The 46164-nt window shown below is 70.3% G+C and carries 34 protein-coding genes, 2 pseudogenes and 2 riboswitches; of the genes and pseudogenes, 19 read left to right on the top strand and 17 right to left on the bottom strand.

Features of this window, described 5'->3' with window-relative positions:
* From BLU84_RS07500 to BLU84_RS07465, 8 genes and pseudogenes are all read right to left on the bottom strand, one after another.
* Positions 1-1057, bottom strand: a pseudogene (locus tag BLU84_RS07500) (hypothetical protein); the annotation flags it as partial.
* Between the two features lie 95 nt (positions 1058-1152).
* On the bottom strand, positions 1153-1833 hold the full coding sequence (locus BLU84_RS07495; protein ID WP_074864524.1) for an ATP-binding cassette domain-containing protein: 681 nt from the start codon (positions 1831-1833) through the stop codon (positions 1153-1155).
* Complete coding sequence (gene modB / locus BLU84_RS07490) at positions 1830-2534, bottom strand: molybdate ABC transporter permease subunit (protein WP_074864523.1); 705 nt, start codon at positions 2532-2534, stop codon at positions 1830-1832. The genes BLU84_RS07495 and modB overlap by 4 nt, the downstream gene beginning before the upstream one ends.
* Positions 2535-2574: 40 nt before the next feature.
* Positions 2575-3363: a molybdate ABC transporter substrate-binding protein gene (gene modA / locus BLU84_RS07485; RefSeq protein ID WP_074864522.1), complete on the bottom strand. Its 789-nt coding sequence runs from the start codon at positions 3361-3363 to the stop codon at positions 2575-2577.
* A 625-nt stretch (positions 3364-3988) separates the two neighbouring features.
* A complete protein-coding gene (locus BLU84_RS07480) occupies positions 3989-4549 on the bottom strand; it encodes a molybdopterin-binding protein (RefSeq protein ID WP_139174764.1) in 561 nt (186 codons plus the stop codon).
* Between the two features lie 59 nt (positions 4550-4608).
* Positions 4609-5502 (bottom strand): MBL fold metallo-hydrolase, encoded by an 894-nt coding sequence (locus BLU84_RS07475; protein ID WP_074864519.1) that lies wholly within the window; start codon positions 5500-5502, stop codon positions 4609-4611.
* A gap of 73 nt (positions 5503-5575) precedes the next feature.
* Positions 5576-6436: a S1/P1 nuclease gene (locus BLU84_RS07470; protein WP_074864796.1), complete on the bottom strand. Its 861-nt coding sequence runs from the start codon at positions 6434-6436 to the stop codon at positions 5576-5578.
* Between the two features lie 277 nt (positions 6437-6713).
* Positions 6714-7337, bottom strand: a complete 624-nt coding sequence (locus tag BLU84_RS07465) for an OmpW/AlkL family protein (protein WP_074864518.1) — start codon at positions 7335-7337, stop codon at positions 6714-6716.
* Positions 7338-7572: 235 nt separating this feature from the next.
* On the opposite strand from BLU84_RS07465, the gene gap reads away from it, so the two are divergent.
* Together gap and BLU84_RS07455 are read left to right on the top strand one after the other, a co-directional pair.
* On the top strand, positions 7573-8577 hold the full coding sequence (gene gap, locus BLU84_RS07460; protein WP_074864517.1) for a type I glyceraldehyde-3-phosphate dehydrogenase: 1005 nt from the start codon (positions 7573-7575) through the stop codon (positions 8575-8577).
* A 259-nt stretch (positions 8578-8836) separates the two neighbouring features.
* Complete coding sequence (locus tag BLU84_RS07455; protein ID WP_170849110.1) at positions 8837-10426, top strand: diguanylate cyclase; 1590 nt, start codon at positions 8837-8839, stop codon at positions 10424-10426.
* A gap of 733 nt (positions 10427-11159) precedes the next feature.
* Here BLU84_RS07455 and metE read toward each other — a convergent pair.
* Positions 11160-13439: a 5-methyltetrahydropteroyltriglutamate--homocysteine S-methyltransferase gene (gene metE, locus BLU84_RS07450; protein ID WP_074864515.1), complete on the bottom strand. Its 2280-nt coding sequence runs from the start codon at positions 13437-13439 to the stop codon at positions 11160-11162.
* A 187-nt stretch (positions 13440-13626) separates the two neighbouring features.
* Positions 13627-13893, bottom strand: a riboswitch (cobalamin riboswitch).
* A gap of 410 nt (positions 13894-14303) precedes the next feature.
* Between metE and BLU84_RS07445 the strand changes: the two genes are divergently transcribed.
* Positions 14304-15470, top strand: a complete 1167-nt coding sequence (locus BLU84_RS07445) for a COG3904 family protein (protein WP_074864513.1) — start codon at positions 14304-14306, stop codon at positions 15468-15470.
* Between the two features lie 202 nt (positions 15471-15672).
* Here BLU84_RS07445 and BLU84_RS07440 read toward each other — a convergent pair whose 3' ends face one another.
* The 4 genes from BLU84_RS07440 to BLU84_RS07425 form a co-directional block, all read right to left on the bottom strand.
* Positions 15673-16719 carry an aldo/keto reductase gene (locus BLU84_RS07440; protein WP_074864511.1) on the bottom strand — a complete coding sequence of 349 codons (1047 nt, stop codon included), beginning with the start codon at positions 16717-16719 and terminating at the stop codon, positions 15673-15675.
* Positions 16720-16853: 134 nt separating this feature from the next.
* The gene (locus BLU84_RS07435) at positions 16854-17258 is read right to left on the bottom strand and encodes an acyl-CoA thioesterase (protein ID WP_083382416.1); all 405 of its coding nucleotides are present in this window, start codon (positions 17256-17258) and stop codon (positions 16854-16856) included.
* Positions 17259-17424: 166 nt separating this feature from the next.
* Complete coding sequence (locus tag BLU84_RS07430; RefSeq protein ID WP_074864509.1) at positions 17425-18441, bottom strand: ribonucleotide-diphosphate reductase subunit beta; 1017 nt, start codon at positions 18439-18441, stop codon at positions 17425-17427.
* Positions 18442-18572: 131 nt separating this feature from the next.
* The gene (locus BLU84_RS07425; RefSeq protein ID WP_233431097.1) at positions 18573-20927 is read right to left on the bottom strand and encodes a ribonucleoside-diphosphate reductase subunit alpha; all 2355 of its coding nucleotides are present in this window, start codon (positions 20925-20927) and stop codon (positions 18573-18575) included.
* A 408-nt stretch (positions 20928-21335) separates the two neighbouring features.
* A riboswitch (cobalamin riboswitch) is annotated at positions 21336-21641 on the bottom strand.
* A gap of 125 nt (positions 21642-21766) precedes the next feature.
* Between BLU84_RS07425 and BLU84_RS07420 the strand changes: the two genes are divergently transcribed.
* From BLU84_RS07420 to BLU84_RS07390, 6 genes are all read left to right on the top strand, one after another.
* Complete coding sequence (locus BLU84_RS07420; protein ID WP_074864507.1) at positions 21767-24577, top strand: DUF2339 domain-containing protein; 2811 nt, start codon at positions 21767-21769, stop codon at positions 24575-24577.
* Positions 24574-25953 (top strand): DUF3999 domain-containing protein, encoded by a 1380-nt coding sequence (locus BLU84_RS07415; RefSeq protein ID WP_074864505.1) that lies wholly within the window; start codon positions 24574-24576, stop codon positions 25951-25953. The genes BLU84_RS07420 and BLU84_RS07415 overlap by 4 nt, the downstream gene beginning before the upstream one ends.
* A gap of 1450 nt (positions 25954-27403) precedes the next feature.
* Entirely contained in the window at positions 27404-28579 is a 1176-nt protein-coding gene (locus BLU84_RS07405) for a phosphoglycerate kinase (RefSeq protein WP_074864502.1), read from the top strand.
* 3 nt (positions 28580-28582) lie between these two features.
* Positions 28583-29242: an HAD hydrolase-like protein gene (locus BLU84_RS07400; RefSeq protein ID WP_074864500.1), complete on the top strand. Its 660-nt coding sequence runs from the start codon at positions 28583-28585 to the stop codon at positions 29240-29242.
* A gap of 312 nt (positions 29243-29554) precedes the next feature.
* Positions 29555-29779: a DUF6289 family protein gene (locus BLU84_RS07395; protein ID WP_139174760.1), complete on the top strand. Its 225-nt coding sequence runs from the start codon at positions 29555-29557 to the stop codon at positions 29777-29779.
* Positions 29780-29862: 83 nt separating this feature from the next.
* Positions 29863-30078, top strand: coding sequence for a DUF6289 family protein (locus tag BLU84_RS07390; RefSeq protein ID WP_074864494.1), 216 nt, complete (start codon positions 29863-29865; stop codon positions 30076-30078).
* A gap of 147 nt (positions 30079-30225) precedes the next feature.
* On the opposite strand, the gene BLU84_RS07385 is transcribed toward BLU84_RS07390, so the two are convergent.
* Entirely contained in the window at positions 30226-30852 is a 627-nt protein-coding gene (locus BLU84_RS07385) for a GNAT family N-acetyltransferase (protein ID WP_083382390.1), read from the bottom strand.
* A gap of 169 nt (positions 30853-31021) precedes the next feature.
* Here BLU84_RS07385 and pyk point away from each other — a divergent pair, with 169 nt between their 5' ends.
* Entirely contained in the window at positions 31022-32488 is a 1467-nt protein-coding gene (gene pyk, locus BLU84_RS07380; RefSeq protein WP_074864492.1) for a pyruvate kinase, read from the top strand.
* 202 nt (positions 32489-32690) lie between these two features.
* Here the strand turns inward: pyk and BLU84_RS07375 are convergent, their stop codons facing one another.
* On the bottom strand, positions 32691-34016 hold the full coding sequence (locus BLU84_RS07375; RefSeq protein ID WP_074864490.1) for a hypothetical protein: 1326 nt from the start codon (positions 34014-34016) through the stop codon (positions 32691-32693).
* Between the two features lie 111 nt (positions 34017-34127).
* Here BLU84_RS07375 and BLU84_RS07370 point away from each other — a divergent pair, with 111 nt between their 5' ends.
* The 4 genes from BLU84_RS07370 (at position 34128) to BLU84_RS07355 (ending at position 37284) form a co-directional block, all read left to right on the top strand.
* Positions 34128-34664, top strand: coding sequence for a hypothetical protein (locus tag BLU84_RS07370; RefSeq protein ID WP_074864488.1), 537 nt, complete (start codon positions 34128-34130; stop codon positions 34662-34664).
* A gap of 160 nt (positions 34665-34824) precedes the next feature.
* Positions 34825-35835, top strand: coding sequence for a class I fructose-bisphosphate aldolase (locus BLU84_RS07365; protein ID WP_074864486.1), 1011 nt, complete (start codon positions 34825-34827; stop codon positions 35833-35835).
* Positions 35836-35937: 102 nt separating this feature from the next.
* Positions 35938-36567 carry a LysE family translocator gene (locus BLU84_RS07360; protein ID WP_074864484.1) on the top strand — a complete coding sequence of 210 codons (630 nt, stop codon included), beginning with the start codon at positions 35938-35940 and terminating at the stop codon, positions 36565-36567.
* A gap of 66 nt (positions 36568-36633) precedes the next feature.
* The gene (locus BLU84_RS07355) at positions 36634-37284 is read left to right on the top strand and encodes a hypothetical protein (protein WP_074864482.1); all 651 of its coding nucleotides are present in this window, start codon (positions 36634-36636) and stop codon (positions 37282-37284) included.
* Between the two features lie 157 nt (positions 37285-37441).
* Here BLU84_RS07355 and cysK read toward each other — a convergent pair whose 3' ends face one another.
* Positions 37442-38398, bottom strand: a complete 957-nt coding sequence (gene cysK / locus BLU84_RS07350) for a cysteine synthase A (protein WP_074864480.1) — start codon at positions 38396-38398, stop codon at positions 37442-37444.
* A 356-nt stretch (positions 38399-38754) separates the two neighbouring features.
* On the opposite strand from cysK, the gene BLU84_RS07345 reads away from it, so the two are divergent.
* The 5 genes and pseudogenes from BLU84_RS07345 to BLU84_RS07330 form a co-directional block, all read left to right on the top strand.
* The gene (locus tag BLU84_RS07345; RefSeq protein WP_074864478.1) at positions 38755-39876 is read left to right on the top strand and encodes an efflux RND transporter periplasmic adaptor subunit; all 1122 of its coding nucleotides are present in this window, start codon (positions 38755-38757) and stop codon (positions 39874-39876) included.
* A 13-nt stretch (positions 39877-39889) separates the two neighbouring features.
* On the top strand, positions 39890-40057 hold the full coding sequence (locus tag BLU84_RS27075) for a hypothetical protein (protein ID WP_170849109.1): 168 nt from the start codon (positions 39890-39892) through the stop codon (positions 40055-40057).
* A complete protein-coding gene (locus BLU84_RS07340) occupies positions 40054-43179 on the top strand; it encodes an efflux RND transporter permease subunit (protein WP_074864476.1) in 3126 nt (1041 codons plus the stop codon). Before BLU84_RS27075 ends, BLU84_RS07340 begins: the two co-directional genes overlap by 4 nt.
* A 176-nt stretch (positions 43180-43355) precedes the next feature.
* On the top strand, positions 43356-43913 hold the full coding sequence (locus BLU84_RS07335) for a GNAT family N-acetyltransferase (protein WP_074864474.1): 558 nt from the start codon (positions 43356-43358) through the stop codon (positions 43911-43913).
* Positions 43914-44177: 264 nt separating this feature from the next.
* A pseudogene (locus tag BLU84_RS07330) lies at positions 44178-45009 on the top strand (TrmH family RNA methyltransferase); the annotation flags it as partial.
* Positions 45010-45156: 147 nt separating this feature from the next.
* On the opposite strand, the gene BLU84_RS07325 reads toward BLU84_RS07330, so the two are convergent.
* Positions 45157-45888 carry a hypothetical protein gene (locus BLU84_RS07325; RefSeq protein ID WP_139174758.1) on the bottom strand — a complete coding sequence of 244 codons (732 nt, stop codon included), beginning with the start codon at positions 45886-45888 and terminating at the stop codon, positions 45157-45159.
* Positions 45889-46164: the final 276 nt, after the last annotated feature.

Genomic DNA, 46164 nt, shown 5'->3' with positions numbered 1-46164 from the left:
GCGGCGCAACCGGCGCCTTCGCGTTACGGGCGCCGGAGAGGTCAACCTCCAACGAAGCGGTCTGACCAAGCGGCGCAACCTGCGCCTTCGCGTTACGGCTACCGGAGCGGTCAACCTCCAACGAAGCGGCGTCTTCCAGCGAAGAAATCCCCGCACCGCTCGACCCACCACCGTCCAGCGAGTACCCCAACGCCCCCAACACCCGCCAATACGCCGCATTGTCCGTATGCCGCAACACCAAGGCATGGCAAAGCGCATCGGCCAACGTCCCGATCCCGATCTGCAGCGTCCCGCCATCGCGCACCAAGGTGCTGGCATGGAAGCCGATCGCGTAATCCGCATCGCTCACCGGCTGGCGCGGCAAGCCGAACAACTTCGGATACGGCCCCGGCGGTGCGACCACCGCATCGAAGAACGAAGCGTCCACCGCCGCGCTGCCGTCGAGCCACGGCAGCAGCGGATCGACTTCGGCGATCAGCAGCGGCCGCGGCAATCCGCGCGCCACGATCGCGTCGACCGCGTCGAAGGTCAGGTCGGTATTGCACGACAGCGACAGCCGCGCGCTGCCGGACGGATCCGCCGCGACTTTCTGCACCACCGCGTTGACGCCGCGGTCGGCCAGGGCGCGGGCGACGTGGGTGTAGTTGAGGCTGGCGTAACGGCGCTGCGCCGCCTGCGCGTGCAGCAGCGCGCCCGACTGCAGGTAGAACTCCTCCACTTCCATATGCGCCGGCAACGCGTTGCGCTTGAGCGCCTGCACATAGGCCAGGCGCGGGAAGTCGTCGCCGAAATGGCGCTGCGCGAACGGCCGCAGGAACCGCGCTTCCAGGCTCTTGCCGGCGCCGGGCGGGTCCAGCGACAGCGCGGTGTATAGGTGCAGGCGTCGCGACGGCTCGCGTTCGGCGCGCTGGTACAGCGCGTTGAGCAGGCGGTGCGGCTTGCCCAGGCCGAGCGGCGCGCCGACGTGCAGTGCGCCGGACACGCGCTGGTAAAGGAATTCGACGGCGTCGTCGAGGGAATCGAAGCGGGCGGGTTCGGGGCGCGGGGTCGGGCTCATGGCGGCAGTATGGCATCGGCGCCGTCAACGCCGCGGCGCGAGCGCGCGGCCGCGAGGAGCAGGCGAGAGCGAGGCTTTCGCCCGCTCCTGCGCGCTTACGTCGCGAACGGCGCCGCGTCGCCCACCCGATGCACTTCCTCGGCGATCCGCCGCACTTCCTCGGGATAGTGGCTGACGTAGATCATCGGCAGCCCGCTTTCGTCGCGTACGCGCTGCAGATACGGCAGTAGTTCGTCGCGGCGGTTCATGTCGAGCATCGACAAGGGCTCGTCGAGCAGCAGGATGCGCGGTTGCGACAGCAGCGCCCGGCCCAAGGCCACGCGCTGGGTTTCGCCGCCCGACAGCCCGCCGGTGCCGCGCGCGAGCAGGGGGCCGATGCCGAGCAGTTCGACGATGTCGGCCAGTTCGAAGCGGCGCTCGCGCGCGGCCGCGCCGCGCAGGCCGTAGAGCAGGTTGGCGCGCACGTCCAGGTGCGGGAACAGGCGTGCGTCCTGGAACACGTAGCCGATGCGGCGGCGGTGCGCGGGCAGGTCGATGCGGCGGTCGCGGTCGAACAAGGTCTCGCCGGCGACGACGATGCGTCCGCGCGCCGGCCGCAGCAGCCCGGCGATGGCGTGCAGCAGCGAGGTCTTGCCGGCGCCGGAGTCGCCGACCACGGCGATCACCCGGCGCTCGCTGCGGATCGCGAACGCGCGCCGGAACGAGCCGCGGCGCAGCTCGATGTCGATATCGAAACCCGCCTGCAACGGCGCCGGCGCGGCCGCGTTCGCGCTCATCGCTGCGTTCCCGCGCGCTGGCGCTGCACCAGCCATTCGGAGGCGAACACCGCGGCGAACGACAGCGCCACCGCGACCAGCGCCAGCCGCAGCACGCCCGATTCGGCGCCGGGCGTCTGCATCAGGCCCCAGATCGCCGACGACAGGGTCTGGGTTTCGCCGGCGATGTTGGACACGAAGGTGATGGTTGCGCCGAACTCGCCCAGCGCCTTGGCGAAGCACAACACCGCGCCGGCCAGCAGGCCCGGCCAGGCCAGCGGCAAGGTCACGCTGAAGAACACCCGCCACGGGTTGGCGCCGAGTGTGGACGCGGCTTGTTCCAGGCGCGGATCGACCGCTTCGATCGACAGCCGGATCGCGCGCACCATCAACGGGAAGCCCATGATCGCGCTGGCCAGGGCGGCGCCGGTCCAGCGGAACGCGAACACGATGCCGAAGTGCTCGGACAGAAAACGCCCGATCGGCCCCTGCGCGCCGAAGCCGAGCAGCAGGGCGTAGCCGGTGACCACCGGCGGCACCACCAGCGGCAGGTACAGCAAGGTGTCGACCAGCAGCTTGCCGGGGAAGCGCGTGCGCGCCAGCAGCCAGCCCATCGCCACGCCGAACGGCAGGCTGCACACGGTGGCCGCGGCGGCGACCTTGAGGCTGAGCGCGATCGCGGTCAGCTCGGCAGCGCTGAAGCCGGCCCAGCCTTCGCTCATTGCGGCGTCGCGCTGTGGCTTGCGCTCGCGGCGGCCGCGTTCACGGCAGCGGCGCGAAGCCGTGGCGGCGGAAGATCGCCGCGGCCTGCTTGCCGCGCAGCCATTGCGCGAATTTCGCCGCGCCCGGATGGGCGCTGGCCTTGACCACGGCGACCGGGTAAACGATCGGCGCATGGCTGTCGGCGGGGAAGGTCGCCAGCACCCGCACCTTCGGCTCGGCCTGGGCGTCGCTGCCGTAGACCACGCCCAGCGGCGCTTCGCCGCGCGCCACCAGCATCAGCGCCGCGCGCACGTTCTCGCCTTCGGCCAGACGCGGTTGCACCTGCTCCCACACGCCGAATTTTTCGAACGCGGCGCGCGCGTACTTGCCGGCCGGCACGCTCGCGGTCAGCGCCACGGCGAGGCGGCCGTCGCCGAGCAGCGGGCGCAGGTCGACGCCGGGCTTGAGCGCCGGCGCCTTGGCCTTGCTGTCCTTCGGCGCGATCAGCACCAGGGTGTTGCCGAGCACGTTGCGGCGGCTGGCGTCGACGAGCAACTGGCGTTGCTGCAGGTAATCCATCCAGTCCAGGTCGGCGGAAAAGAACAGGTCGGCCGGCGCGCCCTGTTCGATCTGCCGCGCCAGCGCCGAACTGGCGGCGTAGGAGGCGCGCACCGCCTGGCCGGTCTGCTTCTGGTAGGCCGCGGCGGCTTCGTCGAGCGATTCCTTGAGGCTGGCGGCGGCGAACACGGTCAGCGGCTCGGCGCCCTTGTCCTGGGTCGGCGCAGCGCCGGCGGCGAGGGCGAAACCGAGGGCGCACAGAGCGCCGAGAAAGCGACGGCGGAGGTTCATGGGCGGGGCCGGCGGGGAGGTGGGGTCAGGGTAACCCGGGAGTGGGGCGGCAGTGCGGTTGCGCAGGGGTTTCGGGGCGATGGTCGTGTTTCGAAATCGCGGCGATACGGGGGAAATGCGGTATGGCGCAGGTGGGTTTTACCGCGCTGCTCCACATCGTCATCCCCGCGAAGGCGGGGATCCAGAGACTTCAGAGTCATGCCGCGATGAAGCCCTGGATTCCCGCTTTCGCGGGAATGACGGTAGGTGGGGGTCGCGGTAGGTGGGCTTTATGGCAGGTGGCTTTCACTGCGCCACTCCCACGCCGTCATCCCCGCGAAGGCGGATCCAGAGACTTCAGAGTCATGCTGCGATGAAGCCCTGGATTCCCGCTTTCGCAGGAATGACGATAGGTGGGGTTCGCGGTAGGTGGGTTTCATGGCAGGTGGCTTTCACCGCGCCACTCCATGCCGTCATCCCCGTGAAGGTGGGGATCCAGAACAGGCGGGTTTCACTACGCCCCTTCATGCCGTCATCCCCGCGAACGCGGGGATCCAGAGACTTCAGCGCCATGTTTCGGCAAACGCCGGGACATCGCTACCGCAGAAACTGCAGCACACTGACCGAACCCGACCCGACCCCGACCTCAAACGTCCGCGTCGCCCACCCGAATCGACTCCACCTGACGCACCCAGCGCGCCGGGCGCGATTCGCCGGGGACGATCAGGCGCCACGGGCCGTCGCCGGGCGGCAGGTCGGCGCCGTTGCAGCGGCGGGTCAGCACCACCGGGCGGTTGCCCAGGCTGGGGTCGAGTTCGGCGAGCGAGAACGCGGCGCGGTAGCCGTCGCGCGCGCGCACTTGCGCGATCCGCGACAACTGCGCGCCGCGCAGCGGTTCGGCCGGCATCGCGCCGCTGGCGCGCAGCAGTTCGACCAGGGCCACGCCTTCGCAGCTGAGCTTGCGGCCGTGCGCGCTGCCTTCGGCCTTCACCTGCGGCAGCTTGGCCAGCACCGCTTCGTCCAGCTTCACTTCCACCGCGCCTTGCGGCATCGCGGCGGGCGCGGCTTCGCCGTGGCGATGCCCGGCGTGCGCGGCGAAGCCGGCGGCCAACAGCGCCGGCAGGACGAACAGACGGCTCTTGATGAGACGGTGCTCGGACGAGCGGCCTTCGAACGCAGCACTTTCCAACAGACGGCTTGCGAACAAAGGGTTCCCGAACAGGCGGCTCGCGAACAATCGAATCCCGATCCGGCGCATGCGCTTCCTCACAATTGGTCGAGCGGCAGTTTCAGGTAGCGCACGCCGTTGGCTTCCGGCTCCGGCAGGGCGCCGCCGCGCAGGTTCACCTGCAGCGCCGGCAGGATCAATGCCGGCACCGCCAGGGTGCGGTCGCGCGTTTCGCGCAGGGCCACGAACTCGGCCTCGGCGGTGTCGGCGCGGACATGGACGTTGTCGCGCTTCTGCGCGCCGATGCGGGTCTCGCAGGCCGGCTCGCGCCCGTCCTTGCCGTAGTCGTGGCAGACGAACACGCGGGTGGCGTCGTCCAGGCGGTACAGGCGCTGGATCGACTGGTACAGCATCGCCGCGTCGCCGCCGGGGAAATCGCAGCGGGCGGTGCCGCTGTCGGGCAGGAACAGCGAATCGCCGACGAACAGCGCGTCGCCGATCAGATAGGCCAGGCTGTCCTGGGTGTGGCCCGGCACCGGGATCGCGCGTGCGGCCAGCGCGCCGACGGCGAAGTCCTCGTCGTCGTCGAACAAATGATCGAACCCGGCCTCGGCGTCGTCGGCCAGGCCGAACAGCGGCGCGAACACCCGCCGCACTTCGCCGATGCGGCGGCCGATCGCCAGCTGCGGCGCATGGCCGGTCTGCGCGCGCAAGCGTTCGCGCAACGCGTGGGCGGCGCTGAGGTGGTCGGCGTGGGCGTGGGTTTCCAGCAACCAGTCGATGCGCAGGCCGTCGGCGGCGGCGCGTTCGAGCAAGGCCGCGGCGCTGTCCAGGCCGGTGCGGCCCGAGCGCGGGTCGAAGTCGAGCACCGGGTCGAGGATGGCCGCCGCGCGCGTGGCCGGGTCGGCGACCAGATAGCTCCAGGTGCCGGTGTCGCGGTGGTGGAAGGCGCTGACCTGCGGCGCGGCGGCGTTGGACTCGGGCGGCGGCATGGCGGCTCTCGGTGCGGCGGGGCCTGTGCGGAACGCGCCGCGCGGGCCGGAGCGGCGCAGCGCGCCGCGGCGGTCAGCGGCCCGGCGCCAGGGCGGCGTCGAGCAGCTTGGCCAGGTGTTCGCCGCCCAGGCGCAGTTGGGTTTCGGCCAGCGGCCGCCAGGTGGCGACGTAGTCGGGGGCCAGCTTGTGCGTGGGCGGGTAGAAACCCGGTTGCCGCATCAGTTTGCACGATTCCTCGGCCCAGTCGGCGGCCGGCGGCGGCAGCGCCAGGGCGCTGACCGCGGGCACCTGGATGTCCTTGAGTTTGGCCAGGTACTTATCGTCATCGAGCTTGCTCATGTTGAGCATGCCGCTGTCCCACAGCGAATGCAGGTTGCCGCCGTAGCCGCCGGGACGCTCGCCGGGGATGGCGAGCTGGAAGCTATTGCCGCCCTTGTCGCGGGCGTAGCCGACGTGCAGCGGCTGGTGCACGTCGCCGACCAGGTGGACGACGAATTTCAGCGCCTCCAGGCGTTCGGCCTTGGGCTTGCTGCGGTCGGCCAGGATCGCGGTCTGGGCGAGGATCGCGGCGACCGCACAGTTGCCGTCGGGGCAATCGCGGGCGGCGTCGTACTGGCAGTCGCCGTCTTCGGGCAGGTCGATGTAATGCCACTTGGCGCTGCGCTTGCCCAGTTCCGGCTTCTCGTCGCGCAGCAGGTCGGCCCAGTTGGCGATGCCGGGCAGGGTCGGGTCGGGTTCGCCGGCGAGCAGCTTTTGCGCTTCGGCGCGCGCGGCTGGGGACATTTCGTCCCAGGCCAGCTCGGCGACCAGTCGATGGCCTTGGCGGCCCCAGGCCAGGGCCGGCAGCGGCAGGGCGGCGGACACGACGGCGAGCACGACGGCGGCGTCGAGCAGGCGGCGGGCGAAGCGGGGGCGGGTGCGCGGTTCGATCATGGCGCGCACTCTACCGGAGCCGGCGGCGCGGGCCGCTGTCCGAAGCTGGCGGTGCGCGGCGGGCCGGCACCAAAGCGTCTGGCCTGAAGGCCCTCCCACAAGAGCGGTGCCAGGCCGGCTTGCGAAGGCCTTCAGGGCTTTTGTGGGAGGGCCTTCAGGCCCGACGCTTTCCGCTCCGCCGCTAAGCACCGGTCACCAAGCACCCGCAGCCAGGCACTGCACCAACGCAAAGGCCGCGCCCTGCGACAGGCGCGGCCTTCGGCAACGCGAGCGCCGCTCAGAACTTGAACACGTACGCCAGCCCGTACACCAGCGGATCGATGTTGGCCTTGCCGATCTTCGTGCCGTTGAGCTTGACGTCGCTGCCGATGTCCATCCAGCGCGCGTCGACCCGGATCGCGCCGCGCTCGTTGAGGATGAAGTCCACGCCCACGTGCGCGGCCACGCCGACCGAATCCTCCAGCTTGAGTTTGGCCCCGCGCAGCGGGCCGGTGGTCTTCTCGCTGAAGAAGGTCGTGTAGTTCACGCCCACGCCGACGAACGGCGAGACCACGCCCTGGCTGTTCCAGTGGTACTGCAGCGAGAACGTCGGCGGCAGGTGCTTGGTGGTGGCGACCTTGCCCAGGCCCTTGATGTCGATGTCGTGCTTGAACGGAGTGGCCGCCAGCACTTCGATGCCCAGGTTGTCGCGGAAGAAGTATTCGAACGTGACGGTGGGCTGGACGTTGTCGCCGATCTCCAACTGGGCCGTGCCGCCCAGCAGCGAGCCGTTGTTGGACTTGGGCTGGACCTGGTGGGCGCCGACGCCGAGGGTGAAGGTGCCGGCTTGCTGGGCCAGGGCCGGATGGGCCGCACAGGCGAGCGCGGCGGCGACGAGGCCGCCGATCAGTCGATGGTTCATTCCTGGAGTCCCCCTTGCAGATGAGTACGGAATGCTTGGTTTTCTGAACAGGCCGAGGCCTGCCGCGCACTCTAAAGGCGCAAGAAAACGGCAAACCTTGATTGCCATCGCAGTCCCGCCGCGACTCACCGACGCTCTCCGCACCCGCGTCGCCGGACTGCGACGCCGGCCCCGCCTTGCTAGAATGGCGGTTTCCCCACTTCGACCCGCCCCGGCGGCCGCAGGAGTTATGTCAATGACGATCAAGGTAGGCATCAACGGCTTCGGCCGCATCGGGCGCAACGTGCTGCGCGCGGCCGTGCAGAACTTCGACGGCGAGATCGAAATCGTCGCGATCAACGATCTGCTGGAGCCGGACTACCTGGCCTACATGCTGCAGTACGACTCGGTCCACGGCCGCTTCAAGGGTACCGTGGCGGTCGAAGGCAACACCCTGATCGTCAACGGCAAGAAGATCCGCCTGACCCAGGAACGCGACCCGGCCAACCTCAAGTGGGACGAGGTCGGCGCGGAAGTCGTCATCGAATCCACCGGCCTGTTCCTGGACAAGACCACCGCGCAGAAGCACCTCGACGCCGGCGCCAAGAAGGTGGTGCTGTCGGCGCCGTCGAAGGACGACACGCCGATGTTCGTCTTTGGGGTCAACGACAAGACCTACAAGGGCGAGGCGATCGTCTCCAACGCCTCGTGCACGACCAACTGCCTGGCGCCGCTGGCCAAGGTGCTCAACGACAAGTGGGGCATCAAGCGCGGCCTGATGACCACCGTGCACGCCGCCACCGCCACCCAGAAGACCGTCGACGGCCCGTCCAACAAGGACTGGCGCGGCGGCCGCGGCATCCTGGAAAACATCATCCCGTCCAGCACCGGCGCGGCCAAGGCGGTCGGCGTGGTGATCCCGGAGCTCAACAAGAAGCTCACCGGCATGTCGTTCCGCGTGCCCACGTCCGACGTGTCGGTGGTCGACCTGACCGTCGAGCTGGTCAAGGACGCCACCTACGCCGAGATCTGCGCCGAGATGAAGGCGCAGTCGGAAGGCGCGCTCAAGGGCGTGCTGGGCTACACCGAGGACAAGGTCGTCGCCACCGACTTCCGCGGCGACGCGCGCACCTCGATCTTCGACGCCGAAGCCGGCATCGCGCTCGACGGCACCTTCGTCAAGCTGGTGAGCTGGTACGACAACGAATGGGGCTACTCCAACAAGTGCCTGGAAATGGTCAAGGTCGTCGCCGGCAAGTAAGCCGGCGCGACCGGGGCGCAGACGCGAGCCGGGCATGGACGAAAGCACACCATCGCCGCCGCCTGAGGGCGGCCCGCCGCAGCGCCGCCCCTGGCGGCGACGCTGGCCGCCCGGCGTCCCCGCAAAACGAAACAGCCCCGCTCCGGCGGGGCTGTTTCGTTTTGCGCAGCACAAAAAATCGGTAGCCCGAACGGATCGCATACAGCCAACGGTACGCAACGGGCTGTACCGCCAGTTCCTGCGCCTGCTGGTGATGGCGGTGGTGCTGCCGAGCCTGGCGTTCGGCGCGGCGATGGTGTTCAGCCGCTATCGCTCGGAACTGGCGCAGATCGACGCGCACACCGTCGCCAGCGCCGACATCCTCGCCCATGAGCTCGACCAGAGCTTGATCGCGCTGCGCGCCAGCCTGCACGTGCTGGCCTCGGCCGGCGAGCGCCATCGCCTGGACTGGAACCGCGAACTGGCCGAGCTGCAACGGCGCTACCCGCCGATCCTGACCCTGATCGCCACCGACGCGCGCGGCCGCGTGGTCGGCGCGGCGCCGGCGTCCGCGGTCGGGCGCGCGATCGGGCTCGACGTCGCCGACCGCGCCTACTTCCAGGTGCCGGCGCGCAGCGGTCGCGACTATGTCTCCGATGCCTTCGTCGGCCGCGGCATCGGCCGCGATCCGCTGGTGGTGGTGTCGGTGCCGCGCTATCGCGACGGCGCGTTCGAGGGCGTGATCGAGGCCTCGCTGAGCCCGAGCCACCTGTACGACGACAGCGGCCACGGCGGCTACGAGACCGTGCTGCTGGACCGCAGCGAGCGGGTGATCCATGCCAGCGGCGGGATGGCGCTGTCGTTCATGCAACGCGCCGCCGACACCGGTTTCGGCGCGGCGCTGGGCGCGCTCGACAACGCCCGCGCGCGCGGCTCGCTGCCGGTGATGCCGGGCGGCGGACGCGCCTTCGTCGCCCGCGCGCGCACCGCCGACGGCTGGAGCCTGTATACGGTGGCGCCGCGCGAGCGCGCCGAGCGCGGCGTGTTCGAGCGGGCGATGCTGATGAGCCAGTTGCTGTTGTTGGCGGTGTTCGGGTCGGCGCTGGCGTTCGTGTGGTACGCGCGGGTGCTGGCGCGCGCCGCTTCGTCGCTGCTGCTGCGCCTGCGCGCCCTGGCCAGCGGCGCGGCGCCCGAGCCGGGCGCGCACGCCGACGACGCGCCGATGCCCGAGGAACTGCAGCCGGTGCTCGATGCCATCGTCGAGCTGTCCGGCCGGCTCGAACACGCCCACGCCGAACTGCGCCAGAGCCTGAGCGAGCGCGAGGACGAGGTGGTGCAGCGCACCGCGCAGTTGCGCGACGCCTTGCGCGAACTCGACCGGGTGGCCTGCACCGATCCCTTGACCGGCGCGCTCAACCGCCGCGGCCGCGACGAGTTCGTGCGCGCGCTGGCGGCGCAGGGCGCGCGCCTGGGCAGCGTGGCGGTGCTGCTGATCGACGTCGACCACTTCAAGGCCTACAACGACCGCTACGGCCATCGCGCCGGCGACGACGCCTTGCGCGCCTCGGTGGCGGCGATCCGCGCCGAAGTGCGCGAAGGCGCCGACGCGGTGGTGCGCACCGGCGGCGAGGAATTCTGCGTGCTGATTCCCGGCGTGGGCCGGGCGCGGGTGCTCAACATCGCCCGCGCGATCCTGCTGGGCATGTATCGGCGCGACATCGAGCATCGCGACAGCGAGCACGGGCGGTTGAGCTGCAGCATCGGCGTGGCGATGGCTTATGCGGTGGACGAGTTGGAGATGGCGATGGATCGTGCCGACGAGGCGCTGTATCGGGCCAAGCGGCGTGGGCGCAATGGGTATTGCTTTTGAGTCGGGTGGGGTCGGCGTTTGTGGGTTTTCGCTGTGTGGTGGGGTGTGTCTGCGGGTGCGGGTCGGGGGTGCGGTGGTTTTCGTCGTGGTTGCGTTGTCGCGGTCGCGGCTTGCGCCGCTCCTACAGGGTCTGCGGCAAGTTACGTATCTCCCTGTAGGAGCGACGCGAGTCGCGACCAACCGCAGCGACGTAGCTCCGCCGAACTCGCCCGAAGACCCGAGGCTCCCAGCCCGTCATTCCGGCGAAAGCCGGAATCCATTTTGATGTTGCTTGTGCTCGTCTCGTAGCAACGAGTGACGACCAGCCAACATCAACAGCTTCCGTCCGCAAGCGGCCGGGTTACTTTCTTTGTCTTGCCAAAGAAAGTAACCAAAGAAAGGCGCTTTCCTTGTTTTCGAATCAAGAGCCACTGAGGTTCGGAGCGGGCGCGGGGATGCGCCACACAGGCCATCCATGGCCTGGGTGGCGCACGGCGCGCGTCCTGCGCGCCGCCCTACGGGTCTCCTTTTGCCTGTGGCGAGTTCGGGGCGGCGGGGGGAGCGGAGAGCAACGGCAATAGCAACATGGATTCCGGCTTTCGCCGGAATCATTGAGGGTGAGAGAGAGGACGGCCGAAGTTTTTTGTCGACGAAGGCCGTCGTTCGTTCTAGGCGGCCGCAGAACCGCTGTTTGTGCTTGCGAAAACGGATGCGCCGCGCGTTGGCGCGGCGCATCCGGGGTGGGGCGCTGGCTTTAGGCTTCCGCCTGCACCGCCTCGCGCAAGCCCTGCGCCGCGCCGACCATCGCCTGCAACGCTGCGCGCACTTCCGGCCAGCCGCGGGTTTTCAGGCCGCAGTCCGGGTTGACCCACAGCTGCGCCGGTTCCAGCACGTCCAGCGCCTTGTCCAGCAGCTCGCGCATCTCGGTTTCGTCGGGCACGCGCGGGGAGTGGATGTCGTAGACGCCGGGGCCGATGCCGTTGGGGTAGCGATAACGCACGAACGCGTCGAGCAGTTCCATGCGCGAGCGCGAGGTCTCGATCGAGATCACGTCGGCGTCGAGCGCGGCGACGGCGTCGATGATGTCGTTGAACTCGGCGTAGCACATGTGGGTGTGGATCTGGGTCGCGTCATCGACGCCGCTGGCGGCCAGGCGGAAGCTTTCGCCGGCCCAGTCCAGGTACGCCGGCCAGTCGCTGCGGCGCAGCGGCAGGCCTTCGCGCAAGGCCGGTTCGTCGATCTGGATCGCGGCGATGCCGGCCGCTTCCAGGTCCAGCACTTCCTCGCGCAGCGCCAGCGCGATCTGCCGGCAGCTGTCGGCGCGCGGCTGGTCGTCGCGCACGAACGACCACTGCAGGATCGTCACCGGCCCGGTCAGCATGCCCTTGACCGGCTTGGCCGCGTGGTCCTGGGCGAAGCGGCTCCATTCCACCGTCATCGGCTTGGGCCGGGCGACGTCGCCGAACAGCACCGGCGGTTTGACGCAGCGCGAGCCGTAGCTCTGCACCCAGCCGTGCGAGGTGAAGGCGAAGCCGTCGAGCTGTTCGCCGAAGTATTCGACCATGTCGTTGCGCTCGAATTCGCCGTGCACCAGCATGTCGATGCCGAGCGCTTCCTGCTCGCGCAGGCACTGCACGGTTTCGTTCTCGAGGAAGGCGCGGTAACCGGCGTCGTCCAGGCGCCCGGCCTTGTGTTCGGCGCGGGCATGGCGCACCTGCGCGGTCTGCGGGAACGAGCCGATGGTGGTGGTCGGGAAAAGCGGCAGGTTCAGGCGCTGCTGCTGCAGGCGCGCACGCTGGGGGTAGGCGCTGGCGCGGCGGGTCATCGCCGGCTCGACTGCGGCCAGGCGCTTGCGCACCTGCGCGTTGCGCAGCAGCGGCGAGGCCAGGCGCGCGGCGCGCGCGCTGGCGGCCTTGGCCAGTTCGCCTTCGGCCGCGGCGTCGCCGGCCAGGGCGCCGGCGATCAGACGCAGCTCTTCGATCTTCTGCTTGGCGTAGGCCATCCACTGCTTCAGCGGGCCGGGCAGCTTGCGTTCCAGTTCCAGGTCGGTGGGCACGTGCAACAGCGAGCACGACGGCGCCAGCCAGCGCGCGCGCTCGCCGGCGCGGCGCGCCAGGCTCAGCGCGGCGTCGAGGTCGGCGCGCCAGATGTTGCGGCCGTCGACCACGCCCAGGCTCAGCGCGCGCTCTTGCGGCAGCAGCGGCAGCACCGCTTCGAGCTGCTGCGGCGCGCGCACCAGATCCAGGTGTAGCGCTTCCACCGGCAACTGCGCGGCCAGCGCGGCGTTGTCGCCGAGCGCGCCGAAGTAGGTGGCGAGCAGGCGCTGCGGCGAGTCGGCCTGGGCCAGCGCGTCGTAGGCGCGGCGGTAGGCGGCGCGGTCGGCGTCGTCGAGGTCCAGCGCCAGCGCCGGCTCGTCGATCTGCACCCAGCGCGCGCCGGCGGCCTTGAGCTTGGCCAGCAGTTCGGCATAGGCCGGCAGCAGCGCGTCGAGCAACTCGCGCGGGTCGCCGCCGTCGCTGCGCTTGCCGAGCTTGAGGAAGGTGACCGGGCCGACCAGCACCGGCCGCGCGTCCAGGCCCAGCGCCTGCGCCTGGGCCAGTTCCGCCAGCGGCTTGTCGGCGCGCAGGGCGAAGCGCTGGCCGGGTTCGAATTGCGGGACCAGGTAGTGGTAGTTGGTGTCGAACCACTTGGTCATTTCCAGCGCGCGCAGATCGCGGCGGCCGTCCTGCAGGCCGCGGGCGAGGGCGAAGTAGCCGGTCAGCGGGTCTTCTTCGAACGCCGCGCGGTGCGAGGCCGGGATGGCGTCGAACAGCACCGCGGTGTCGAGGACGTGGTCGTAGAGCGAGAAATCGTTGCACGGCACGCTGTCGGCGCCGGCCGCGGCGGCCAGGCGCCAGTGGCGTTCGCGCAGCGCGGCGGCGGCGGTTTGCAGCGCGGCGGCGTCGCTGTCGCCTTTCCAGAACGATTCCAGGGCTTGCTTGAGCTCGCGCCGCGCGCCGATGCGCGGGAAGCCGAGGGTGGTGACGCTGATCATGATGAGTACCTGCGATGCGTGGGCATGACGCAGGGCAACGAAGGAGACCACGGCCGCGCCCGCCCGGACGCGTGTGCGCCGGACTGCGGAACGATCCGTTGGCTTCGACCTCCGCCCCCGCGGGCGAACCGGCCCGCGCCGCCCGCGCGCGAACGCGGGACGAGGCGGAACCGGAGTCGGACGGAAGGCGCACCTTCCGGTCGCGGCAGGTCTTCGGGCTCGGGACGTTGGGGCTGGGAGATAGCGGTTAGGCGTTGGGAGACAGCGAAAGCCGATCGCTCTCTCCCAACGCCTAACCGCTATCTCCTCAGCTCCAGCCTACTGAGGCCGCTTCCCAGGCTTACCGCCCAGTGCCAAGGCCCGTTCGTTTCCCATACCGCTGCGGGGCAGCTCCGGATTCGCACCGGATTCCCTCTGGCCGGCCGCGGCGCGAACCGTGGCTGGCGTGTCCCATCGCTTTATCTGCATGAAGCGATGTTCACCGAGACGCCGCCAAGGTACGCAGCGCTCGGGGCGAAGTCAAATGACATGCAGTGTTCTGCGGGGTTGGTCGCAGCGGAGCCGAAAGCGTCGGGCCTGAAGGCCCTCCCACAGTTGCGGCTCCGCTGTGGGAGGGCCTTTCAGGCCCGACGCTCGCCGGTCCGATCGCCGCGATCGCTGCGGTTTTGCCGCAGTTGTCGGCTGCGCCGGCGCCCCGGCCGCTCTCGGCCGGGGTTCATCCGCGCCCGGCCAAGATGAAGCCTCGCCCGTGCGCGCACGCGCGCCTCGTTGAGCTTGGCCGAGGCTGCCGTTAACGTTTGCAGGCGCAGCGCGCGGCGCGGGCCAGGACGGTCCCGCGCGATCCCGACTCCGGTGGTTCGACACATGGTTCCGCAACGCTCCCCGTTCGCTCCCCGCAGGCTCCTGGCCGCCTCGCTCGCGTTGCTGTGCGCGCTGGCGCTGGCCGCCTGCGGCAAGGACGAGCCGGCGCCGTCCGGCGCCGCGGTGACCTTGGGCAGCCAGAACGACATGCCCAAGCCGGCGCCGGCCGCGGTCAGCGAGGAAGACATCCTCAAGGGCACCTACTGGCCGCCGGCCAAGCTCGACGGCGGCGTCGCCCGGATCAGCTGCGAATACGACTACCCGCGCTTCGGCGACGGCGACAAGCTCGAATCGCTGGATTTCTTCAGCCTGGTCGACGCGATGTCGCCGTGCCAGGCGCGCGGGGTGGTGCGGGTGCGCTACCAGGGCAAGATCGGCGCCGGCTTCACCGCGCTGGCGCAGCGGGTGGCGGCGATGGCCGCGCGCATGGAGATCCCGACCCGCATCCTCGACATCGATTCCAGCGGCGGCCACGTCGAAGAGGCGCTGCGCGCCGGCGACTCCATCGCCGAATCGGGCTGGGCGATCTGGGTGCGCGAGGAGTCGGTCTGCCATAGCGCCTGCGTGCTGGTGCTGGCCGCCGGCGACACCCGCTCGATCGAGGGCAAGGTCGGCATCCACCGGCTGATGCGCGACCGCTCCACCGCGACCTCGCGCGCCGAACTCAGCCGCGAGCTGCGTGCGATCAACCAGCAGGTGCGCGATTACCTGGAACGCAACGGCGTGGCCACCGCGGTCTCGGACCTGATGATGACCGTGGCCAACCGCGACCTGCGCATCCTGACCCCGGACGAGCTCAAGCAATACGGCCTGGACGGCACCAACGCCGCCCAGGACGACCTCGACCGGATCCGCCTGGCGCGCAAGTGCGGCGACGATTTCGTGCGCCGCCGCGAATCCTTCCGCCGCGCCTTCGACGCGCAGTGCATGGGCACCGGCAAGAGCTTCGAATCCATGCCCGAATGCGCCGAGCAACTGCAGTCCAAGTTCGGCTTCCCCGACAAGACCTGCCCGGGCGACAGCCCGGCCGACCTGTACGCGCGCGACCTGCCGCCGCCGTTGCTGGACGAGGTCGCCGCGGCCGAGGGCGGCGAGGGCAAGGACGCGGATGCCAAGAGCGCCGACGGCAAGCCGGCCAAGTCCGACAAGGCGGAGAAGTCGGCGAAGTAAGTCTGCGGCGGGCGAGGGGCGTCGTAGTTGGATTGGCGCGGTCGCGGCTCGCGCCGCTCCTACAGGGGCTTCGTATCCGACTGTAGGAGCGGCGCAAGCCGCGACCGCGAAAACCCGATTACGACGCCTCGTTCGTAATCGACGTCGCCTTGGAATCGAACGACGGCAGGCGCGACACCGCCGCGCCCGCCGCCGTCATCGCTCACCAATCGCGCCGCACCTGCGCCCCGCCGAACATCGCCCCGACGATCCCGGGCAGGGCCAGGAAATCGTGCGGGAACCCCAGCGCGATCGCGCTCGCGCGTTCCAGGCGCTCGATCTGCGCCGGGCTGAGCTCGACTTCCAGCGCGCCCAGGTTCTGCAGCAACTGCGCCTGGGTGCGTGCGCCGATCACCGGCACGATCGCGCCGGGCCGTTGCAGCGTCCACGCCAACGCGACCTGCGCCGCGGGGCGTTCGAGTTCGCGCGCGATCTCGACCACGACCTGCGCGATGTCCAGCGCGCGCTCGGTCAGCGCGCCGTTGCCGATGGCGACCGCGCGCCGGCCCTGCGCGGTGGCCGGGTCGAGGTCGGCGCGCGAGTATTTGCCGGTCAACACGCCCGAGGCCAACGGCGACCACGCGCTCACGCCCAGGCCGAGTTCGCGCGCCATCGGCAGCAGTTCGCGCTCGCTCTCGCGCTGGGCCAGGCTGTATTCGGTCTGCAGCGCCACCAACGGCGACCAGCCGCGCAGTTCGGCCAGGGTCTGCAGGCGCGCGGCCTGCCACGCCGGCAGGTCGGAGACGCCGGCGTAAAGCACCTTGCCGGCGCGCACCAGGTCGTCGAAGCCGCGCATGACTTCCTCGACCGGCGTGGTCGCGTCCCAGGCGTGCAGGTACAGCAGATCGATGTAGTCGGTGTCGAGCCGGCGCAGGCTGGCCTCGACCGAGCGGCGCAGGTTCTTGCGGTGGTTGCCGCCGGCGTTGGGATCGCCCGGGTCGGTGCACAGCGAAAACTTGGTGGCGATCACCAAGCGATCGCGGCGTCCCTGGGCGAAGCGGCCGAGCAGGGTTTCCGAACTTCCGCCGGTGTAGAAATTCGCGGTGTCGAAGTAATTGCCGCCGCGTTCGAGATAGGCCTCGAACACGCTGCGCGCTTCGCTTTCGTCGCTGCCCCAGCCCCAATCCTGGCCGAAGGTCATGGTGCCCAGGCAGATCGGGCTGATGCGCAGGCCGGAGCGGCCGAGGGTGCGGTAGTGGTCCAGTTGCATCGCGCGGTATCCGTGGTGGAGGTGCGGCGACTTTAGGAATCGCGCGCGCTCCGGACTATCCGCGTCTTGCGCCGGCGCGCGCACGCGCCGGATCGCTGTGTTGCATCGGCGGCCGCGTTCGCGCGGCCCCGCGCTCAGGCGGCCGGCAGCGCCGGCACCGCCGTCGGCTTGCCGTCGGCGTCGAGCGCGATCATGGTGAAGCGCCCGCGCGTGGCCAGTTGCGATTCGCCGGTCAGCAGATCCTCGCGGATCATCTCCACTTCCACCTGCATCGAGGTGCGGCCGGTTTCGACCACGCGCGCGATCAACTCCACCAGCGCGCCCTTGGGCACCGGGGTGTGGAAGTCGATCTGCTCCGAACGCGCGGTGACCACGGTGCGGCGCGCATAGCGCGAGGCGGCGATGAAGGCGGCCTTGTCCATCCACGCCAGCGCCTGGCCCCCGAACAGCGTGCCCAGGTGGTTGGTGTGGTCGGGGAAGACGATCTCGGTCATGCGGGCTTCGGTCATGGCGGAGGTGTCGGGCGTGGGGGAGGCGATGATGTCGAACATTCCAGGGCAGCATGCTCCCTCTCCCGCTGAGCGGGAGAGGGCTGGGGTGAGGGAAAGCGGTTGCGAAGATGGTGGGCGGGGCGTTTGCCCTCACCCCAACCCCTCTCCCGCAAGCGGGAGAGGGGCTTAGAGCGCGGGAGAGCGGCTCAGCGCGTCAGAACGCCTCGTCGAACGCGACTTCGCCCTGCACGCCGACCTGGTACGCCGACACGCGCCGCTCGAAGAAGTTGGTCACTTCCTGCACGTCCTGCAGGTCCATGAACGCGAACGGGTTGGTCGAACCGAAGTGCTTGGGCATGCCGAGCTGGGCCATGCGCTGGTCGGCGCAGTACTCCAGGTACTGGCGCATGTCCTTCAGCGACAGGCCGACCACGCCGCCGGACAGCACGTCCTGGGCGAACAGGTACTCGCAATCCACCGCTTCCTCGAACATCTTCACCACCTGCGCGCGCAGGTCGGCGTCGAACAGGTCGGGCTCTTCCTCGCGCGCGGTGCGGATGACCTCGAACGCGAACGCCATGTGGCAGCTCTCGTCGCGGAACACCCAGTTGGTGCCCGAGGCCAGGCCGTTGAGCAGGCCGCGCGAACGCAGGTAATAGACGTAGGCGAAGGCGGCGAAGAAGAACAGGCCTTCGATGCAGCCGGCGAAGCAGATCAGGTTGAGCAGGAACTGGCGGCGCTGCTCGCGCGTCTCGACCCGCTTCAGGCCCTGGATCGAGTCGATCCAGCGGAAGCAGAACTCGGCCTTGGCCCGGATCGAGGGGATCTTCTCGACCGCGTCGAAGGCCTTGGCGCGCTCGTTCGGGTCGGGCAGGTAGGTGTCGAGCAGGGTCAGGTAGAACTGCACGTGCAGCGCTTCCTCGTACAACTGCCGCGACAGGTACATGCGCGCCTCGGGCGCGTTGATGTGCTGATACAGGTTCAGCACCAGGTTGTTGGCGACGATGCTGTCGCCGGTGGCGAAGAACGCGACCAGCCGCTCGACCAGATGCCGCTCGGCCGGGCCGAACTTGTGCTTGAGGTCGTTGACGTCCTGCGAGAAATCCACTTCCTCGACGGTCCAGGTGTTGCGGATGGCGTCGCGGTACATCTCGTAGAACTGCGCGTAGCGCATCGGGCGCAGGGTGAGATCGAAGCCGGGATCGAGCAGGCGGGGCGGGGCGATGGACATGGTGTTTCCTTGATGCTTTTCCTTCTCCCGCGAGCGGGAGAAGGTGCCCGGAGGGCGGATGAGGGCGGTGCGGGCGTTCGGCCCTCACCCCAACCCCTCTCCCGCATGCGGGAGAGGGGCTTTGCGGCGCGTTACTGGCAGGCTTCGCAGCTTTCCGGATTCTCCAGCGAGCAGGCGATCGCCTCGTTCTCGCTGTACTCCGGCTTCGGCGCCACGGGCGCTGCGGCCGGCGCGCTGACCGTGGTCTTGGCGATCTTGGTCGCCGGACGCGAGCGCAGGTAGTACGTGGTCTTCAGGCCCTTCTTCCAGGCGTACATGTACATCGAGCTGAGCTGGCCGATGTTCGGGCTTTCGATGAACAAGTTGAGCGACTGGCTCTGATCGATGAACGCGCCGCGGTCGGCGGCCATGTCGATCAGCGAGCGCATCGGCAGTTCCCATGCGGTGCGGTAGACCTGGCGCAGCGATTCGGGAATCTCGGCCACCGCCTGGATCGAGCCTTCGGCCATCTTGATCCGGTCGCGCATCTCCGCGGTCCATAGGCCGAGCTTCTTGAGCTCCTCGACCAGGTACTTGTTGACCACCAGGAAGTCGCCCGACAGGGTTTCGCGCTTGAACAGGTTCGACACCTGCGGCTCGATGCACTCGTAGCAGCCGGCGATCGAGGCGATGGTCGCGGTCGGCGCGATCGCCACCAGCAGCGAGTTGCGCAGGCCGTGCTGCTTGATCCGCGCGCGCAGTTCGACCCAACGCTCCGGCTGCGAGGGCTCTACGCCCCAGGCTTCGAACTGCAGTTCGCCGCCGCTGGCGCGGGTGTCGTCGAAGGCCGGGTGCTTGCCGTGCTCCATCGCCAGCTCGTTCGACGCCGACAGGGCGTGGAAGTAGATGGCCTCGGCGATCTCGCGGCCGAGCTTGCGCGCCGGCTCCGAGTCGAACGGCAGGCGCAGCTTGAAGAACACGTCCTGCAGGCCCATCGTGCCCAGGCCGACCGGGCGCCAGCGCAGGTTGGCGCGGCGCGCGGTTTCGATCGGGTAGAAGTTCAGGTCGATCACGCGGTCGAGCTGGCGCACGGCCAGGCGCACGGTCTCGGCGAGCTTGTCGAAATCGAACGCGCCCTTGCCGTCTTCGAAAATCTCGACGTGGTGCGAGAGGTTGATCGAGCCGAGGTTGCACACCGCGGTCTCGTCCTGCGAGGTCACTTCCAGGATCTCGGTGCACAGGTTGGACAGGTGCACCACGTTGCCTTCGCGCAGGGTCTGGTTGCAGGCGCGGTTGGACTTGTCCTTGAAGTTCATCCAGCCGTTGCCGGTCTGGGCCAGGGTGCGCATCATCCGCCCGTAGATATCGCGCGCCTTGACCTTCTTCACCGCAAGGCCGGTGGCTTCGGCGGCGCGGTAGGCGCGCTCGAACGACTCGCCCCACAGGTCGGTCAGCTGCGGCACCTTGGCCGGATCGAACAGCGACCAGTCCGCATCGGCCTCGACCCGGCGCATGAATTCGTCGGGAATCCAGTTGGCGAGGTTGAGGTTGTGGGTGCGGCGCGCTTCGTCGCCGGTGTTGTCGCGCAGTTCCAGGAATTCTTCGATGTCGGCGTGCCACGGCTCCAGGTACACGCAGGCCGCGCCCTTGCGCTTGCCGCCCTGGTTGACCGCGGCCACCGACGCGTCGAGCGTCTTCAGCCACGGCACGATGCCGTTGCTCAGGCCGTTGGTGGAACGGATCAGCGAGCCGCGCGCGCGGATGCGGGTGTAGCTCAGGCCGATGCCGCCGCTGAACTTGCTCAGCTTGGCCACGTCCATGTAGCGCTTGTAGATCGCTTCCAGCGAGTCTTCCGGCGAATCCAGCAGGAAGCAGCTCGACAGCTGCTCGTGGGTGGTGCCGGAGTTGAACAGGGTCGGCGAGGACGGGATGTAGTCGAGCTGGGCCATGCGCCGGTACAGCGCCAGCGCGTCGGACACGTCCTCGCTCAGCGCGCAGGCGATGCGCAGGAAGAACTGCTGCGGGGTCTCGATGACGGTGCGCGCGGTCGGATGGCGCAGCAGGTAGCGGTCGTACAGGGTGCGCAGGCCGAAGTAGTCGAACTTGGCGTCGAGGTTGCGGTCGATCGCGTCGTTGAGCTTGCGCGCGTTGGCCTGGACGAAGTCGAGCAGGCGCTGGTTGATCAGGCCCAGGTCGAAGCCGCGCTGGACCGACTGCGAGAACGCGTGGATCTCGATCCCGGCGACTTCCTTCTCGATCACCCCGGCGAGCAGGCGCGCGGCGAGGCGGCCGTATTCGGGCTCCTCGGCGGTCAGCAGCGCGGCGGTGCGGATCGACAGCTCGTCGAGCTCGCGCGTGGTCGCGCCGTCGTACAGGCCGGAGATGGTGCGGGTGGACACGCGCATCGGATCGACCGAATACAAGCCTTCGGCGCAGCGGGTCACCGCGCGCACGATCTTGTTGAGGTCGACCGGCTCGCGCCGGCCGCTGCGCTTGGTCACGCTCATGGTGAGGTTGGCGGCCGGCGGGGTCAGGGCGAAGCCGGGGGCGTCTTGTGCGCTGCGTTGGGGTTTGACGGCGGCGGCGGGGACGCTGGCGGCGTCCGTGGCGGGGGCGACGGACGAATCGGTTTCTAATGTGGTCATGGCATTGCTCCGGGGCGTGGGTGCACGGTGCGGAGAACACGGACGCGCTATCGACGACGGGCCGCGCAGCGGCGTCGTTGACGGCACGGCCGCGCCCCCGCGGGCGCGGAGCATCGGAGCGCTGGCTGGGTGTCGCGCGCGCCGGACCGTTCCGGGCACGTGCCGCTCCGCGCATGGCGCCGAAGCGGTCGGACGCGACGGTGGCCCCGTCGTGCCGCGACACCGGCCGGTCTTCCCCCGAAGACTCCATTGGGCCGGGACCGCGCGGTTGTGCGACGCGCGGCTGTCGGCAGGTCTTCGGGCTCGGGACCCTCGGAGACTAAAGAGCGCAGAGCGGTGAGCAGCAGGCGACACCTCGCCTATCCACTACCCACCGTTCTGCGCTCTCGGCCCTCCGGTTCCTACTGGGTCGCTTCCCAGGCGCTCGCCGCGCCCAGTGCCATGACCCGTTCGTTTCCCATACCGCTGCGGGGCAGCGCCGGCTTCGGAGGCCGCCGCGATGCTCCGCGGCCGCTTCCCTACCGGCTTCCCTTTTCATCCGGTCTCTCGACCGGCACCGACAGGACACAACATAGTGGGGTTGGACGATTTCGTCAACGCGATATGTGGTGAGTCAGCAAGGTATGCATGGGGTGAAGGCCGCCCCCGCAGCAGGCCTGGGTTGGTGTAACGTGCCCGCCATAAGGATAGGGGAAAGCGTGATGGAATCGCTGATTGTCTTGCTGGTGCTGGTGGTCCTGGCGGTGCCGGTGCTGCTGGTGGTGGCGCTGGTCCAGCTCTCCTCCGTGCGCGGCCGGGTGGCCGGGCTGGAGCGCGAAGTCGAGCGCCTGCGCCAGTCGGGCGGGCCGACGCGCAACGAGGCGACCCTGGCCGAGCTGGTGGCGCGCGAAAACGCGGCGCGGGCGCAGGGCGAGCGCGCTGCGACGGCGTCGGTCGCCGCCGCGACGCCGCCGACAACGGCGCCGCCTGCGACAGCCCCACCCACGCCTCCCGCACCCGAGCGGTCCGCGCCGACTCCGGCGCAACCGCCGCCGCTGCCCGCGACCGCGCCGCCCATCGCCGCGCCCGCCGCGCCGCCGCGCCCGCAGGCGCCGCGCGCCCCGGCCGCGCCGCCGCCGCCGGACGTCTTCACCGTCGCCGCGCGCTGGCTGCGGCGCTGGTTCACCGAAGGCAACGTGCCGGTCAAGGTCGGCATGCTGGTGCTGCTGGCCGGCGTCGCCGCGCTGCTCAAGTACGCCAGCGACCAGGGCTGGATGCGCGTGCCGGTGGAGCTGCGCCTGGCCGGCGTCGCCGCCGCGGCGCTGGCCGCGCTGGTGTTCGGCTGGCGCCAGCGCGAACGCAAGCGGGTGTTCGGGCTGAGCCTGCAGGGTGGCGCGATCGGCGTGCTGCTGTTGGTGGTGTTCGCCGCGTTCAAGCTCTACGGCATGATCCCGGCCGGCGCCGCGTTCGCGCTCAGCGTGGTGTTGGTGGCCGGCACCGGCGTGCTGTCGGTGAAGCAGAACGCGCTGGCGCTGGCGGTGTTCGCGATCCTGGCCGGCTTCCTCGCGCCGATCTGGCTGTCCACCGGCTCGGGCAACCACGTCGCCCTGTTCGGTTATTACGCCGTGCTCAACGCCGGCATCTTCGCCATCGCCTGGTGGCGGCCGTGGCGCGTACTGAACCTGCTCGGCTTCGCCTTCACCTGGGGCATCGGCAGTCTGTGGGGCGTGCTCAAGTACCGGCCCGAGCATTACTCCACCACCGAACCGTTCCTGCTGCTGTTCTTCGCTTTCTACCTGCTGATCCCGGTGCTGTACGCGCGCCGCCGCGCCGCCGGCCGGCGCGACCTGATCGACGGCTGCCTGGTGTTCGGCACGCCGCTGATCGCTTTCACCTTGCAGGCCGGCCTGCTGGAAGGCGCGCGCATGCCGCTGGCGTTCTGCGCGCTCGGCCTGGGCGCGCTGTACGCGGCGCTGGCGTGGTGGCTGCGCCGCGACCAGCGCTTTGTTGCGCTGAGCGTGCCGTACGCGCTGCTGGCGGTGGGCTTCGCCACCCTGGCGGTGCCGCTGGCGCTGGCCGCCGAGGCCACCGCCTGCGTGTTCGCGCTGGAAGGCGCCGCGCTGGCCTGGCTGGGTCTGCGCCAGCAGCGGCTGTTGCCGCAGCTGACCGGCGCCGGCTTGCAGGTCGCCGCGGCGATGGCGTTCGCGATCGGCGCCAGCGACGAGGTCTGGGACGCGCAGCAGGCGCTGTTGAACGCCAGCTTCGCCGGCGCCTTGCTGATCGCGCTGGCGGGTTTGGCCAGCGCGGCGAGCTATCGGCGCAGCGACAGCCTCAAGCCGCTCGCGTTGCTCTATTACCTGTGGGGTCTGGCGTGGTGGCTGGGCGCGTTCGGCAGCCAGATCGTCGACTTCGTCGCCGCGCCGACGCGTGCGGACGTGTGGCTGATCCTGTTCGTCGCGACCGGTTGGCTGGCCGCAGAGACCTTCGCCCGCCATTCGTGGAAGGCGCTGTCGGCGACCGCGATGCTGGCGCTGGGCGTGGCGGCGCCGCTGGCGTTCGCGCAGATCGAAGCCCACGGCTGGCCGCTGCGCGACTGGGGCTGGCTGGCCTGGGCGGCGTATGCGGCGCTGGGCGCGCGTAGCCTGATGGCGCTGCGCGAACGCGCCCAGGGCGAGCTGGCGTTCGCGCATCTGGCCTGGTTGTGGTCGTGGGCGCTGGTGTTGGGCGCGAGCCTGTGCCTGTGGCTGGGCAAGGGCGCCGGCCTGGGCGATCGCCTGGGCAACGGCTGGACCTTGGCGGCGGCGCTGCTGCCGGCGCTGGCGATCGCCGCGGCGTGCGTGTGGCGGCCGCGCTGGGCCGGTTGGCCGGTGGCGCCGCGCTTCGCGCAATGGCGCTACGGCGCCTGCGCCAGTTTCATCGTGTTCTTGGTGTTGGCGGTGGCGGCGTTGTTGAGCGTCGATGCCGATCCGCGCCCGCTGCTGTGGCTGCCGCTGCTCAATCCGATGGGGCTGGTGCAGTGGGCGGTGCTGTTGCTGCTCGGCGCCTGGCTGGCCTCGCCGATGGTCGGCGACGACTTGCGCGCGCGCCGGGTGCCGCTGCTGGCGCTGGCCGGCTTCGGCCTGATCACGGTCGAGGTGCTGCGCAGCGCGCACTTCTGGGGCGCGGTGCCGTGGGGGCCGTCGATGCTCTCGGCCAGCCTGGTGCAGACCAGCCTGACCGTGGTGTGGAGCGTGCTCGGCGTGGCTGGCTGGATCGTCGGCTCGCGCCGCGGCCAGCGCGGGCTGTGGATGGCCAGTGCGGTGTTGATGGGCGTGGTGCTGGTCAAGCTGTTCACGGTCGACCGCGGCCATCTCGGCAACCTGCTCGGCATCGCCTCGTTCATCGCTTACGGCCTGTTGTGCCTGCTGGTGGGCTACTTCGCGCCGGCGCCGCCGTCGCGCGACGCCCAGCCCGATGCCGACGCCGGCAGCGACGAAACCGACAACGACGACACTCCTCCCGATCAACGCCCCCCGCAGGATGCCTCCGCATGAAGCCTCGTTCTCTCGCCTTCGCGCTGCTGGCGCTGGCCTTGCCGCTGAGCGCCGCGCCGCGTCAGGACTACGCGCAGCAGTGGCCGCTGCAACTGAGCCGCGACGACGGCGGCGCGTATCGCGTCGTGCTCGATCCGGCGGTGTACGCGCAGGCGCAAAGCGCGCAGTTGCGCGACATCGACGTGATCGACGCGTCCGGCGCCAGCGTGCCTTCCGACGTGTTCGCGCCCGAGCAGCCGTTGGCGCGCGCGCCGCAGCATCGCGCGCTGCCGTGGTTCCCGCTGCCGGCCGCGTCGTCGTCCGGCGCCGCGCAAGGTTGGGAGCTCGTCAGCGAAGTGGAAACCGACGGCCGCCTGCGCCGGGTCGAGGCGCGCAGCACCGCCGCCGGCGCGACCAAGCTGCCGCAGACCTCGCTGCTGATCGACGCCAGCGCAGTGCGCGCGCCGATCCAGGCGCTGCAACTGCAATGGGCGCCGGGCGCGGCGCTGGACGCGGCGTACTCGGTTGAGGCCAGCGACGATCTCGACCATTGGCGCAGCGTGAACAGCAGCGGCCGATTGGTCGATCTGGAGCGCGACGGGCGCCGTCTGCAGCAGCGCCGCATCGCCTTCGACGCGGTCGGCGAGCAAGCGCGTTACCTGCGCCTGACCCCGCAAGACCCGCAGCGCGCCGCGCAGATCGTCGCGGTCGAAGCCGAACTGGCCGCTGGCGCGGCCGGCGCGCCGCTGCAGTGGCGCGAACTCAAGGGCGCGCGGGTCGAACTCAAGGACGGCAGCGTCGCCTTCGAATACCGCCTGGACGGCCGTTTCCCGATCCAGCAGGCCGACGTCGCACTGCCCGGCAACCACGCGCTGCAATGGCGCCTGGACAGCCGCGACAGCGAAGACGAAGGCTGGCGCGCGCAGGCCGGCCCGTGGATGGCCTACGCGGTGGCCGGGCAGGGCGCGGGCGACCGCTCCGCCGCGCGCCAGCTCGCCGGCGTCAGCCGCGACCGCCTGTGGCGCCTGCGCGCGAGCGGCGCGGTGCCGGGCGAACCGGTATTGCGCCTGGGCTATCGCCCCGAAGTGGCGGTATTCCTGGCCCAGGGACAGCCGCCGTACGCCTTGGTCGCCGGCAGCGCCCGCGCCGCGCGCGCGGACTCGCCGCTGGCGCAGTTGGTCGACGCCTTGCGCAGCTCGCGCGGCAACGAATGGCGCCCGGCCGACGCCACCCTGGGCGCCGCGAGCGACCTCGCCGGCGCCGCAGCGCTGGTGCCAGCCGCGCCCGAGCGCGACTGGCGCTCGTGGCTGCTGTGGGCGGTGCTGGTGGCCGGCGCGTTGATCGTGGTGGGGTTCGCGATGAGCTTGCTGCGATCGGGCAAGGCGCCGCAGGCGTAAATTTTCGTGCCGGGACGCTCGTGCGGGCGGTTTCGGCGGCAATGACGAAATGGGCTGTGGTTTTGGTTGGAACGTCGCAGATGCGGGAGCGATCCCAAGCCGTCGTTCCAACCAAGACTGCGGCCCGTTTTGATTTTGCGCGAGACATGAACTGGCAACGTAACCCTCAGCCCGTCATTCCGGCGAAAGCCGGAATCCATTTTGCCGTTGCCGTTGCCATTGCTGTTGTCCTTCGCTCCCCCCGCCGCTCCGAACTCGCCACAGGCAAATAGAGACCCGAAGGGCGGCGCGCAGGACGCGCGCCGTGCGCCACCCAGGCCATGGATGGCCTGTGTGGCGCATCCCTGCGAACGCACCGAACCCTAGTGGCTCTTGATCCGAAAACAAGGAAAGCGCCTTTCTTTGGTTACTTTCTTTGGCAAGACAAAGAAAGTGACCCGGCCGCTTGCGGACGGAAGCTTTGGATTGCGGCTTGTCCTCACTCGGTATGCGAGTAACGACGAAAGCTACCGCGGAACGCCCCCTGTAGGAGCGACGCAAGTCGCGACCGCGAGAACTCAGCCATTGCGAAGGTTTCGTCGTAGTTGCATTGGCGCAGTCGCGGCTCGCGCCGCTCCTACAGTCGGATACGAAACTGGCCGAAGCCCCTGTAGGAGCGACGCAAGTCGCGACCGCGAGAACTCAGCCATTGCGAAGGTTTCGTCGTAGTTGCATTGGCGCAGTCGCGGCTCGCGCCGCTCCTACAGTCGGATACGATCCACCACCGCGGTCATTGCGGCGAGTGATGACCAGCGAAGATCAAATGCTTCCGTCCGCAAGCGGCCGGGTTACTTTCTTTGTCCAAAGCAACAAAGAAAGTAACCAAAGAAAGGCGCTTTCCTTGTTTTCGAATCAAGAGCCACTATGGGTCGGAGCTTGCGCAGGGATGCGCCACACAGGCCATCCATGGCCTGGGTGGCGCACGGCGCGCGTCCTGCGCGCCGCCCTTCGGGTCTCTGATTGCCTGTGGCGAGTTCGGGGCGGCGGGGGGAGCGAAGGGCAACAGCAAGAGCAACAGCAAGAGCAAGAGCAACAGCAAGAGCAACAGCAAGAGCAACAGCAAGAGCAACAGCAAGAGCAACAGCGGGGCTGTTGCTGGCGTTTCAAGAGGCAAGGAACGTCGCTGTTTCGATTACGCCACCGGCCGCAGCCCCTGTAGGAGCTGCGCAAGCTGCGACCGCGCCAATTCGGCTACCGCGAAACGCACACCGCCTCCGAACCCCACCGCCACCCCCATCCCGCGCAATCGCCACCGCGACCGTGCCGGCCCCCGCAAATCCGCCACCATTCAGGCCACAAGGTTCCCTTCGCCGCCCACCCCCGCGACAATAGCCGCCCCAAGCCGCGCCCCCAGGGCCGGCCGCGGCCCCGCCGCGTACCTCACCCCCGCTGTATCGCCCCAGGAGGCCCCGTGTCCATCGTCCGCATGACTGACCTAGATCTCGCCGGCAAGCGAGTGCTGATCCGCGAAGATCTCAACGTCCCCATCGACGACGGCCGCATCACCTCCGAGCTGCGCATCCTCGCCGCGATTCCGACCCTCAAGCTGGCGCTGGAAAAGGGCGCGGCGGTCATGGTGACCTCGCACCTGGGCCGGCCGAAGGAAGGCCAGTGGAGCCAGGCCGATTCGCTGGCGCCGGTGGCCCAGCGGCTGTCGGAACTGCTCGGCATCGACGTGCCGCTGGTCAAGGATTGGGTCGACGGCGTCGAGGTGCAGCCGGGCCAGCTGGTGCTGCTCGAGAATTGCCGCATGAACGTCGGCGAAGGCAAGGACGACGAGGCGCTGGCGCGCAAGTACGCCGCGCTGTGCGACGTGTTCGTCATGGACGCCTTCGGCACCGCCCACCGCGCCCAGGCCTCGACCCACGGCGCGATCCGCTTCGCCGAGACCGCCGCCGGCGGCCCGCTGCTGATGGCCGAGCTCGACGCGCTGGCCAAGGCGCTGGACAACCCGGCGCGGCCGCTGCTGGCCATCGTCGCCGGCTCCAAGGTCTCGACCAAGCTGGAACTGCTGGCGTCGCTGGTGTCCAAGGTCGACCAGCTGATCGTCGGCGGCGGCATCGCCAACACCTTCATCGCCGCGATGGGCCACAACGTCGGCAAGTCGCTGGTCGAGACCGACCTGATCGACACCGCCAAGAAAATCATGGCCGACGCCAAGGCGCGCGGCGCCGACATCCCGGTGCCGAGCGACGTGGTGGTCGCGCCGGCCTTCGCCGCCGACGCGCCGGCCACGGTCAAGGCGGTCGACGCGGTCGGCGCCGACGACATGATCCTCGACATCGGCCCGGACACCGCCGCGCGCTACGCCGAACTGATCGCCCAGGCCGGCACCGTAGTGTGGAACGGCCCGGTCGGCGTGTTCGAATTCGACGCGTTCGGCAAGGGCACCGAAACGCTGGCGCGCGCGATCGCCGCGTCCAAGGCGTTCTCGATCGCCGGCGGCGGCGACACGCTCGCGGCGGTGGACAAGTACGGCATCGCCGACGAGGTGAGCTACATCTCCACCGGCGGCGGCGCGTTCCTGGAGTTCCTGGAAGGCAAGGAACTGCCGGCCGTGGCCGCGCTCAAGCAGCGCGCGGGCTGAGCGATGAGCGCGCAACCGCAACCGCAACCGGTGCTGTTTTTCGATCTCGACGGCACCCTGATCGATTCCTCGGTCGGCATCACCCGCTCGATCGCCTACGCGCTGGAAACCATGCGCCATCCGGTGCCCGACGAGCAGGCCCTGCGCGGCTGGATCGGCCCGGCCCTGCGCACTAGCTTCCAGCCGCTGCTGGGCGACGAGGACAAGGTCGAACAGGCGGTGGCGTTGTATCTGGAGCGCTACGGCCGCGAGGGCTGGACCGAGCACAGCGTCTACGACGGCATCGCCGAACTGCTCGAGGGCCTGCGCGCGGCCGGCTACCGCATGGCCGTGGTCACCGCCAAGAACGAGAACAACGCGCGCAAGATCCTCAGCCACCTGCCGTTCGGCGCGTACTTCGAGGACATCGTCGGCTGCACCGACGACGGCCGCCTGACCCACAAGGTCGAGCTGATCGCCGAGGCGCTGAGCCGCTTCGGCCTGCAGCCGGCGCAGTGCGTGATGATCGGCGACCGGCGCATGGACATCGAAGGCGCGGCCGAGCACGGCATGACCGGCGTCGGCGTGCTGTGGGGCTTCGGCAGCGAGCAGGAACTGCGCGACGCCGGCGCCCGCCGCATCGCCGCGGCGCCGGCGCAGTTGCCGCAACTGCTCGCCGCCTGAGCGCGGCGCGCGGGCGCGGCCCGCGCCATCGGGGAACATCGAAGCGGCCGCATCGCGGCCGCTCTTTTGCCCGCCGTCGCGTCGCACGGGCGTGTGGCGCGCGCCGGCGGGCGGCCGTCCAACGCCACGACGCGACGAGTTTCCGCATTCGCGCACGCTTTGCGCTTTCTTGCGCGATGGCAAAAGCCAAACCAATCACGCTTGCACAAACGCATGACAAGCGGCATGACAATCGTCGCCTCACCGCGCGGCCGCGCTCGGCTAGCGTGCAGTCGCGGCGAATGAGCGCCGCGAACTCGGGAGAGCAACTGCATGCGTCGTATCGGATTGTTCGCCGCGGTCTTCGCCGTGGCGCTGGCCGGCGGGGCTTCGTTCGCCGCCGTCGCCAACAGCTGGCAGGGCACCTGGATCTACTACAACGCCGAAGGCGCGCCGATCGGCAAGTGGACCGCCGGTTGCGGCGCCGCCGACGGCCGCTGGGGCGACACCAGCGGCAGCAACAAGCGTTTCACCCAGGGCTGCGCGGTCGAAAGCTGAGCCCGTCCGCCGGCCGCGCGCGCTGCCGCGACGAGGCGGTGCGCACGGCCGGTTTCTTCCCACCGATCGAAGGAGTTCGCGTCATGCGCAAAGCCGCCCTCGCAGTCTTCGTCCTGGTCCTGGCCGCCGGCGCCGCCGTCGGCGTACACGCCGCACCGCCGTACCAGGGATATTCGGTCAGTTACTACGATGCCGCCGGCGAACTCGTCGGCGGCGTTACCGCGCATTGCAGCGGCGAGTTGCTGCAATGGGGCGTGCGCACCGAGCATTACCAGCGCCGGACCTGGGTCTGCGACTGACCGTCTCGCGGCCGCGCGCCCGCCGCAAGCCCGTGACTGCGGCGCCGGCGCGCGGCGCGACCTTGTCGTCGCCTGCGCCGCGCGCGGCCGTTGCCGGCGCGGCGCTGTCTTCCTCGCGCAGGTGCGTTCCTGCGTGCGCCGCGCGCCTCAGCGCGCCGCGGCCGCCGCGGTCTCGCGCTGGCGGCGCCAGTCGCTGGCCAACAGCCCCAGCAATTCGCTGTCGGTGACCCGCTCGCCGACGAAGAAACTCTCGCGCTGCACGCCCTCGGTGAGAAAGCCCAGCCGGTGCAGCAGCGCGCGCGAGGCGAGGTTGTCCGGGTCGATGCCCGCGTCGATCCGGTGGAACCCGACCACGTCGACCGCCCAATCCAGCGCCAGCGACGCGGCCTCGCGCGCCAACCCGCGGCCCCAGTGGTCCGGATGCAGCGCATAGCCCAGTTCGACGCGGCGGTGCGTGGGATCGAAGCGGAACAAAGTGCAGGTGCCGACCAGCGCGTCGTTCTCGTCGGCGATCGCCCAGTTGATCAGCCGGCGCTCGGCCATGTCGGCCTGGATCCGCGCGATCTGCTCGCGCGCCTCATCGATGCTCTGCATCGGCGGGCGGCTCCAGTAGCGCATCACCCGCGCATCGCCGAACAGCGCGAACAGCGCCGCATCGTCGTCCTCGCGCGGGCCGCGCAGGCGCACGCGCGGGCCTTGCAGCAGCGGGAAACCGTCGAGAGCGGCGAGGACATCGGCGATGGCCTGGCTGGGCGGCGAAAGCGGTAGCGGCATGGAGGATTCCGGATCGAAAGGAAGCGTTCGCGAGGCGGCGACGATGCGGTGCGGTACGTGCCGCAGACCGCGTCGCGGATCGCGCTCGCGCGTGCCCGCGGATGCGCCGCCGAGGCCGCGCAATGCAGCCAAGCTATGCTAGCGTGGCCGGCAGTCCAGAGAGTCTGCCATGTCCCACAGTCCGCGACGCACCAAGATCCTCGCCACGCTCGGCCCGGCCACCGATCCGCCGGGCGTGCTCGACGCCCTGCTCAAGGCCGGCGTCGACGTGGTCCGCCTGAATTTCTCCCATGGCGATCCGTCCTCGCAGGTCGCCCGCGCCCAGGCCGTGCGCGACGCCGCGCAGCGGGTCGGGGTGGAAGTCGGCATCCTCGCCGACCTGCCGGGCCCGAAGATCCGCATCGAGCGCTTCGCCGAAGGCCGGGTGCTGCTCAAGGCCGGCGACCGCTTCGACCTGATCGCCGCGGAAAACCCGCCGCCGGGCAATCTGCGCGAAGTCGGCGTGAGCTACCTCGGCCTGCCCGGCGACGTCGCTCCCGGCGATGTGCTGCTGCTCGACGACGGCCTGCTGCAACTGCGCGTGGGCGCGGTCGAGGGCGAGCGCATCGTCACCACCGTGCTCAACGACGGCGCATTGTCGGACCGCAAGGGCCTCAACAAGCTCGGCGGCGGCCTGTCGCTGGGCGCGCTGACCGAGCGCGACAAGGAATTGATCGGCGTGGCCGCGCAGATCGGCGTGGACTTCATCGCCGTCTCGTTCTGCCGCAACGCCCAGGACATGAACGACGCCCGCCGCATCGCCCGCGCCGCCGGCAGCGACGCGGCGCTGGTGTCGAAGATCGAGCGCGCCGAGGCGATCGAGAACCTGACCGAAATCGTCGACGCCAGCGACGTGGTCATGGTCGCGCGCGGCGATCTGGGCGTGGAGATCGGCGACGCCGAACTGCCGGGCCTGCAGAAGAAGATCATCCGCGAGTCGCTGGCGCGCAACCGGGTGGTGATCACCGCCACCCAGATGCTGCAGTCGATGGTCGACAACCCGATCCCGACCCGCGCCGAAGTGCTCGACGTCGCCAACGCGGTCATCGACGGCACCGACGCGGTGATGCTGTCGCAGGAATCGGCGGCCGGCCGCTATCCGGTCAAGGCGGTCGAGGCGATGTCGCGCATCTGCCTGGGCGCCGAACGCCAGTTCAACCACGACACCGATTTCGAAGCCGCGCCGCGCAACCTCGAGCGCGCCGACCAGGCCATCGCGATGGCGGCGATGTTCCTGTCCGAGCACATCGGCGTGCGCGCGATCGTGGCGATGACCGAATCCGGCGGCACCGTGCGTTTCCTGTCGCGTTTCCGCTCGAACGCGCCGATCTACGCGTTCTCGCGCCACGCCGGCGCGCGCCGGCGCATGGCGCTGATGCGCGATGTCTATCCGATCGATTTCGACAGCCGCGGCATGGCCTCGCGCGACGCCGCGCGCAACGTGGTCAAGCAGTTGTTCGACGCGGGCATGCTCGAAGCCGGCGAGCGAATGATCTTCACCAGCGGCGATACGATGGAGCAGCACGGCGCGACCAACACGCTGCGTCTGCTGCAGGTGGGCGAGGGTGGCAGCGCCGAGGGCCTGGGCGAGCTGTAAGGCCCGCGCCTGCAGCGCAGCGACAAAAAAGCCCCGGCATCGGCCGGGGCTTTTTTTATCGGATCCCTGCGCAACGTGCGAAGCTACCCCTGTAGGAGCGGCGCGAGCCGCGACCGCGACAACGCAGCCACGACGAAGGTTGCGGCGTAGTTGCGTTGTCGCGGTCGCGGCTCGCGCCGCTCCTACAGGAAGATCGCGCCGCTCACACGCCGACGTAGCCGCCCTGGTACACCCGCTTCCACTGGCCGCTCTTGCGCGACCAGATCTGGTAGTTGACCCCTTCGTACTGGCCGACCTGGAAGATCAGTTCCGGCACGCTGTCGCCGTCGAGGTCGAGGCGTTCGAAGAAACGCGGGGTTTCCAGCGCGTCGCCGGCGCTGGAGTCGCTCTGGCTGCCGACCACGCGGTAGCCGCCCTTGCCGTCGCCTTCCAGGATCGCCGAGGCGGCGACGCTGGTTTCGCCCTGGTCCGGGCCGGCCGGCGGCAGGTTCCATACCACCGTGGCCACGGTCACCGGGCCGGCGCTGCCGGCGTCGAAGCTGTGCAGTTCCAGGCCCAGGTCGCGCTCGTGGTCGGGCTTGGCCTTGAGCGCGCGTTCGATCTGCGCGCGTTCGACCTTCTGTTGGCGCAGGCCTGCGCGCAGCGCGTCCTCGGCAGCTTTGCGTGCGGCCGCGGGCACCGCGGCGGCTGCGGCCGGCTTGGCGGCGGTGGCGGCGAAGTTGCTGGCCAGGCCGCGCGCCTGCTCGCTGCGCGCGGTGGCCGGCGCGATCCGCACGTGCGCCTCGCCGGTGACGTCGGACAGCGCTTCGTCGAGCACCTGGGCGACGCCGTCGGTGCCGCCGTTGCGGAAGAAGTACAGGCCGCGCAGCGGCGGGAAATAGCGCGCGCCGGCGTCGGCTTCCTGATAGCGGCCGTCTTCGCCGATGCGCGCGACCGGCGCGACGTAGCCGCGCTCGACCACGAACAGCAGCTTCGGCTCGCCGCTCAGGCGCTCGGGCTTGGGATCGAGCAGGCGGTCGCGGATCGCCGCGGCCTTGCGCGCGCCCTCGGCGTCGCCGGCGGCGGTCAGCGCGTCGATCAACTGCTGATGGCCGCGCGCCTGGTACGGCGCCAGCGCGACGATGCGCTCGGCCACGGTCTTGCGTTGATCCGGTGCGGCCGCAGCGTAGTCGGCGTTGAGCGAGGCCAGGGTCGGCGCCTTGGCCTGCAGCAGGTCGGCGCGGATCCAGCCGATCGACGGCGCCGGCTGCTCGGCGCTGGCGCGCACCCAGCCGTCGCGCTCGCATTCGATCTGCACCGGCGAGGCGATCGGAATGCGCGCCACCAGCCCGCCGTCGGCGCGCGGCACCGGCCGCATGAAGGCGCCGGTGACGGCGACGTAGCGGGTGCCGGACTTGGGCGCGGCCTTGCACGAGGCGACGGCGGCGGCGTATTCGTCGTCGGCGGGGCCGGCGTGGGCGGCGCTGACGGCGGCGAGCGCGGCGGCGAGCAGCAGGCGGCGGGGCATCGGGGAGCGGGCGAACGACATCGTTGCAATCCTTGGCGGGAAATCCTGGCTGCGCAGGCTAGGCCTTGTCGCTGGCCGGCGCAATCGTGGGTAGCATGCGCGAACGGCCGCATCGCCGAAAGGATTCCGCGCATGATCCGCACCAACGCCTATACCCTGCTGTGCGTGGCCATCCGCGCCGCCGCCGTTTACAGCCTGGTCGCACTGATCGTCGCGTTGCCGGGACAGTTGCAGGCCAGCGCGCAGATGCCCGGAGTCGAGCATTCCGCCAGTTGGATCGCCGCGATGGCGCTGACCGGGCTGATCGTCATCGCCTTGCTCTGGATCTACGCCGACAAGTTCGCGCGGTTGGCGCTGGCGCGGCCGCAAGAACACAGCTTCGACAGCGATCTGGCGCCGTCGGTCTGGCTGGGACTGGCGATTTCCGCGATCGGCGCCTGGCATCTGTTGGCCGGGCTCATCGACGGCGTTTTCTGGGCAATCCGGCTGCTCGCGCTGCGCGGGCTGCGCAACGAGGGCTACGACCCCGCCCAGTACGCGCTCGATGTCTGGCCGGGCGTGGCCGCCACGGCGATGCAGTTCGCGCTCGGCCTGGTCTGCCTGTTGCGCGGCAAGGGATTGGCCCGTTGGGTGCAGCGCATGCGCTACGGCCGGGACGCGGCCGACTGAACGGGCGAGGCGGCGCGCATCGGCATCGATGCCTGCGCGCTTGAAAACGATTACCGCCGAAACTGGGCGCAAGTGCCTGATTCGGAAGGCCGCGCGCACCGGCAAGGTTCACCGTCAGCGGCTATAATCGCGGGCTTCCCACCGCTGCCGCAGGATCTCCATGAGCATCGAACAGCTTGCCGAAACCGCCCAGGCGATGGTCGCCGCGGGCAAGGGCATCATCGCGATCGACGAGTCGACGACCACCATCGCCAAGCGTTTCGCCGGCGTGGGCATCGAGAACACCGAAGAGAATCGCCGCGCGTACCGCGAGCTGCTGTTGGCCACGCCGAAGCTCAACGAATACATCTCCGGCGCGATCCTGTTCGACGAAACCCTGCGCCAGTCGACCAAGGCCGGCGTGCCGTTCGCCAAGCACATGGCCGACCACGGCATCATCCCGGGCATCAAGGTCGACAAGGGCCCGCAGCCGCTGGCCGGCTTCCCGGGCGAAGTGGTCACCGAAGGCCTCGACGGCCTGCGCGCGCGCCTGGAGGAGTACTACAAGCTCGGCGCCCGCTTCGCCAAGTGGCGCGCGGTCATCAACATCAGCGACGACATCCCGTCGGGCACCTGCATCGAGGCCAACAGCCACGCGCTGGCGCGCTACGCTGCGCTGTGCCAGGAGCAGGGCCTGGTGCCGATGGTCGAGCCGGAAGTGATCATGGACGGCAGCCACGACATCGACACCTGCTTCGAAGTCACCGAGGTCACCCTGCGCTCGCTGTTCGGCGCGCTGTACGAGCACAGCGTGCTGCTCGAGGGCACCATCCTCAAGGCCTCGATGGTCGTGCCGGGCACCACCGCCGCCGAGCAGGCCAGCGTCGAGGAAGTCGCCGCGGCGACCCTGCAGTGCCTGAAGTCGACCGTGCCGGCGACCCTGCCGGGCATCGTGTTCCTGTCCGGCGGCCAGTCCGACGAGGCCGCCACCGCCCACCTCAACGCCATGAACCAGATGGGCCCGAACCCGTGGCCGCTGTCGTTCTCCTACGGCCGCGCGATGCAGTCGGCGGCGCTGAAGCTGTGGTCGCAGGACCTGGTCAACAACTACGACCGCGCCCAGCAGACCGTGTACGAGCGCGCCAAGGCCAACGGCCTGGCCGCGCTGGGCCAGTGGAAGTCGGCGGCGTAAGCTGCGACTTCGCGGACCCCGAAAACGCCGGCCTCGCGCCGGCGTTTTTCGTTTCGCGGCTTCCCCTTCGGCACCTTCGTCCACGGCTCATCGGAACCGCTCATGGAAACCCAGTGGCTCGCTTTCTCCGTCGCCGCGCTGATGCTCACCCTGATGCCCGGCCCCGACACCTTCCTGGTCATGGGCAACGCGGTCGCCGGCGGCGCGCGGCGCGGGCTGGCCGCGGCGGCCGGCACCACCAGCGGCGGGCTGTTCCATGTGGCCTTGTTCGCGCTCGGCGTGACCCAGCTGCTGATGTATTCCGAGCGCGCGTTCTGGACGGTCAAGATGCTCGGCGCGTTCTATCTGGCGTATCTGGGCGTCAAAGCGCTGCGCGCGGCGCTGCGGCCGCGCGCGGACGCGCCGGCGCTGGAGCTGGCCGCGCCGGCGTCCAGCCTGTGGCGCGCGTTCGCGCAGGGCGCGCTGACCAATGCGCTGAACCCGAAGATCGCGATGTTCTACCTGGCCTTCCTGCCGCAGTTCCTGGCGCCGGGCCCGCACATGGCGCGCGACTCGATGCTGATGATCGGCCTGCACTACAGCATCGGTGCGGTGTGGCTGGGCATCGTCGCGATCGGTTCGGCGCGCATGGCCGGGGCGATGCGCAGCGCGCGGGTGGCGCGCGCGCTGGACGGGCTGATCGGCACGATGATGCTCGGCTTCGGCGCGCGGCTGGCGCTGGCGTCGCGTTGAACGGCGTGGCGCGCGCGGCCGGGCGCGGCTAGGCTGGGCGCCTTGGTCCGCCGTGTGGAGCCTGCGATGTCGTCCGAACCGGGTCTGTTCGTTCCGCCGCGCGTCGATGCGATGCTCGGCGGCAATCGCAAGATCGAGGCGATCAAGGCGGTGCTCGACGCCAATCCCGGCGCGTCGCTGCGCGCGGCCAAGGCGGCGGTGGATGCGCGTATCGATGCGTTGGCCGCGGGGTCTGCGCCGTCGTCTTCGTCTTCATCGTCGGCCGACGACGTGCGAGACGTTTCCGGCTTGCCTGCGGCGGCGGTCGACGCGTTGCTGCGCGGTCAGGTCATCGAGGCGATCAAGCTGGTGCGCCTGGCCCACGGCGTGGATCTGCGCACGGCCAAGCAGCGGGTGGAAGCGCATATGCGCGGCGATGCCGGCGCGGCCGCGGCGTCTTCGCGCGAGCCCGTCGCGACGACGGGCGATCTGCCCGCGGACGTGCTCGCCTTGCTGCGCGCCGGCGACCGCGGCGCGGCCTGGCAGTTGCTGGAGCGCAAATACGGGGCGACTTCGGCCCAAGCCTTGCGCCGCATCGCCGAGCATGAGATCGCGCGCAAGCAGCGCGGCGCGGGCGGCGGCGCGACCGTCGCGGCCGGCGACAACAACGGTCGGGTGATGCTGTGGGCGTTGTTGGTGGCGATCGCGGCGGTGGCGGTGTGGTGGTTCGTGTGGTGACAGGTCGGCGGTAGGACGGCGGTCGCGTGGGTTTCGTCGTAGGTGTGAGGTCGCGGTCGCGGCTCGCGCCGCTCCTACAGGGAGCCCATGTAGGAGCGGCGCGAGCCGCGACCGCGCCACTGCGACTGCGACGAAACCGCCGAACCCCCGCGCGGCCTCACTCCAACGACGCCAACCACTCCTCGTCGCTGCCCTCGTTCACGCCCTCGAACAGGAACGTCGACAGGTAGCGCTCGCCGGTGTCGGGCAGCATCGCCAGCACCACCGATCCCGGATCCGCCGATTGCGCCACCTGCAAGGCCGCGGCCATGGTCGCGCCGGCGGAAATGCCGACGAACAGGCCTTCCTCGGCCGCCAGCCGGCGCGCGGTGTCGCGCGCGAGCACGTCGTCGACCGGCACGATCTGGTCGGCGGCTTCGCGGTCGAGCACGGCGGGGATGAAGTCCGGGGTCCAGCCTTGGATCTTGTGCGGCGCCCAATCCTTGCCGCTCAGCAGCGCCGCGCCGGCCGGTTCGCTGGCGGTGACCCGCACCTCCGGCCGCGCCACCCGCAGCATCTGCGCCACGCCGGTGAGGGTGCCGCCGGTGCCCCAGCCGGTGACGAAGTGGTCGAGCCGGCGGCCGGCGAAATCCTGCAGGATTTCGGCCGCGGTGGTGTTGCGGTGGAACGCCGGATTGGCCGGGTTCTCGAACTGGCGGGCCAGGAACCAGCCGTGCTTTTCCGCCAGTTCGGCCGCGCGCCGGACCATGCCGCTGCCGCGCTCGGCGGCCGGGCTCAGAATCACCTTGGCGCCGTAGGCGCGCATCAGCTTGCGCCGCTCGATCGAGAAGGTTTCGGTCATCACCGCGACGAAGCGGTAGCCGCGCGCCGCGCACACCATCGCCAGGGCCACGCCGGTGTTGCCCGAGGTCGCCTCGATCACGGTGTCTCCGGGCTTGAGCAGGCCGCGCGCCTCGGCGTCCAGAACGATCGCCAGGGCCAGGCGGTCCTTGACCGAGCCGCCGGGATTGAACGCTTCGACCTTGGCGTAGAGGCTGACGTGGCCCGGCCCGAGCCGGTGCAGGCGCACCACCGGGGTGCGGCCGATGGTCTGCAGGATGCTGTCGTAGATCATGGGACGGCTCCGTGGGGGGAAGCCTGGAGTATGCCCCCGGGTTCGCGGCGCGGCGGTGTCGCTGGAGGTTGCGGGCGGGCAACGCGGCGGGCCGACGGCTTCGGCAGGCACGTTGCAGGCGGATTGCAGGCGCGCTGCGGGCAGATTTTCCGGACACTTTGCCGAATCGGAGGCGACGCCGGTCAACCAATGGCCCACGCGCACGTTCATACGCGACCGCTAGAATCGCGCGGCTTCGCCGTCCACCTGCGACGGCTCGCGCGGCGCCCTTGGGGAGAGGGATGCCGCTACGCCTTCCGATCCGCGCCCTCGCTTCCATACGCCAGCACCCCGGCCCGCCCCGTTCAGAGAACCGCATGCGACCACGTTCCGCCTTTCGTTACGGCTGCCTATTCGCGTTCGCCCTGGCCTTGGCCGGGTGCGGCAAGGGCGGCAAGCCGCAGGCCGGCCAAGGCGGCGGACCCGGCGGCGGCCAGGGCGACCGGCCGACTCCGGTGACCACCGAACAGGTGCGCCTGCGCGCCTGGAACGACACCGTGCAGGCGCTGGGCAACGTCAAGGCGCGCGAGTCGGTCACCGTTACCGCCAAGGTCAGCGAGATCGTGCAGAGCGTGCATTTCGACAGCGGCGACCACGTCGCCGCCGGGCAGTCGCTGGTCACCCTCAGCGGCAAGGCGCAGCAGGCCGCGCTGGCCCAGGCCGAGGCGACCGCCAAGGAAGCCGAGCAGCTCTACCAGCGCCAGCTCGAACTGGCCGCGCAGCAGCTGATCGCGCGCTCGGCCCTGGACACCCAGCGCGCCACCCGCGACGCGACCCGAGCGCGGGTCGAACAGATGAAGGCCGACATCGGCGACCGCCAGGTGCGCGCGCCGTTCGCCGGCGTGCTCGGCATCCGCCAGGTCAGCCCCGGCGCGCTGGTGACGCCGGGCACGGCGATCGCCACGCTCGACGACACCGAGCGCGTCTACATCGATTTCCCGGTGCCCGAAACCCTGCTCGCGCGCGTGGCCAAGGGCCAGAGCGTCAGCGGCACCAGCGCCGCGTATGCCGGCAAGCGCTTCGAGGGCACGGTCGCCACCGTCGATGCGCGGGTCGACCCGGCCACCCGCGCGGTCACCGTGCGCGCCGACTTCGCCAACGCCGGCCACCTGCTGCGCCCGGGCATGCTGGTGCAGGTGACCCTGCTGCAGCCGCAACGGCAGGCGCTGCTGGTGCCGGAAATCTCGGTGGTGCAGGTCGGCAACGATTCCTATGTCTACCGGCTCAAGCCCGACGCCACGGTCGAGCGCGCCGACGTGCGCATCGGCGCGCGCCGCGAAGGCCTGGCCGAAGTGCTCGACGGTCTGGAGATCGGCGACACCATCGTCGTCGACGGCACCGGCAAGCTGCGCGCCGGCAGCAAGGTGCAGGCGGCCGGCGCGCAGACGCGCGAAGCCGGCGCGCCGGCGGGCGCCGCGCGGGACGGCCGCAATGGGTAAGGCGGCGCGGGCGTTGAAGGCGTGGGTTCTCAAATCGCTGCGCGCAGTGGCGCCGGCGTCCGAGCGCGAGCGCGGCGAGCAAGCGCGCGGCGAAGGCGACGGCCGCGCGCCGGTGTACGTGCCGGCCAAGCGCGGCGCGCCGACCCGCCGCGGCAGCGGTAACGGAGAGCCGCGCCGATGAAGCTGTCCGACGTCTCCATCCGCCGGCCGGTGTTCGCCACGGTCATGAGCCTGCTGCTGATCGTGCTCGGAATCATGGCGTTCTCGCGCCTGACCCTGCGCGAGTTGCCGGCGATCGACCCGCCGATCGTCTCGGTCGACGTCAGCTACCCCGGCGCTTCGGCGGCGGTGGTGGAAACCCGCATCACCCAGGTGCTGGAAGACGCGCTGGCCGGCATCGAAGGCATCGAGACCATCGAATCGCGCAGCGTCAACGGCCGAGCCTCGGTCAGCATCGAGTTCACCCTGCAGCGCGACATCGAAGCGGCCGCCAACGACGTGCGCGACGCGGTCAGCCGGGTCATGGACCGCATGCCCGACGAGGCCGATCCGCCGGAGGTGGAGAAGGTCGAAAGCGACTCCGACCCGGTGCTGTGGCTCAACATGAGTTCGAAGAAGATGGACACGCTGCAGCTGTCGGACTACGCCGACCGCTACGTCGTGGACCGGCTGTCTTCGGTCGACGGCGTCGCCCAGGTCCGCATCGGCGGCCAGCAGCGCTACGCCATGCGCATCTGGCTCAACCAGGACGCGCTGGCCGCGCGCGACATCACCGTCAACGAAGTCGAGAACGCGCTGCGCGCGGAGAACGTCGAGCTGCCGGCCGGGCGGATCGAATCGCAGTCGCGCGACTTCACCCTGCGCGTCGCGCGCAGCTACCAAAAGCCCGGCGATTTCGCCCAGATCCCGCTGAAGAAGGGCGCCGACGGCTATGTGGTGCGGCTGGGGGACGTGGCCAAGATCGAGCTGCAATCGGCCGAGCGCCGCGCCTATTACCGCAGCAACGGCGAGCCCAACATCGGTTTGGGCATCGTCAAGACCTCCACCGCCAACAGCCTCGACGTCGCCCGCGCGGTGCGCGCGGAAGCCGACAAGATCCGTCCGACCCTGCCCGAAGGCACCGACATCTTCGTCGCCTTCGACACCACGGTGTTCATCGAATCGGCGGTGGAGCGCGTCTACCACACCCTGGTCGAGGCCATCGTCCTGGTGCTGATCGTGATCTGGCTGTTCCTCGGCAGCTTCCGCGCCGCGCTGATCCCGGCGGTGACGGTGCCGGTGTGCCTGATCGCCGCGTTCATTCCGCTGTACGCGTTCGGCTTCTCGATCAACCTGCTGACCTTGCTGGCGCTGGTGCTGTGCATCGGCCTGGTGGTGGACGATGCGATCGTGGTGCTGGAGAACATCCAGCGCCGCGCCGACCTCGGCGAGCCGGCGCTGGTCGCGGCCGCGCGCGGCACCAAGCAGGTCGCCTTCGCGGTGATCGCCACCACCGCGGTGCTGGTGGCGGTGTTCCTGCCGGTGGGCTTCATGGAGGGCAACACCGGGCGTTTGTTCCGCGAGCTGTCGGTGGCGCTGGCCGGCGCGGTGGCGCTGTCGGCGTTCGTGGCGCTGACGTTGACGCCGATGATGTCGTCCAAGTTCGTGCGCCCGCACAGCCAGGAGAAATCCAATCCGGTCAACCGCTGGATCAACGCGCGCCTGGACGCGCTCAGCGGCGGCTATCGCGGCCTGCTCGACCGCACGGTCGAGCGCCCCTGGCTGTTCGGCGCGCTGTTGCTGGCGGCGTTGGCGCTGAGCTTCGGCCTGTTCAAGCTGGTGCCGTCGGAACTGGCGCCGCAGGAAGACCGCGGCTCGTTCCAGATCTCGATCCAGGGCCCGGAAGGCGCCGGCTTCGACTACACGGTCAAGCAGGTGCAGCAAGTCGAGAAGATCGTCGCCGCCCACACCGGCCCGGACCAGACCATCCAGCGCTACAACCCGCGTGTGCCCGGCGGTTTCGGCGCCAGCGAGGAGATGCACACCGGCCGCATCGCGGTGTTCCTGCAGGACTGGAAGCAGCGTGAGAAGAGCACCGCGCAGGTCGCCGACAGCCTGCGCGCCGAACTCGGCGCGCTGCCGAGCGTGCGCGCGCTGCCGCAGGTCGGCGGCGGCCTGGTGCGCACCCGCGGCCAGCCGATCCAGATCGTGCTCGGCGGCCCCGAATACGCCGAACTGGCGCAGTGGCGCGACCGCATCCTGGCCCGGATCGAGCAGAACAAGGGCATGTTCTCGGCCGACTCGGACTACAAGGAAACCCGGCCGCAGATGCGGGTCGAGATCGACCGCCAGCGCGCCGCGGACCTCGGCGTCAGCGTCACCGACATCGGCCACGCGCTGGAGACCCTGATGGGTTCGCGCCGGGTCACCACCTTCGTCCAGAACGGCGAGGAATACGACGTGATGGTGCAGGCCGACCGCGACCTGCGCGCCTCGCCGGCCGACCTCGCCGCGATCCAGGTGCGCGCGCGCGACGGCGGGCTGGTGCCGCTGTCGAACCTGGTCACTCTGAAAGAACTGGCCGAGGCCGGCAGCCTCAACCGCTTCAACCGCCTGCGCGCGATCACCGTCAGCGCCGGCGTCGCGCCGGGCTACACCGTCGGCGAGGCGATCGCGTGGTTGAACCAGGTCGTCGCCGAGGAACTGCCCGAGCACGCGCAGATCGACTGGAAGGGCGAATCGCGCGAATACCAGAAGGCCGGCGGCGCGGTGCTGATGACTTTCACCCTGGCGCTGCTGGTGGTGTATCTGGTGCTCGCCGCGCAGTTCGAGAGCTTCATCCACCCGTTCGTGATCATGCTGACCGTGCCGCTGGGCGTGCTCGGCGCGTTGCTCGGGCTGTGGATGACCGGCGGCACGCTGAACCTGTTCAGTCAGATCGGCATCGTCATGCTGGTCGGGCTGGCGGCGAAGAACGGCATCCTCATCGTCGAATTCGCCAATCAGTTGCGCGACGAAGGCCGCAGCATCCACCAGGCCATCGTCGAGTCCTCGGCGGTGCGCCTGCGCCCGATCCTGATGACCTCGATCGCCACCGTGGTCGGCGCGGTGCCGCTGGTGCTGGCCGGCGGCCCGGGCTCGGCCAGCCGCGCCACCATCGGCGTGGTGGTGATCTTCGGCGTGTCGTTCTCGACCCTGCTGTCGCTGTTCATCGTGCCGGCGTTCTACGTGCTGCTGGCGCGCTTCACCAAGTCGCCCGACGCGGTGGCGCATGAGCTGGAGCGGCTGGAGGAAGAAACCCCGCAAGTCGGCGGCCACGCGTAACGGCGGCCGCCTGCTGTAGGAGCGGCGCGAGCCGCGACCGCGACAACGCGCCCGCGACGAAACCTGCGCCGCAGTTGCGTTGTCGCGGTCGCGGCTCGCGCCGCTCCTACAGAGAGAAGCGAGGCTTGGCAGGGGGCGGGTTTGCAGCCCGCCGCCGGCGAAATTAGGCTACGCGCATGAACGCCGACCCCGCCACCCTCCCGCCGCCGCAGGGCGAGGGGTTCCTGCTGCGTCCCTGGCGCCGCGACGACCTCGACAGCCTGGTCGCCCATGCCGACGACGCCGAGGTTTCGCGCGGGCTCAGCGACCGGTTTCCGTATCCGTACACGCGCCAGGACGGCGAGCGTTTCCTCGAAGGCCAGGTGGTCGATCTCGATCATCCGGTGTTCGCCATCGAGGTCGGCGGCCGCGCGGTCGGCGGCATCGGCGCGCATCCGGGCCGCGGCGAACGCGCGCACGGCGCCGAATTCGGCTATTGGCTCGGCCGCCCGCTGTGGGGCGCCGGCCTGATGACCCGGGTGGTCGGCGCGTTCGCGCCGTGGGCGATGCGGCATCTGGCGCTGTACCGCTTGTACGCGACGGTGCTGGACGGCAATCCGGCCTCGGCGCGGGTGTTGGCGAAGAACGGTTTCGAAGAAGAGGGCGTGCAGCGCTGCGCCGTGTACAAGCACGGCCAATTGCACGACCTGCGAGTGTTCGCGAAGGTGAGAAGGAGCCTGCAAGATGCGACGTGACGATCCCCCGCGCGGCCCGCGCAAGCCGCCCGGCAGCCCCTATGGCGCGGGCGGCGCCCACCGCGGTGCGGGCGAACCCAGAGGTCCTGGCGGCCCCGGCGGAGCGGCCGGCCCGGGCGCACCGGGCGTTCCCGCCAGTCCCGGCGGCGGCGAAGGGCAGGGCCCGTGGCGCGAGCGCGGCGGTTCGCATCATCCGCATTCGCGCGACCAGCGCCGCGACCAGCGCACGCGCCACGACGGCAGCGAGCACGACGATCGCCCGCGCGGCAGCCGCCACGAGCGCCACGACCGCGGCCATCAACGCCGCGACGACGACGACGATCAGGGCGACCAAGGATTGGGCGCGCCGCACCCGCAGCGCGCCCGTCGCGACGCCGAGATCCGCCTGTACGGCCTGAACGCGGTGCGCGCGGTGTTCGCGCGCCGGCCGCAGGCGCTGCGCAAGCTGTACCTGGACGCGCCGCGCATCCCGCAATTGCAGCCGATGCTGGCCTGGTGCGTGGCCAACCGGGTCGGCTATCGCGTGGTCGAGACCCAGGACCTGGACAAGCTCGCCGCCAGCGGCCACCACGAAGGCGTGGTGGCCGAGGTGCTGCGCGAGGAAGCCGCGCCGCTGTCGACCTGGCTGCGCGATCTGCCCGCCGGCCCGCAGCTGGCGCTGTGGCTCGACGGCGTCGGCAACCCGCACAACCTCGGCGCGATCCTGCGTTCGGCCGCGCATTTCGGCGTGAGCGCGGTGCTGTTGCCGAAGGATTCGACCCTGGCCCTGTCCGGCGCGGCCGCGCGCGTGGCCGAAGGCGGCGCCGAAGCGGTGCCGATGGTGCGCATGGGCCGCAGCGACAACGCCCTGGCCCAGTTGCGCGGCGCCGGCTTCGAACTGGCCGCGACCGTGGTCGACGGCGGCGAGGACGTGTTCGCCGCGCCGTTGCCGCCGCGTCTGATCTACGTGCTTGGCGCCGAAAGCGAGGGCATGGACCGCGAACTGGCCGCGGCCTGCGACCGGCGCCTGTCGATTCCGGGCACGGGGCGGGTCGAGAGCCTCAACGTCGCCGCGGCCACGGCGGTGCTGCTTGCGGCTTGGCGGTCGCGGCACTGAAGCGCTAAGAACAGGGAATCGGAAAGGCGTTGTGCGGCGAACGACTGGATCGCGGCGACGACGTTTTCCGATTCCCGGTTCTTCGTTCTCGGTTCTGTGGTGCCGATCCGCGGTTGCCGTTTCTGGGTTCCCGATTCCCGGCCGCGCTCAAACGATGTGCTTGATCGCCTCGAGCAGGCCGGCGTACTCCTCGGCCTGATCGGGCTGCTTGAGCATCGCGTCCAGGCATACCGCCAGCGCGGCGGCCTGCAGGGTCTGCAGGTTCTGCCGGTGCTGCGCGTCGGACACCTTGCGCAGGCCCGCCGCGAACGCGTCGGTGGCGGCGCGGTGGCCGTAGGCGAATTCGCCGGCCGCGCCCAGCACGGCTTCGTTGGACTGCTTGAGCGCCGATTCGATCTGCTGATGCACGCCGGTGTACTGATACGGCTCGCCGCCGCCGTGGCCGGCGAGCGCGGCGCGCAGCCGCTCCAGCAATTCTTCGGGTTCCAGCGGCGCTTCGGTGTCCGCGCGCGGCGGCGCGCCGGTGGGCGGCGGCGTGCCGGGTTGGGCGTTCGGCGCGGCGCCGGCGTCGTCGTTGTCGTTGTCGGTGCTTTCGGTCATGGTCGCCTCGGGTGCGTGCGGACCGTCGTCGGCCGCGGACAGGGTGGCTTGGGACAATCGCTGCTTGAGCCGGCGCACGCCGGCGGCCAGGACCGCGTCGGCGCGCAGCGCCGCTTCGCTGTGCTGCGCCAGCGCCTGCTCGCCGAGGGCGAGGGTGGCCTCGCGCAGCGCGTTCCACAGCGTGCGCAGGGCGCGTTCGGGCGACGGCAGCGGCGTTCGCGCGCCATCGCCGCGCAGAGAGCGGTCGGCGGTGGCGGCGGCGTTGCGGGCATCGCTCATCGAAGGTGCGGATCCGAAATGCGGGCCGGCGGGCGCGCTGTTTTCGAAATAACGCAAACCGGCGCGCGGACAGGGCAGGCGCGCGGCGTCAAAGCGTGAGGGCGTTTACGGTTTCGCCGCAGCGCGCCGATGCGCGGCGTTCACGGGTGTGCGGATGGGGCGTTGCGCTGCGGTGGGCGATGGGCGATGGAGCGGCGGGTCGCGATTCGGCAGACGCCGCGAAACCTCCCTACCGTCATCCCCGCGAAGGCGGGGATCCAGGGCTTTACCGCGACA

Origin of the sequence: Lysobacter enzymogenes, assembly GCF_900106525.1 — a bacterium.
Lineage (GTDB): Bacteria > Pseudomonadota > Gammaproteobacteria > Xanthomonadales > Xanthomonadaceae > Lysobacter > Lysobacter enzymogenes.
This window is presented reverse-complemented; position numbering and strand designations above follow the sequence as displayed.

Excerpts from the sequence above, each read along its gene's own strand:
- BLU84_RS07340 (WP_074864476.1), top strand. The coding sequence starts at position 40,054 with ATGAAGCTGTCCGACGTCTCCATCCGCCGGCCGGTGTTCGCCACGGTC.
- BLU84_RS07375 (WP_074864490.1), bottom strand. The coding sequence starts at position 34,016 with ATGTCGTTCGCCCGCTCCCCGATGCCCCGCCGCCTGCTGCTCGCCGCC.
- cysK (WP_074864480.1), bottom strand. The coding sequence starts at position 38,398 with ATGATCTACGACAGCATCCTGCAGACCATCGGCCGCACCCCGGTGGTG.
- BLU84_RS07470 (WP_074864796.1), bottom strand. The coding sequence starts at position 6,436 with ATGATCGAACCGCGCACCCGCCCCCGCTTCGCCCGCCGCCTGCTCGAC.
- BLU84_RS07445 (WP_074864513.1), top strand. The coding sequence starts at position 14,304 with ATGGTTCCGCAACGCTCCCCGTTCGCTCCCCGCAGGCTCCTGGCCGCC.
- BLU84_RS07370 (WP_074864488.1), top strand. The coding sequence starts at position 34,128 with ATGATCCGCACCAACGCCTATACCCTGCTGTGCGTGGCCATCCGCGCC.
- BLU84_RS07425 (WP_233431097.1), bottom strand. The coding sequence starts at position 20,927 with ATGAGCGTGACCAAGCGCAGCGGCCGGCGCGAGCCGGTCGACCTCAAC.
- BLU84_RS07395 (WP_139174760.1), top strand. The coding sequence starts at position 29,555 with ATGCGTCGTATCGGATTGTTCGCCGCGGTCTTCGCCGTGGCGCTGGCC.
- pyk (WP_074864492.1), top strand. The coding sequence starts at position 31,022 with ATGTCCCACAGTCCGCGACGCACCAAGATCCTCGCCACGCTCGGCCCG.
- BLU84_RS07360 (WP_074864484.1), top strand. The coding sequence starts at position 35,938 with ATGGAAACCCAGTGGCTCGCTTTCTCCGTCGCCGCGCTGATGCTCACC.
- gap (WP_074864517.1), top strand. The coding sequence starts at position 7,573 with ATGACGATCAAGGTAGGCATCAACGGCTTCGGCCGCATCGGGCGCAAC.
- BLU84_RS07335 (WP_074864474.1), top strand. The coding sequence starts at position 43,356 with ATGAACGCCGACCCCGCCACCCTCCCGCCGCCGCAGGGCGAGGGGTTC.
- BLU84_RS07400 (WP_074864500.1), top strand. The coding sequence starts at position 28,583 with ATGAGCGCGCAACCGCAACCGCAACCGGTGCTGTTTTTCGATCTCGAC.
- BLU84_RS07385 (WP_083382390.1), bottom strand. The coding sequence starts at position 30,852 with ATGCCGCTACCGCTTTCGCCGCCCAGCCAGGCCATCGCCGATGTCCTC.
- BLU84_RS07365 (WP_074864486.1), top strand. The coding sequence starts at position 34,825 with ATGAGCATCGAACAGCTTGCCGAAACCGCCCAGGCGATGGTCGCCGCG.
- BLU84_RS07440 (WP_074864511.1), bottom strand. The coding sequence starts at position 16,719 with ATGCAACTGGACCACTACCGCACCCTCGGCCGCTCCGGCCTGCGCATC.
- BLU84_RS07390 (WP_074864494.1), top strand. The coding sequence starts at position 29,863 with ATGCGCAAAGCCGCCCTCGCAGTCTTCGTCCTGGTCCTGGCCGCCGGC.
- modB (WP_074864523.1), bottom strand. The coding sequence starts at position 2,534 with ATGAGCGAAGGCTGGGCCGGCTTCAGCGCTGCCGAGCTGACCGCGATC.
- BLU84_RS07465 (WP_074864518.1), bottom strand. The coding sequence starts at position 7,337 with ATGAACCATCGACTGATCGGCGGCCTCGTCGCCGCCGCGCTCGCCTGT.
- BLU84_RS07415 (WP_074864505.1), top strand. The coding sequence starts at position 24,574 with ATGAAGCCTCGTTCTCTCGCCTTCGCGCTGCTGGCGCTGGCCTTGCCG.
- BLU84_RS07475 (WP_074864519.1), bottom strand. The coding sequence starts at position 5,502 with ATGCCGCCGCCCGAGTCCAACGCCGCCGCGCCGCAGGTCAGCGCCTTC.
- BLU84_RS07495 (WP_074864524.1), bottom strand. The coding sequence starts at position 1,833 with ATGAGCGCGAACGCGGCCGCGCCGGCGCCGTTGCAGGCGGGTTTCGAT.
- BLU84_RS07355 (WP_074864482.1), top strand. The coding sequence starts at position 36,634 with ATGTCGTCCGAACCGGGTCTGTTCGTTCCGCCGCGCGTCGATGCGATG.
- BLU84_RS07325 (WP_139174758.1), bottom strand. The coding sequence starts at position 45,888 with ATGAGCGATGCCCGCAACGCCGCCGCCACCGCCGACCGCTCTCTGCGC.
- BLU84_RS07345 (WP_074864478.1), top strand. The coding sequence starts at position 38,755 with ATGCGACCACGTTCCGCCTTTCGTTACGGCTGCCTATTCGCGTTCGCC.
- BLU84_RS07420 (WP_074864507.1), top strand. The coding sequence starts at position 21,767 with ATGGAATCGCTGATTGTCTTGCTGGTGCTGGTGGTCCTGGCGGTGCCG.
- metE (WP_074864515.1), bottom strand. The coding sequence starts at position 13,439 with ATGATCAGCGTCACCACCCTCGGCTTCCCGCGCATCGGCGCGCGGCGC.
- BLU84_RS07430 (WP_074864509.1), bottom strand. The coding sequence starts at position 18,441 with ATGTCCATCGCCCCGCCCCGCCTGCTCGATCCCGGCTTCGATCTCACC.
- modA (WP_074864522.1), bottom strand. The coding sequence starts at position 3,363 with ATGAACCTCCGCCGTCGCTTTCTCGGCGCTCTGTGCGCCCTCGGTTTC.